54 protein-coding genes, 1 tRNA gene and 1 other RNA gene are annotated in these 57,671 nt (G+C 33.7%); 32 read left to right on the top strand and 24 right to left on the bottom strand.

Going from position 1 to position 57,671, the window contains the following annotated elements:
* Positions 1–112: 112 nt before the first annotated feature.
* Entirely contained in the window at positions 113–607 is a 495-nt protein-coding gene (locus tag FNW17_RS14655; RefSeq protein ID WP_144072031.1) for a metallophosphoesterase family protein, read from the bottom strand.
* A 248-nt stretch (positions 608–855) separates the two neighbouring features.
* Between FNW17_RS14655 and truA the strand changes: the two genes are divergently transcribed.
* From truA to FNW17_RS14635, 4 genes are all read left to right on the top strand, one after another.
* The gene (gene truA, locus FNW17_RS14650; RefSeq protein ID WP_144072030.1) at positions 856–1,590 is read left to right on the top strand and encodes a tRNA pseudouridine(38-40) synthase TruA; all 735 of its coding nucleotides are present in this window, start codon (positions 856–858) and stop codon (positions 1,588–1,590) included.
* 171 nt (positions 1,591–1,761) lie between these two features.
* A complete protein-coding gene (locus tag FNW17_RS14645) occupies positions 1,762–3,516 on the top strand; it encodes an ABC transporter ATP-binding protein (protein ID WP_143389444.1) in 1,755 nt (584 codons plus the stop codon).
* Positions 3,517–4,041: 525 nt separating this feature from the next.
* Positions 4,042–5,430 carry a dihydrolipoyl dehydrogenase gene (gene lpdA, locus FNW17_RS14640; RefSeq protein WP_143389445.1) on the top strand — a complete coding sequence of 463 codons (1,389 nt, stop codon included), beginning with the start codon at positions 4,042–4,044 and terminating at the stop codon, positions 5,428–5,430.
* Between the two features lie 312 nt (positions 5,431–5,742).
* Positions 5,743–6,237: a YybH family protein gene (locus tag FNW17_RS14635; protein ID WP_144072029.1), complete on the top strand. Its 495-nt coding sequence runs from the start codon at positions 5,743–5,745 to the stop codon at positions 6,235–6,237.
* A 70-nt stretch (positions 6,238–6,307) separates the two neighbouring features.
* Here FNW17_RS14635 and FNW17_RS14630 read toward each other — a convergent pair whose 3' ends face one another.
* Complete coding sequence (locus FNW17_RS14630; RefSeq protein ID WP_144072028.1) at positions 6,308–6,613, bottom strand: hypothetical protein; 306 nt, start codon at positions 6,611–6,613, stop codon at positions 6,308–6,310.
* Positions 6,614–6,859: 246 nt separating this feature from the next.
* Between FNW17_RS14630 and FNW17_RS14625 the strand changes: the two genes are divergently transcribed.
* The 5 genes from FNW17_RS14625 to FNW17_RS14605 all read left to right on the top strand — a co-directional run bounded on the left by FNW17_RS14625 (position 6,860) and on the right by FNW17_RS14605 (position 9,962).
* Positions 6,860–7,810, top strand: a complete 951-nt coding sequence (locus FNW17_RS14625; protein ID WP_143389448.1) for an isopenicillin N synthase family dioxygenase — start codon at positions 6,860–6,862, stop codon at positions 7,808–7,810.
* Positions 7,811–7,944: 134 nt separating this feature from the next.
* Positions 7,945–8,274: a translation initiation factor gene (locus FNW17_RS14620; protein WP_126563246.1), complete on the top strand. Its 330-nt coding sequence runs from the start codon at positions 7,945–7,947 to the stop codon at positions 8,272–8,274.
* A 58-nt stretch (positions 8,275–8,332) separates the two neighbouring features.
* The gene (locus FNW17_RS14615; RefSeq protein WP_143389449.1) at positions 8,333–9,199 is read left to right on the top strand and encodes a nucleoside phosphorylase; all 867 of its coding nucleotides are present in this window, start codon (positions 8,333–8,335) and stop codon (positions 9,197–9,199) included.
* A gap of 35 nt (positions 9,200–9,234) precedes the next feature.
* On the top strand, positions 9,235–9,441 hold the full coding sequence (locus FNW17_RS14610; protein ID WP_143389450.1) for a DUF6980 family protein: 207 nt from the start codon (positions 9,235–9,237) through the stop codon (positions 9,439–9,441).
* Positions 9,438–9,962 carry a GNAT family N-acetyltransferase gene (locus tag FNW17_RS14605; protein WP_143389451.1) on the top strand — a complete coding sequence of 175 codons (525 nt, stop codon included), beginning with the start codon at positions 9,438–9,440 and terminating at the stop codon, positions 9,960–9,962. Before FNW17_RS14610 ends, FNW17_RS14605 begins: the two co-directional genes overlap by 4 nt.
* A 15-nt stretch (positions 9,963–9,977) precedes the next feature.
* Here FNW17_RS14605 and ung read toward each other — a convergent pair whose 3' ends face one another.
* Positions 9,978–10,646 carry a uracil-DNA glycosylase gene (ung, locus tag FNW17_RS14600; RefSeq protein WP_143389452.1) on the bottom strand — a complete coding sequence of 223 codons (669 nt, stop codon included), beginning with the start codon at positions 10,644–10,646 and terminating at the stop codon, positions 9,978–9,980.
* A 174-nt stretch (positions 10,647–10,820) separates the two neighbouring features.
* Between ung and FNW17_RS14595 the strand changes: the two genes are divergently transcribed.
* The 3 genes from FNW17_RS14595 (at position 10,821) to FNW17_RS14585 (ending at position 13,859) form a co-directional block, all read left to right on the top strand.
* On the top strand, positions 10,821–12,986 hold the full coding sequence (locus FNW17_RS14595) for an endonuclease MutS2 (protein ID WP_143389453.1): 2,166 nt from the start codon (positions 10,821–10,823) through the stop codon (positions 12,984–12,986).
* Between the two features lie 79 nt (positions 12,987–13,065).
* Positions 13,066–13,374: a GIY-YIG nuclease family protein gene (locus FNW17_RS14590; protein ID WP_317129783.1), complete on the top strand. Its 309-nt coding sequence runs from the start codon at positions 13,066–13,068 to the stop codon at positions 13,372–13,374.
* A gap of 71 nt (positions 13,375–13,445) precedes the next feature.
* Entirely contained in the window at positions 13,446–13,859 is a 414-nt protein-coding gene (locus FNW17_RS14585) for a thiol-disulfide oxidoreductase DCC family protein (protein ID WP_143389454.1), read from the top strand.
* A 67-nt stretch (positions 13,860–13,926) separates the two neighbouring features.
* Here the strand turns inward: FNW17_RS14585 and ettA are convergent, their stop codons facing one another.
* The 3 genes from ettA to holA are packed head-to-tail and all read right to left on the bottom strand — an operon-like array spanning position 13,927 to position 16,910.
* Complete coding sequence (ettA, locus tag FNW17_RS14580; RefSeq protein ID WP_143389455.1) at positions 13,927–15,621, bottom strand: energy-dependent translational throttle protein EttA; 1,695 nt, start codon at positions 15,619–15,621, stop codon at positions 13,927–13,929.
* A gap of 50 nt (positions 15,622–15,671) precedes the next feature.
* Positions 15,672–15,854, bottom strand: coding sequence for a CAL67264 family membrane protein (locus FNW17_RS14575; protein ID WP_143389456.1), 183 nt, complete (start codon positions 15,852–15,854; stop codon positions 15,672–15,674).
* A gap of 51 nt (positions 15,855–15,905) precedes the next feature.
* A complete protein-coding gene (gene holA, locus FNW17_RS14570; protein ID WP_144072027.1) occupies positions 15,906–16,910 on the bottom strand; it encodes a DNA polymerase III subunit delta in 1,005 nt (334 codons plus the stop codon).
* Between the two features lie 88 nt (positions 16,911–16,998).
* Here holA and FNW17_RS14565 point away from each other — a divergent pair, with 88 nt between their 5' ends.
* Genes FNW17_RS14565 through FNW17_RS14555 form a run of 3 tightly spaced genes read left to right on the top strand, consistent with a single transcriptional unit; the run spans position 16,999 to position 19,346 of the window.
* Positions 16,999–17,460 carry a type I restriction enzyme HsdR N-terminal domain-containing protein gene (locus tag FNW17_RS14565; protein WP_144072026.1) on the top strand — a complete coding sequence of 154 codons (462 nt, stop codon included), beginning with the start codon at positions 16,999–17,001 and terminating at the stop codon, positions 17,458–17,460.
* Positions 17,461–18,462 carry a glycosyltransferase family 2 protein gene (locus FNW17_RS14560; protein WP_144072025.1) on the top strand — a complete coding sequence of 334 codons (1,002 nt, stop codon included), beginning with the start codon at positions 17,461–17,463 and terminating at the stop codon, positions 18,460–18,462.
* 50 nt (positions 18,463–18,512) lie between these two features.
* A complete protein-coding gene (locus FNW17_RS14555) occupies positions 18,513–19,346 on the top strand; it encodes an OmpA/MotB family protein (RefSeq protein WP_144072024.1) in 834 nt (277 codons plus the stop codon).
* 135 nt (positions 19,347–19,481) lie between these two features.
* On the opposite strand, the gene FNW17_RS14550 is transcribed toward FNW17_RS14555, so the two are convergent.
* From FNW17_RS14550 to FNW17_RS14540, 3 genes are all read right to left on the bottom strand, one after another.
* On the bottom strand, positions 19,482–20,102 hold the full coding sequence (locus tag FNW17_RS14550) for an L-threonylcarbamoyladenylate synthase (protein ID WP_144072023.1): 621 nt from the start codon (positions 20,100–20,102) through the stop codon (positions 19,482–19,484).
* Positions 20,103–20,199: 97 nt separating this feature from the next.
* Positions 20,200–22,524, bottom strand: coding sequence for an ATP-dependent helicase (locus tag FNW17_RS14545; protein ID WP_144072022.1), 2,325 nt, complete (start codon positions 22,522–22,524; stop codon positions 20,200–20,202).
* A gap of 164 nt (positions 22,525–22,688) precedes the next feature.
* A tRNA-Val gene (locus tag FNW17_RS14540) sits at positions 22,689–22,763 on the bottom strand.
* Between the two features lie 146 nt (positions 22,764–22,909).
* Here FNW17_RS14540 and FNW17_RS14535 point away from each other — a divergent pair.
* Positions 22,910–24,697: an ABC transporter ATP-binding protein gene (locus FNW17_RS14535; RefSeq protein ID WP_144072021.1), complete on the top strand. Its 1,788-nt coding sequence runs from the start codon at positions 22,910–22,912 to the stop codon at positions 24,695–24,697.
* Between the two features lie 139 nt (positions 24,698–24,836).
* Here the strand turns inward: FNW17_RS14535 and FNW17_RS14530 are convergent, their stop codons facing one another.
* The gene (locus tag FNW17_RS14530; RefSeq protein WP_144072020.1) at positions 24,837–26,006 is read right to left on the bottom strand and encodes a proline dehydrogenase family protein; all 1,170 of its coding nucleotides are present in this window, start codon (positions 26,004–26,006) and stop codon (positions 24,837–24,839) included.
* 92 nt (positions 26,007–26,098) lie between these two features.
* Here FNW17_RS14530 and aroB point away from each other — a divergent pair, with 92 nt between their 5' ends.
* The 6 genes from aroB (at position 26,099) to recQ (ending at position 32,534) form a co-directional block, all read left to right on the top strand.
* Positions 26,099–27,166, top strand: a complete 1,068-nt coding sequence (aroB, locus tag FNW17_RS14525) for a 3-dehydroquinate synthase (RefSeq protein WP_144072019.1) — start codon at positions 26,099–26,101, stop codon at positions 27,164–27,166.
* A 56-nt stretch (positions 27,167–27,222) separates the two neighbouring features.
* On the top strand, positions 27,223–27,402 hold the full coding sequence (locus tag FNW17_RS14520; protein WP_143389466.1) for a hypothetical protein: 180 nt from the start codon (positions 27,223–27,225) through the stop codon (positions 27,400–27,402).
* Between the two features lie 53 nt (positions 27,403–27,455).
* Positions 27,456–28,856, top strand: a complete 1,401-nt coding sequence (locus FNW17_RS14515) for a type III PLP-dependent enzyme domain-containing protein (protein WP_143389467.1) — start codon at positions 27,456–27,458, stop codon at positions 28,854–28,856.
* Between the two features lie 83 nt (positions 28,857–28,939).
* Positions 28,940–29,911: a deoxyhypusine synthase family protein gene (locus FNW17_RS14510; RefSeq protein ID WP_143389468.1), complete on the top strand. Its 972-nt coding sequence runs from the start codon at positions 28,940–28,942 to the stop codon at positions 29,909–29,911.
* A gap of 8 nt (positions 29,912–29,919) precedes the next feature.
* Positions 29,920–30,336, top strand: a complete 417-nt coding sequence (locus tag FNW17_RS14505; RefSeq protein WP_144072018.1) for a DNA primase — start codon at positions 29,920–29,922, stop codon at positions 30,334–30,336.
* An 86-nt stretch (positions 30,337–30,422) separates the two neighbouring features.
* Positions 30,423–32,534, top strand: a complete 2,112-nt coding sequence (recQ, locus tag FNW17_RS14500; RefSeq protein ID WP_144072017.1) for a DNA helicase RecQ — start codon at positions 30,423–30,425, stop codon at positions 32,532–32,534.
* A 110-nt stretch (positions 32,535–32,644) separates the two neighbouring features.
* Here the strand turns inward: recQ and FNW17_RS14495 are convergent, their stop codons facing one another.
* From FNW17_RS14495 to FNW17_RS14480, 4 genes are all read right to left on the bottom strand, one after another.
* Positions 32,645–33,160 (bottom strand): DinB family protein, encoded by a 516-nt coding sequence (locus FNW17_RS14495; RefSeq protein WP_144072016.1) that lies wholly within the window; start codon positions 33,158–33,160, stop codon positions 32,645–32,647.
* Between the two features lie 52 nt (positions 33,161–33,212).
* A complete protein-coding gene (locus FNW17_RS14490; RefSeq protein ID WP_143389472.1) occupies positions 33,213–35,798 on the bottom strand; it encodes a phosphoenolpyruvate carboxylase in 2,586 nt (861 codons plus the stop codon).
* Between the two features lie 98 nt (positions 35,799–35,896).
* Entirely contained in the window at positions 35,897–36,376 is a 480-nt protein-coding gene (locus FNW17_RS14485; RefSeq protein ID WP_103807030.1) for an Lrp/AsnC family transcriptional regulator, read from the bottom strand.
* Positions 36,377–36,415: 39 nt separating this feature from the next.
* Complete coding sequence (locus tag FNW17_RS14480) at positions 36,416–37,570, bottom strand: M14 family metallopeptidase (RefSeq protein ID WP_144072015.1); 1,155 nt, start codon at positions 37,568–37,570, stop codon at positions 36,416–36,418.
* Positions 37,571–37,881: 311 nt separating this feature from the next.
* On the opposite strand from FNW17_RS14480, the gene FNW17_RS14475 reads away from it, so the two are divergent.
* On the top strand, positions 37,882–38,361 hold the full coding sequence (locus tag FNW17_RS14475; protein ID WP_144072014.1) for a helix-turn-helix domain-containing protein: 480 nt from the start codon (positions 37,882–37,884) through the stop codon (positions 38,359–38,361).
* 1 nt (position 38,362) lies between these two features.
* On the opposite strand, the gene FNW17_RS14470 is transcribed toward FNW17_RS14475, so the two are convergent.
* On the bottom strand, positions 38,363–38,920 hold the full coding sequence (locus FNW17_RS14470) for a 1-acyl-sn-glycerol-3-phosphate acyltransferase (RefSeq protein WP_143389475.1): 558 nt from the start codon (positions 38,918–38,920) through the stop codon (positions 38,363–38,365).
* 60 nt (positions 38,921–38,980) lie between these two features.
* On the opposite strand from FNW17_RS14470, the gene FNW17_RS14465 reads away from it, so the two are divergent.
* Complete coding sequence (locus FNW17_RS14465; RefSeq protein WP_143389476.1) at positions 38,981–39,646, top strand: spermidine synthase; 666 nt, start codon at positions 38,981–38,983, stop codon at positions 39,644–39,646.
* A 67-nt stretch (positions 39,647–39,713) separates the two neighbouring features.
* Entirely contained in the window at positions 39,714–40,424 is a 711-nt protein-coding gene (locus FNW17_RS14460; RefSeq protein WP_144072013.1) for a potassium channel family protein, read from the top strand.
* Here the strand turns inward: FNW17_RS14460 and kdsB are convergent, their stop codons facing one another.
* The 5 genes from kdsB to FNW17_RS14435 form a co-directional block, all read right to left on the bottom strand.
* Positions 40,425–41,150, bottom strand: a complete 726-nt coding sequence (gene kdsB, locus FNW17_RS14455) for a 3-deoxy-manno-octulosonate cytidylyltransferase (protein ID WP_143389478.1) — start codon at positions 41,148–41,150, stop codon at positions 40,425–40,427.
* A gap of 99 nt (positions 41,151–41,249) precedes the next feature.
* Complete coding sequence (locus FNW17_RS14450; protein WP_144072012.1) at positions 41,250–42,245, bottom strand: hypothetical protein; 996 nt, start codon at positions 42,243–42,245, stop codon at positions 41,250–41,252.
* Between the two features lie 128 nt (positions 42,246–42,373).
* A complete protein-coding gene (gene ygiD, locus FNW17_RS14445; protein WP_144072011.1) occupies positions 42,374–43,204 on the bottom strand; it encodes a 4,5-DOPA-extradiol-dioxygenase in 831 nt (276 codons plus the stop codon).
* A gap of 60 nt (positions 43,205–43,264) precedes the next feature.
* The gene (locus FNW17_RS14440) at positions 43,265–43,882 is read right to left on the bottom strand and encodes a transposase (RefSeq protein ID WP_144072010.1); all 618 of its coding nucleotides are present in this window, start codon (positions 43,880–43,882) and stop codon (positions 43,265–43,267) included.
* 158 nt (positions 43,883–44,040) lie between these two features.
* Positions 44,041–45,462: an ATP-dependent DNA helicase gene (locus FNW17_RS14435; RefSeq protein ID WP_144072009.1), complete on the bottom strand. Its 1,422-nt coding sequence runs from the start codon at positions 45,460–45,462 to the stop codon at positions 44,041–44,043.
* Between the two features lie 138 nt (positions 45,463–45,600).
* Here FNW17_RS14435 and FNW17_RS14430 point away from each other — a divergent pair, with 138 nt between their 5' ends.
* Positions 45,601–46,419, top strand: a complete 819-nt coding sequence (locus FNW17_RS14430) for a DUF3822 family protein (protein ID WP_144072008.1) — start codon at positions 45,601–45,603, stop codon at positions 46,417–46,419.
* Positions 46,416–47,012 carry an RsmD family RNA methyltransferase gene (locus FNW17_RS14425; RefSeq protein WP_144072007.1) on the top strand — a complete coding sequence of 199 codons (597 nt, stop codon included), beginning with the start codon at positions 46,416–46,418 and terminating at the stop codon, positions 47,010–47,012. Before FNW17_RS14430 ends, FNW17_RS14425 begins: the two co-directional genes overlap by 4 nt.
* A 100-nt stretch (positions 47,013–47,112) precedes the next feature.
* On the opposite strand, the gene rnpB is transcribed toward FNW17_RS14425, so the two are convergent.
* An RNA gene (gene rnpB / locus FNW17_RS14420) (RNase P RNA component class A) lies at positions 47,113–47,423 on the bottom strand.
* Between the two features lie 120 nt (positions 47,424–47,543).
* On the opposite strand from rnpB, the gene FNW17_RS14415 reads away from it, so the two are divergent.
* From FNW17_RS14415 to FNW17_RS16585, 3 genes are all read left to right on the top strand, one after another.
* Positions 47,544–47,855, top strand: a complete 312-nt coding sequence (locus FNW17_RS14415) for a hypothetical protein (RefSeq protein WP_144072006.1) — start codon at positions 47,544–47,546, stop codon at positions 47,853–47,855.
* Between the two features lie 182 nt (positions 47,856–48,037).
* The gene (dnaX, locus tag FNW17_RS14410) at positions 48,038–49,123 is read left to right on the top strand and encodes a DNA polymerase III subunit gamma/tau (RefSeq protein WP_144072005.1); all 1,086 of its coding nucleotides are present in this window, start codon (positions 48,038–48,040) and stop codon (positions 49,121–49,123) included.
* A gap of 89 nt (positions 49,124–49,212) precedes the next feature.
* Positions 49,213–49,776, top strand: a complete 564-nt coding sequence (locus tag FNW17_RS16585; RefSeq protein WP_235893287.1) for a DNA polymerase III subunit gamma/tau — start codon at positions 49,213–49,215, stop codon at positions 49,774–49,776.
* A 114-nt stretch (positions 49,777–49,890) separates the two neighbouring features.
* Here FNW17_RS16585 and FNW17_RS14400 read toward each other — a convergent pair whose 3' ends face one another.
* From FNW17_RS14400 to FNW17_RS14390, 3 genes are read right to left on the bottom strand one after another with little or no spacing between them, the layout of a single operon-like run.
* Complete coding sequence (locus FNW17_RS14400) at positions 49,891–50,820, bottom strand: Ppx/GppA phosphatase family protein (protein ID WP_143389486.1); 930 nt, start codon at positions 50,818–50,820, stop codon at positions 49,891–49,893.
* Between the two features lie 35 nt (positions 50,821–50,855).
* A complete protein-coding gene (gene ppk1, locus FNW17_RS14395; protein ID WP_185964766.1) occupies positions 50,856–52,928 on the bottom strand; it encodes a polyphosphate kinase 1 in 2,073 nt (690 codons plus the stop codon).
* A 5-nt stretch (positions 52,929–52,933) separates the two neighbouring features.
* Entirely contained in the window at positions 52,934–53,419 is a 486-nt protein-coding gene (locus FNW17_RS14390) for a SixA phosphatase family protein (RefSeq protein ID WP_144072004.1), read from the bottom strand.
* A 570-nt stretch (positions 53,420–53,989) separates the two neighbouring features.
* Here FNW17_RS14390 and FNW17_RS14385 point away from each other — a divergent pair.
* Complete coding sequence (locus tag FNW17_RS14385) at positions 53,990–54,505, top strand: hypothetical protein (RefSeq protein ID WP_143389489.1); 516 nt, start codon at positions 53,990–53,992, stop codon at positions 54,503–54,505.
* A gap of 34 nt (positions 54,506–54,539) precedes the next feature.
* The coding region (locus FNW17_RS14380) for an immunoglobulin domain-containing protein (protein ID WP_144072003.1) at positions 54,540–57,671 on the top strand (3,132 nt) is incomplete at its 3' end.

Here is a 57,671-nt window from a genome sequence, read left to right as displayed (position 1 = left end):
TTTGTTCCTCACCCCAAACCTCTCCGAAGGAGAGGGAGCCGAAACTGGAAAAAAAGTCGTTATTTTTTTATATTACAAAGCCAACTGATTACTAAAAACTAATCACTGAACACTACTTTTTTCCTATTTCAATAATCTCCAAGTCTTTTATTTTGTCACCATCGATTACAAAACGTAACATCGTTCTCACTTGATGAAAACCGCTTTTCCCAGCAGCTCCGGGATTCAAATGCAAAAGATTGTGTTTTTTGTCGAAAATCACTTTTAGAATATGTGAATGTCCACAAATAAATAACTTTGGAGGATTTGCAGTCATTTCAACTTTAATATTTGGATTGTATTTACCGGGATACCCGCCGATATGAGTGATCCAAACATCGACACCTTCGCACATAAAACGGTTGTGTAACGGAAATTCCATTCTGGCTTTATCATCATCAATATTGCCGTAAACACCTCGCAATGGTTTTATTTTTTTTATAGTATCAGTCACGATTAAATCGCCAATATCACCAGCGTGCCAAACTTCGTCAGCTTGTGCCACATATTTTAAAATAGTATCGTCAATATGACTGTGTGTATCAGATAGAAGGAGAATTTTTTTCATTTTTGTCTTTGTGAGGAACGGGTGCATCTCATCCTCTTTTTTAGCGAAGCGACAAAGTTATTATTTATGATGAAAGATTAACTATTTTTAATTTCAGTTTTGGGAAAATTTTAAAGTTATAATCAACTTAAATCTTTGTAAATTTGCCCTTCAAAATGTATAATCTGGTTTCTTTCAGAATCTGAAATCTGAAATCTGAAATCTGGCACGAGCGATAGCGAACTGACGAAGTAATCTGAAATCTAATCTTGAGGTATTTTATAAAACTAGCATACAACGGAACCAATTATCACGGATGGCAATGCCAACCCAATGCTTCTTCCGTGCAGGAAACATTGAATAAAGCGGTTTCAGTTATATTAAATTCCGAGATCAATCTTATGGGAGCTGGACGCACTGACACTGGAGTTCACGCCAAAGAAATGTATGCTCATTTTGATTTTGAAAATCCATTTGAGATTCAAAGTTTAGTACACAAACTCAATTCCTATTTACCCAAAGACATTGTGATTTATGATATAATTCCCGTTCACCAGGAGGCTCACGCACGCTTTGACGCAACCAAAAGAACGTATGAATACCATATCAATACTTTTAAAGATGTTTTTTTGCAAGATGAAAGTTGGTATTATCACCAAAAATTAGACCTTGATTTAATGAACCAAGCCTCAAAATTATTATTTAATCATACAGATTTTCAATGTTTTTCTAAAGTAAATACCGATGTAAACACTTTCGATTGTACTATTTTTGAAGCCCATTGGACACAAGAAAAGAATACCCTTATATTTACCATTTCAGCCAATCGTTTTTTGAGAAATATGGTTCGAGCTATTGTGGGAACTTTAGTTTATGTAGGTTTGCACAAAATCACCTTATTAGATTTCAACAACATTATAGCAAGTAAAAACCGAAGTGAAGCCGGATTTTCAGTTCCAGCACACGGATTGTATTTGACAAAAATTGATTACGAATACTTATAAAAGGTGACAGGTTACAGGTTGCAGGTTTCCGGTTGAAATAGATAATGAAATTGAAAATTATATAAAAATTAATACGTTAAAGAAATAAATTAGTTTATAAAGCAGCGAAAGGTTTTTGATTACAGATATAGAATTTTGTTATCTGCAACCTGAAATCTGCCATCTAAAATTATGAAAGCAAAAGCATTCGATACCCGATTATTCAAAAGAATATTAAAATATACTAAACCCTATCAATCACGATTTAATTTCGTTGTGGCATTCGCTATTTCGCTGTCAGTTTTTGCAGCATTGCGTCCCTATTTATTAAAACAAACTGTGGATGGATACATAAAAACACACGATCAATTTGGACTTATGCTATACGTAAGCTTGATGGGTTTCGTGCTGTTATTGGAAGTTTTTTCGCAATTTTTCTTCGTGTATTGGGCGAACTGGCTTGGTCAAGATATCGTAAAAGATATTCGAACTAAAATGTTCAAACACATTCTAAGCTTCAAAATGAAATATTTTGACAATGTGCCAGTCGGACAACTCGTAACCCGTTCTGTTTCTGACATTGAAGCCATAGCCCGAATTTTTAGCCAAGGATTATTTATGATAATAAGTGACTTGATGAAAATGTTTGTCGTGCTAGTTTTTATGTTTTATATGAACTGGAAACTGACTTGGATTGTACTTGTTGCCATACCTATTTTAGTTTTCTTCACTCGAATTTTTCAAAAGAAAATGCAAATCGCTTTCGAAGAAGTACGAACACAGATTGCCAATTTAAACTCTTTCGTTCAAGAACGCGTTACAGGGATGAAAATTGTTCAATTATTTCATAGAGAAGATATTGAATTCGAAAAATTCAAAACCATCAACGAAAAACACAATAAAGCCTGGATAAAAACAATTTTATACAACTCTATCTTCTTCCCAATTGCCGATATAATTTCATCATTAACGCTAGGTTTTGTTGTGCTTTACGGAGGAATTAAAATATTGAATGGAGATCAATTTACCACTTTTGGAGATTTATTTTCTTATACCATGTTCATCGGAATGTTGTTCAATCCATTGCGCCAAATTGCAGATAAATTCAACGAAATGCAATTGGGGATGATTGCCGCCAATCGTGTTTTTGACATTCTTGATACTCAAGACCAAATTCAAGATACAGGAACTATCGAAGCTCCAATTTTCAAAGGAAACATACAATTCAAGGAAGTTCATTTTGGTTACATTGCCAATGAATATGTGATAAAAGGCATCGATTTAGACGTAAAAGCTGGTAAAACAATAGCTATTGTTGGAGCAACAGGAGCAGGGAAATCGACGATTATCAACTTACTGAACCGTTTTTACGAAATCAACAGCGGAACCATTTGTATTGATGGACACAACATCGAAAACTATACTTTGAGCTCTTTGCGAAAGCAAATTGCCGTGGTTTTACAGGACGTTTTTCTTTTTGCTGATACCATTTTCAATAACATTACGCTGAACAATCCTGATATTTCTCGGGAACAGGTTTTAGCTGCGGCCAAGAAAATTGGCGTTCACAAATTTATTATGAGTTTACCCGATAATTACGATTTCGACGTGAAAGAACGTGGCGTAATGCTGTCCTCAGGACAACGTCAATTGATAGCATTTCTGCGTGCTTATGTCAGTAATCCGAGCATACTTATTCTGGACGAAGCGACTTCTTCGATTGATACCTATTCAGAGGAATTAATTCAAAAAGCAACCGAAACGATTACTAAAGGCAGAACTTCCATCGTAATTGCCCATCGATTGGCAACCATTCTCAAAGCCGACAAAATTGTGGTAATGGACAAAGGTTTGATTGTCGAGCAAGGAACGCATCAAGAATTATTAGAAAAAACAGGAGGTTATTACAAAAATCTATATGATTCACAGTTTGTTACTGAGATTTAATTCTATTTTTAGGAGCATTTTCCAGCTATTCACTCCACCATTTTTTCAACAAATCACTTTTTTCTAAGACTAAAAAGGAGCTTCCTTTGGTCGCTCTTTTTCATCAAGAAAAAATGTGATTTGTTCTCAAAATGCTTCCATTTCTATCTGGGCTAAAACACATTGGATGATAAAAACTCAAGATTTCAAATAAGCCGTGCCGTTTTATAGAAATAAACACATAAACATACAAAACACTTCAAGTTTTTTAAAATAAATCCTTAATTTTGCCAACTGAAATTAATTTTGATAACACATACAAAAATGACACGAGCTTTTGCAACTGAATTTTTACCATAATTTAAATAAACACGAAAAAATGACACGAGCTTTTGCGACTGCATTTTTACAACTAAAAAAATAAACACATAAAAAATGACACGAGCTTTTGCGACTGCATTTTTATAACTAAAAAAATAAACACATAAAAAATGACACGAGCTTTTGCGACTGCATTTTTACCATAATTTAAATAAACACGAAAAAATGAAATACGATATTATAGTTTTAGGAAGTGGCCCAGGCGGATATGTAACTGCCATTAGAGCATCACAATTAGGCTTTAAAGTGGCCGTAATCGAAAAAGAAAGCCTTGGTGGTATCTGCTTGAATTGGGGTTGTATCCCAACGAAAGCATTATTAAAATCAGCACAGGTTTTTGATTACTTAAAACACGCTTCTGATTATGGATTGACTATTTCTTCTTTCGATAAAGATTTTCCAGCTGTTATTCAACGTAGCCGTAATGTGGCTTCAGGAATGAGCAAAGGAGTTACTTTCTTGATGAAAAAAAATAAAATTGACGTTATCTATGGTTTTGGAAAACTAAAACCGGGTAAAAAAATAGATGTAACGGATAAAGACGAAAAAGTTACTGAATACAGTGCCGACCATATTATTATTGCTACTGGTGCACGTTCTCGTGAGTTGCCAAACTTGCCACAGGACGGAGTAAAAGTAATTGGATATCGCCAAGCAATGTCTTTGCCTACTCAACCAAAAAAGATGATTGTTGTAGGTTCTGGAGCTATTGGAGTCGAATTTGCTCATTTCTACAACTCTATGGGAACGGAAGTTACTATTGTAGAATTTATGCCAAACGTAGTGCCCGTTGAAGACGAGGATATTTCTAAACAAATGGAAAAATCTTTGAAAAAATCAGGAATTAATGTAATGGTAAATTCTTCTGTAGAAAGAATTGATACAAGCGGCGCAGGCGTAAAAGCTTATGTAAAAACAGCTAAAGGAGAAGAAGTTTTAGAAGCTGACATTTTATTGTCAGCCGTTGGAATCAAAACCAACATCGAAAACATCGGATTAGAAGAAGTAGGTATCGCTGTTGACCGTGATAAAATCTTGGTAAACGCTTACAACCAAACCAATATTCCCGGATATTATGCCATTGGAGACGTTACTCCAGGACAAGCTTTGGCACACGTTGCTTCTGCCGAAGGAATTAACTGTGTAGAGAAAATTGCTGGTCTTCACGTAGATCCTATCGATTACGGAAACGTTCCAGGTTGTACTTATGCAACACCAGAAATTGCTTCTGTAGGTTTGACTGAAAAGAAAGCTTTAGAATTAGGATACGAAATAAAAGTGGGTAAATTCCCTTTCTCAGCTTCTGGAAAAGCGCAAGCTTCTGGAAATTCTGATGGTTTTGTAAAAGTGATTTTTGACGCCAAATACGGCGAATGGTTGGGTTGTCATATGATTGGTGCTGGAGTTACGGATATGATTGCTGAAGCAGTTGTCGCTCGTAAACTAGAAACAACAGGACACGAAATCCTTAAATCAATTCACCCTCACCCAACAATGAGCGAAGCCGTTATGGAAGCTGTTGCTGATGCTTATGGTGAAGTAATTCATTTGTAGGGACGAGGTTAGAGGTTAGAAGTTAGAGGTTAGAGGTTAGAATTTAGAAGTATAGAAATCCGTTTTGTGAAAACAGAACGGATTTTTTTGTTAAAAATATAATGAAGATAATATATAATTTAGTATATTTGATATAGTTTAAATAGTCATTAAACCCTTTTAAGCTAGTTAATTACCCTGTTTTTTTTTCAATTCTACACGTTATTTCATATTGCAAATTTAGTTTTATAATAAATATAATTTTTTTGAGATTCAAAAGAATCAAAAAGATTTCTATTAACTATTCAATTTATTAATCAAAAACTTTTTATCATGAAAAAAACGAATCTAATCAAAGTACTTTTAGTTGCTTTAATTTTTGTAACCATCAGTTGCAAAAAAGAAACAGTTACCACAAATGAAGTTAAAACCACATTTAATTTTGACGAAGCAAAAGCGGCTATAGAAGCTGCTGGTCAAACATTTGTTATAGCGATAAACAAAGGCGACTCTACTACCGTTGCAAATTGCTACACTACCGATGCCAAAATGATGGGACCTAATGAAAAATCCATAATTGGAAGACCTGCAATTAAAAAACTTTTTGGCAGTTGGATTAAATCTGGAATGCCAACTTTCACAATGAAAACTGTTGAAATTTGGGGCAATGAAAATCTAATGGCCGCAGAAGAAGAATGGGCATTTTCGGATAAGGATGGGAAAATACTAGATTCGGGAAAATCAATAGAACTTTTCAAAATGGAAAATGGTAAATGGAGAATGTTTAGAGATTGCTATAATTCGGATCTGCCAATTCCTTCAAAATAAAACCCAATTCAGAAAAAAAAATTCGTCCTGATAAAATCGGAACGAATTTTTTAATTCAATAAAGAAAAACTTATGCCATAAACAAAAAGTTTTTTTGATAATTATATAAAACCAAATCATAAGGAACGTATTCAGAAATAATTTTTTCGGAAGAAGCTTCAAACGAAATTTTATTGTGTTTTCTGAACAAATAAATTTCTTTTAAACAATTAGACAAACTCTGATGAATCAGTGTTGTAAAAGTAGGGATTTGCTTGTCGCCAACCAATAAATGCAATTGATAATTTGAACTACTTTTCGAAAGATTGTTTCCGATGATTCGTATTGTAAATGTGGTCGGAATTCCATTTTGCTTACCTCGATACTGTACTACCATACTTAAATAAATTAGATGTTTATAAATTTAAATCTACAGCTCCAACTCAATAATAGTTGATTACTGCACACTATTATGAAAATAAAGAAATTTAAAAAATAAATTTCTTTAAATTATCAATTTAAAACAAAGCTAATAAATAAAATAGTTTTGAACCCTAATTAAGATAATAAAACTTTCATAAAAATATTTTCTACATTTGTAATGATAAGTAATCGCTTATTCAATTATTTTAAAAAAATAAATATGCAAAACATTCCTAGTGTTGACTTGCGTGATTTCCTTTCGGACGACCCGAAACGTAAACAAAAATTTGTAAATGAAATCGGAAGTGCTTTTGAAGAAATTGGATTCGTTGCCTTAAAAGGGCATTTTTTAGACGACCAATTAGTCGAAAAATTGTATAGTGAAATTAGAAATTTTTTCGCTTTGCCTTTAGAAACTAAACACAGTTATGAAATCCCAGGTATTGGTGGTCAAAGAGGTTATGTTTCTTTTGGAAAAGAACATGCCAAAGGCCGAAAAGAAGGCGATTTGAAAGAGTTTTGGCACTTTGGCCAATATGTTGAAAAAGACTCGAAATACGCCTCGGAATATCCCGATAATGTGGAAGTAAATGAACTGCCACGGTTTAATGTTGTTGGAAAAGAAGCCTACCAAATGCTTGAAAAAACAGGTATTTATATATTGAGAGCTTTAGCTTTACACCTTGGTTTAAATGAGTTTTATTTTGATGAATATGCCAAAGACGGAAACTCTATTTTGCGTCCTATTCACTATCCGCCCATTACTTCTGAACCCGAAAATGCCATTCGTGCCGCAGCTCACGGCGACATCAATTTAATAACCCTTTTGATGGGCGCTCAAGGTCGTGGTTTGCAAGTTCAAAATCACGATGGCGATTGGATTGACGCCATTGCACTACCTGACGAATTGGTGATAAATGTGGGTGATATGTTGTCGCGTCACACCAACAATAAATTAAAATCAACCATTCATCAAGTGGTGAATCCACCAAGAGAATTATGGGGAACATCTCGTTACTCTATTCCGTTTTTTATGCATCCCGTGAGTGATATGAAATTAGATTGTTTGGAAAATTGCATTGATGCTGAAAACCCAAAGAAATTCGATGACATTACAGCCGGAGATTACTTGTACGAAAGATTGGTTGATTTGGGATTAATCAAAAAATAATATTCATCCAAAAACAAATAGACAACTTGCTGTTTTTGTACTTTTACCATTAAGAAATTAAGTTTCATTAAGTTTTATATTTCTTAATGAAACTTAATTTCTTAATGGTTTACAAAACAATTTAATTGTAAAAAATGGACTTACACGAACAACTAAAAAATTTATTTCCAGATCATATCGAATCGGAACCCGAAGAATTTCTAGAAGAAGAGCACGAGCTTTTTATTCAAAAAGAACCTATGATTTGCAAATTCGAAAAGCGAAAAGGAAAAGCCACTACCATAATCGAAGGTTACGAAGGAACTGACGAAGATTTTAAAATATTGGCTAAAGAAATTAAAACTAAATTGAGCGTTGGTGGTACTTTCAAAGACGATTCCATCATTATTCAAGGCGATTATCGGGATAAAATTATGCAAATTCTTAAAGAAAAAGGCTTTAAAGTAAAACGCGTTGGTGGCTAAAAATTTCAGAAATCAACTTTAAACTTTTAAACCTTAAACAATTTAAACAAAATTACTAATGATACAATCATCAGAATTGATACTCAATCCAGACGGAAGTGTCTATCATTTGAACTTACTACCCGAACATATTGCCCAAGACATCATCTTCGTAGGTGACCAAAACCGTGTCGAAAAAATTACGCAATTCTTTGACAGCATCGAATTTTCGACCCAAAAAAGAGAATTCAAAACTCAAACCGGTCTTTTCAAAGGGAAAAGAATCACAGTAATGTCAACCGGAATTGGTCCAGACAATATCGACATTGTGATGAACGAATTGGATGCTTTGGTCAACATCGATTTGAAAACCAGAACTCCAAAAGAAAAACTGACATCTTTAAATATTATCCGAATTGGCACTTCGGGTTCCTTACAAGCTGATATTCCTGTGGATAGTTTTGTAATGGCAAAATTTGGCTTGGGATTAGACAATATGCTTCGCTCCTATTTGATTGACGACATTTCAGAAATTGCAATGGAAGATGCTTTCATCAAACACACCAATTGGGATTTAAAAAAAGGACGTCCTTATGTTATTTCTTGTTCTGAAGTATTGGAAAAACGTATGGAAAGCAGTCGGATTTTTAAAGGAATAACAGGAACTGCTGGCGGATTTTATGGTCCACAAGGAAGAGTTTTGCGTTTGAATATTCAAGACGAAAACTTGAATTCTAAAATGGACAGCTTCAATTATAATGGAACGCGAATGACGAATCTCGAAATGGAAACAGGCGCTATTTATGGCCTTGGAAAACTACTTGGGCACAATTGTTTGTCATTAAACGCAATAATTGCCAATCGTGCCAACGGTACTTTCAGCGAAGATCCATACAAAGCTGTCGATGAATTGATTGGGTATGCTTTGGGAAAATTGGCGGAGTAAAAGAATTTTCTTAGAAGTTGTAATCTATAAAATTTATGAAAAAAGAATTTTGTTGTGAATCAATGAAATATCATATTGAATATAAATGTGATATTCATAAAGATCCTTTTGATTGCCCTGATAAAATCATTAATTATTCGAAAAAACAAAATAATTATGGAATTATAATTCACGACGGAGGTAGTTCTTTTATAGAAATAGAATTTTGTCCTTGGTGCGGTAAAAAATTAGAAAATAAATGAATATAACTCTAGAAACCGAAAGACTCATTCTCCGTGAACTACAACTTTCTGATGCAGAAGCTTTTTTTGCAATGGACAGGAATCCTAATGTTCACCAATATTTATGGAACAAACCCGTTCAAAAAATTGAGAAAATCAATGAAATCATTGACTCAATCAGAAAACAATACGTTGAAAATGGCATAGGAAGATTTGCAATAATTTCGAAAGATACTAATGAATTTATAGGTTGGGCCGGATTGAAATACAATACCGAAGAAGTAAATAACAAAGTTAATTTTTACGATATTGGATATCGGTTGGATGAAAAATTCTGGGGAAAAGGATATGCAAGTGAAGCAACTTTTGCTTGGCTAAACTATGCTTTCAAAACAATGAACATCAAAACTATGGAAGCTGCTGCTCATACTGAAAATATAGCTTCGAATAGAATTCTTCAAAAAATTGGAATGCAAATGACTGAACAATATTTAGAAGATGGCATTTCTTGGAATTGGTATGAATTAGAAAATAATTTGTAACAAATATTAGCTCTTTTACCAGTCAATTTTAGTTTTTCTTTTTTCTTCTAAATAGGAATTCGTCTGACTAAAATGCTTGTTACCAAACCATTTCCCTTGATTGGCACTCATTGGCGATGGATGACCCGATTCTAAAACAAGGTGTTTGCTTCTGTCAATTTTAGATCCTTTTTTTTGGGCAAAATTTCCCCAAAGCAGGAAAACTACATTTTCTTTTTCGTTTGAGATTTTCTGAATTACAGCATCGGTAAAAAGATTCCATTTCAAGTGTTTGTGGCTGTTGGGATTGTCCTTTCGAACGGAAAGTGAAGCGTTTAAAAGTAAAACGCCCTGTTTTGCCCAACGCTCTAAATTACCAGAAGTTGGAAAAAAAATAGTACCCAAATCATCATTCAATTCACGAAAAATATTGTGCAACGAAGGTGGAATTTTAACGCCATCATTCACCGAGAAACACAAACCATTCGCCTCATTTTCCCCGTGGTACGGATCTTGACCAATAATAACGACTTTTAAATCATCAAACGAGCAATAATCAAAAGCAGCGAAAATCAATTCTTTTGAAGGGAAACAAGTATTGCTTTGGTATTCTTCATCGACAGTATTCATCAAATCCGAGAAATACGGTTTCTGTATTTCTTCTGATAAAATAGATTGCCAGGAAGGATTAAAGTTGGGTTGCATAATCAAAATTTATTTCACAAAGATACACGAAGATTTCACTGAGATTCACAAAAATAGATTCACAAAAAAAACTTTGCGTGACTTTGTGTTTTCACTTTGAGAATCTACGTAAAATACATTATGTTTCTCCTTGAAATAATCTTATTTTTGTACCGAAAAGAATTCAAAAAGTAAATGATATCCATTACAGAAAAAACACTTCAAGACTTACAATTCCCGACCGTTCTCGAAACCATTTCGGCTATTTGCAACACCGATATTGGGAAGCAAAAAGCGCTAGAAATCAAACCTTTCCAAGACAAGGAAACCTTGATGAATGCCTTGATGCAAACCTCGGAATACGTTTCGTCTTTCCAAAATAACAATGCGATTCCCAATCACGGTTTTGATGCGATTACGTATGAAATCAAGTTCTTGGCAATAGAAGATAGTTTTCTGGAAGTAGGCGGTTTTAGAAAAATTGCCACCATTTCGGATACCACGAATTTTATGTTGAATTATTTCAAGAAATTCGACGACTATTATCCTTATTTAAATACAAAGGCTTCCGAAATCCAAATCACCAAGGAAATCAGTAGCGTGATTGATGTTGTGGTCGATAAATATGGAGAAATAAAAGACAATGCTTCCCCCGATTTATTAAATATTCGTCGGGAAATGAACTCTATTCGTGGCAAAGTCAATCAGAGTTTTGGCGTAGCTTTAACCCAATACAATTCTCTGGGTTATTTAGACGATATTAAGGAAAGTTTTGTGCAAAATCGCAGGGTTTTGGCAGTTTTGGCAATGTATCGCCGTAAAGTGAAAGGAACCATTTTAGGCAGTTCTAAAACAGGAAGCATCGCTTATATTGAACCAGAACTGACTTTGAAATATTCCCGTGAATTGAGCAATTTGGAATACGAAGAAAAAGAAGAAATCACTCGAATTCTAAAGCAATTGTCCAACCAAATTCGTCCGTTTTTACCATTGCTAATTCAATACCAAGACTTCTTGAGTGATATTGACGTGATTGCCGCCAAAGCAAAATATGCCAACAAAATCAATGGAATTCTACCCACAATTACCGAAGATAGAAGATTGTATTTCAGAGATGCTTTCCATCCTATTTTGTATTTGAACAACAAACAGAAAAACGAAATTACGCATCCTCAAACCATTGAATTAAACCAAGAAAAAAGAATCATCGTAATTTCTGGACCTAATGCTGGAGGAAAAACCATCTCGTTGAAAACCGTTGGATTGCTGCAATTGATGTTACAATCTGGAATGCTGATTCCCGTTCACGAACGCAGTGAAACTTTTTTGTTTGATAGAATCTTAACAGACATTGGGGACAACCAATCTATTGAAAATCATTTGAGTACATACAGTTACCGCTTAAAGAATATGAACTACTTCTTGAAGAAATGTAACCAGAAAACAATGTTCCTAATTGATGAATTTGGTACGGGTTCCGATCCCGAATTAGGTGGTGCTTTGGCAGAGATTTTCTTGGAAGAATTTTATCATCGGGAAGCTTTCGGGATAATAACTACACATTATTCGAACCTAAAAATTCTGGCCAACGAATTGCCTTTTGCTATCAATGCCAATATGTTGTTTGATGAAAAAACATTGGAACCTTTGTACAAATTAGTTTTAGGTCAGGCAGGAAGTTCGTTTACTTTTGAAGTAGCTTTGAAGAATGGAATTCCTTTTAGTTTAATCAATCGAGCAAAAAAGAAAATCGAAGTGGGAAAAGTGCGTTTTGACAAAACCATTGCCACACTTCAGAAAGAACGTTCGAAGATGGAAAAAACTTCGCAAACACTTAAAGAAGAAGAAACAAAAGCGCGTGAGGAAGGCAAAAAAATGGAAAGTATCAACGTGAAAATCAAGCAAAAACTGGAAAGCTATCAGGAATTGTTTGATAGTAACCAAAAAACGATTTACATTGGACAAAAAATTGAATCTATTGCCGAGAACTATTTCAATAATAAAAATAAGAAAGACCTGATTGGCGAATTTTTGAAAATCATCGAAATTGAAAACTCAAAACGAATTAAAGCGACTCCAAAAGAAGCTAAGGCAATTATAGAAAAGAAAAAAGAGGTCGTCAAAGAGATTGAAGTTAAAGTGGAGGAAATCAGGATTGAAAAGAAGGAAAAGAAACTGAAACCCGTTATCGAAAAACCAAAACCGATTTTGAAAGTTGGCGATCGAGTACGAATGTTTGACGGTAAGGCTGTTGGAAGTATTGATAACATTGAGAAAAATAAAGCGACTGTCAATTACGGAATTTTCACCTCAAAAGTAAGTTTGGATCTATTGGAATTGGTGGAAGCGGCTAAGAAATAGTTAGTATGTCATTGCGAGGAACGAAGCAATCCCACTAACACGAGCACACAAGTTGAGCAATTGACAAAACACAACCAAAATGATGAAACCAGGATTTATTTATATCATCACTAATCAATATCAAACTGTAGTTTATACAGGAGTTACGTCTAATCTTCCTAAGAGGATTTTGGAGCATAAAGAGAAAAGGTATCCAAATTCATTTTCTGCTCGTTACAGTCTAAACATATTAGTGTATTATGAACAATTTCAATGGATGGGAGATGCAATAGCTAGAGAAAAACAAATCAAAGCGGGTTCTAGAGAAGTAAAAAATGATTTAATTCGTTCTTTGAATCCTACTTGTAAAGATTTATTTGAAGAAATTAAAGATATAATGACTGAATAAAAATCGTATTAACACTAAGAGCAAAATTGAGCAACAAATGAGATTGCTTCGTTCCTCGCAATGACAAAAATATGCTCAACCTTCCTCCCAACAAAAAAATAATCCTCTTTGACGGCGTTTGCAATTTATGCGATTCGGCGGTACAGTTTGTGATACAACACGACAAGAAAGATGTGTTTCGATTTGTGGCTTTACAATCCGAATTGGGTCAGGAAATTTTGAAACATATTGGAATAAATTCGCAAAACATTGATAGTATTATTTTGTATGAACCTGGCGTAGCTTACTATTACAAATCACAAGCTGCACTTCAAATTGCTAAAAACCTTGGTGGAATTTGGCATTTTGGAACTGTTTTCAGGATTATTCCAACAAGCATCAGTAACCAAGTTTACGATTATGTCGCCAAGAATAGATACAAATGGTATGGCAAAAAAGAAAGCTGTATGATACCAACTCCCGAATTAAAATCAAAATTTTTGTAAGATAAAATAAAAAAAACCGACAGGATTTTGAAAAACTGTCGGGTTTAAAATTGAATGGAATAGAATTTTAACCTCTAATCAATTTTCTGTATTTCAAACGTTTTGGCGTTAAATCACCACCTAATCGTTTCTTTTTATTTTCTTCGTATTCAGAGAAACCGCCTTCAAAATAATACACTTCAGAATTACCTTCGAAAGCTAGAATATGCGTGCAAATTCTGTCTAAAAACCATCTATCGTGCGAAATTACTACGGCACAACCTGCGAAATTTTCTAAACCTTCTTCCAGAGCTCGAAGTGTGTTGATGTCCAAATCATTCGTCGGCTCATCCAATAAAAGTACGTTCCCTTCTTCTTTTAAAGTCATGGCCAAATGTAAACGGTTTCGCTCTCCACCAGAAAGCATCGAAACTTTCTTGTTTTGTTCTCCTCCTCCAAAATTAAATCGCGATAAATAAGCACGAGAATTTACTTGTCTTCCGCCCATCATGATTAATTCTTGACCATCTGCAAAGTTTTCCCAAATCGATTTGTTTACATCAATATTCGAATGCGCTTGATCTACATAAGCGATTTTCACGGTATCACCAACCGAAAATTCCCCACTATCCGTTTTTTCTTCGCCCATAATCATTTTGAAAATAGTTGATTTACCAGCTCCGTTTGGTCCAATAATCCCAACAATTCCTGCTTGTGGCAAAGTAAAATTCAAGTTATCATACAATAATTTTTCTCCAAATGCTTTGGCTACATTTTTAGCCTCAATAACATTGGTACCTAACCTTGGTCCATTTGGAATATAGATTTCTAATTTTTCATCCAATTGTTTTTGGTCTTCATTCAAGAGTTTGTCGTAATTCTGCAAACGCGCTTTTTGCTTGGTTTGACGCCCTTTGGCCCCTTGACGAACCCAATCCAGCTCACGTTCTAAGTTTTTTCTGCGTTTCGAAGCTACTTTTTCTTCCAATGCCATTCGACCCGATTTTTGTTCCAACCAAGAAGAATAATTTCCTTTCCAAGGAATGCCTTCTCCTCTATCGAGTTCCAAAATCCAACCCGCTACATTATCTAAAAAGTACCTGTCGTGCGTTACAGCAATTACAGTTCCAGCATATTGCGCCAAATGTTGTTCTAACCAAAGCACAGATTCGGCATCCAAGTGATTCGTAGGCTCATCGAGAAGCAAAACATCAGGTTGTTGCAACAACAAACGACATAAAGCCACACGACGACGCTCACCACCAGATAAATTCTTGATTGGAGTTTCGCCATCTGGAGTCCGCAAGGCATCCATTGCAATTTCAAGTTTGGTATCGATTTCCCAAGCACCAAGAGCATCAATCTTGTCTTGCAACGCCGCTTGACGATCCATCAACTTGTCCATTTTATCGGCATCTTCGTAGTTTTCAGGAAGACCAAATAAATCGTTTATTTTATTGTATTCATCCAAAACGGCCATGGTTTCGGCAACTCCTTCTTGAACAATTTCGAGAACGGTTTTCGTTTCGTCTAATTGTGGATCTTGTTCTAAATAACCCACGGTATAACCCGGTTGAAAAACGACATCACCTTGATAATTTTTATCAACACCTGCAATAATTTTCAAAAGGGAAGATTTTCCAGAACCATTAAGTCCCAAAATTCCAATTTTAGCTCCGTAAAAGAAACTCAAATAAATATTTTTAAGAACAGGTTTATCTGCTCCTTGATAGGTTTTACTCAATTTTTGCATTGAGAAAATTACTTTTTTATCGTCGGCCATTTTTATTTTTTAAATTGTTATTGCCATTGCAATTGGCATTGTTATATTTTTTAAACTCTTCCTTTCAAGGAATTAAAAACCCAAGCGTTGGCCAAGAACCCCACGCCAACAGCTGCAAATCCCCATCCTGCTACATCATCATATCTAAAAGCACCTAACCCAATCAATAATAGTCCCATTAATATCATTATCAAGGTAGCCCATCCTAAAATAGTATTTTTATTCATTCCCATAATTTTTATTGTGTTTTATTTTAGAAGTGCAAATATCGTAAAATTTCACCGCTAATTAAATATTTTAAAAAGCATTTCTTTCAATAAATCCGATTGCGGTAAAGCATTTGCCCCTACTCCTTTACTTTTTACGTCAATATCCCGCAACAAACCCACAATTTGGCTTACTTTTCGCATTGGATAATTTTTGATGGCAATATCATAATCCTTTAGAAAAAAAGGATTGACACCCAATACTTTGGCAACATTATTTGGATTTTTGTCTTTCAATCCGTGGTATTTCAACAATTGAATAAAAAAGCTAAAAACCAAACCTGTGGTCATTACTATGGGATTATCTTTCGGGTTTTGAGCAAAATTATCAGCAATCGTGTAGGCTTTCAGTTGGTTCCGGTCTCCAATGGCTTTTCGCAATTCGAATATATTAAAATCTTTGCTGAAACCTATGTTTTCCTCGATATGTTTGGGTGTAATTGTGCTGCCTTTCGGCAAAATAATTTGCAATTTCTCCAATTCATTGTTGATTTTACTCAAATCGGTTCCTAGAAATTCCACCAACATCGCATTGGCTTTGGGTTCGATGGAATATTTTTTTCCTGCCAAAACCCGTTTGATCCAATCTCCTACTTGATTTTCATACAGTTTTTTGCTTTCGTAAACGATGCCGTTTTTAGCTAAAAGTTTGGTTACTTTTTTACGTTTATCCAATGTTTTGTATTTATAACAAATAACCAAAACTGTTGATGGCATTGGGTTTTCGGCATAACTTTCGATTTTGTCGATAGTTCTTGACAAATCCTGAGCTTCCTTTACAATAACCACTTGACGCTCGGCCATCATCGGATAACGTTTGGCGGTCGAAACAATATCTTCTATCGTCACGTCGCGTCCATACAAAACGGTTTGATTGAATCCTTTTTCGTCTTCCGTCAACACTTTGTCTTCAATATAATCGGATAATTTATCGATATAATAAGCCTCTTCTCCCATCAAAAAATAAATCGGTTTGATATTACCCGCTTTGATGTCATTGACTATTTTTAAAACTTCGTCCATATTTCTTGGTTTCAAGTTTAAGGTTTCAAGTTTCAAGTTGTGTAACCTGAAACTTGAAACCTGAAACTAAATTAACTATTTTTGCAATATGCAACCACTCAATTTTCCTTCTTATTCTTTTCGTTTCAAAAATAGCGAAAATAAAATATCTATTTTCGACGAAATTAGGAAAAAATTTATCATTCTCACTCCCGAAGAATGGGTTCGCCAACACGTAGTTCGGTTTCTATTGGAAGAAAAAAAATATCCCAAATCATTAATCAATGTCGAAAAAGTTTTGAACGTCAACGGATTGCGAAAAAGATATGATATTGTGGTTTTCAATCCCGATGGTTCCATCTTTGTTTTGGTGGAATGTAAAGCTCCTGAAATTAAAACTGCCCAAGCTACTTTTGACCAAATTTCTCGTTACAATATGACTTTGAAAGCTCAATATTTGATGGTAACCAATGGTCTTAATCATTACTTTTGCCAAATGGATTTTGAGAATGAGAAATATGATTTTTTGAAGGAGTTGCCGGATTACGAATTGAAAAATACACCCATTTAAATGAAAATAGCCGTTGTCATACTCAATTGGAATGGAACAAAATTATTAGAACAATTTTTACCTTCCATTGTAAACTTTTCTCCTGAAGCTGATATTTATGTAGCCGACAATGCTTCGACCGATGATTCTGTTGCGTTTGTAAAAGCTAATTTTCCAACGGTAAAAATCGTGGTAAACGAAAGTAATTTTGGCTTTGCCCAAGGTTATAATGAAGCTTTAAAACACATCTATGCCGAGATTTATGCCTTAGTAAATTCCGATATTGAAGTGACGGAAAACTGGCTGAAACCCATCATCGAAACCTTCGAAAACGAACCCAAAACCGCCATAATTCAACCCAAACTATTGGATTTCAAACGCAAAAAATACTTTGAATATGCGGGTGCAGCAGGCGGATTTTTAGACAAATACGGTTATCCTTATTGTCGAGGACGTGTTTTTGAAACTTTGGAAAAAGACAACGGACAATACGATGACAATTGCGAAATATTTTGGGCTTCGGGTGCTTGTTTTTTTATCCGAAGTACAGTTTATAAGGAGTTGAAAGGTTTCGATGCCGATTTTTTTGCCCATCAGGAAGAAATCGATTTGTGTTGGCGCGCTTTCAATAAAGGTCATATCATTAAATACAATTCAAAATCGGTGGTGTATCACGTGGGTGGAGCGACTTTACAACTGGGAAATCCAAAGAAGACTTTTTTGAATTTCAGGAATTCGTTGTTGATGATGGTGAAAAATCTTCCCAAAAATCAATTGTTTCCAGTGCTTTTTATTCGCCTAGTCTTAGATGGAGTTGCAGGTATACAATTTCTTTTTCAAGGAAAGTTCAAACATTTATGGGCTATTTTAAAAGCTCATTTTGCCTTTTATTCGCTTTGTTCTAAAAATTATAAAAAAAGAGCATCATTTCAATCTGAAAAATACTATAAAATAAAAAGTATCGTTTATCTCTATTTTATTGAGAAAGTAAAAGTATTTAACAATATTTTAGGTACCAAATAAATAAAAAACAGTATTTTTGTGAAACACATTTAATTAAAATTTTAACATTTATGAAAAAAGTAGCAATCGCCTTATCCTTATTAGTGCTTTTAACTTCTTGCGTATCAAAGAAACAATATGCAGCCTTAGAAGCCAAAAACAAAGAGACTCAAGATTTGTTAAACACTTGTACGGTAAAATTAAATTCTTGTTTAGAAGAAAAAGCGGGGCTTAAAGCCACTGTGGATGGTTTAAAAGACCAAAACCAAAATTTAATTTCCCAGTCTAAGGATATGACAGTATTAACAACCAAAGGAGCTCAAAATATTGAAAAAGCTTTGGAATCAATCAAAGAGAAAGATTTAAAAATCAGCAGAATGCAAGATGCTTTAACTAAAAAAGACAGTGTTACACTTGCTGTAGTTACTAGTTTAAAATCTGTAGTTGGATTAAATGACGAGGATATCGAAATCAATGTTGATAAAGGTGTGGTATTCATCTCTATATCTGATAAAATGTTGTTTAAAAGCGGTAGCTATGATGTAACTGACAAAGCAAAAGGAGTTTTGGCTAAAGTTGCAAAGGTTGTAAATGACAAACCTGATTTTGAATGTATGGTTGAAGGTCACACTGATAACGTTCCTTACAACGGAAATGGAGATATAATCGACAACTGGGATTTGAGTGTAAAACGTTCTACATCAATTATTCGTGTTTTATCAGCACAATTAGGTGTTAACCCTGCACAATTAATCGCTGCAGGAAGAAGTTCATATGTACCTTTAGTGTCAAATGATTCAGCTGAAAATAGATCAAAAAACAGAAGAACTCGTATCTATGTAATGCCTAAAATTGATCAATTCTATGAAATGGTAGAGAAAGAAATGAAGAAACAAGCACAATAATTAGTGTTCAGTGAACAGTATTAAGTGTTCAGTGGGTTAGAATATCAAAAAACGTCTCGAGAAATCGGGACGTTTTTTTGTGGTTTTTTCTGAATACTAATTTTGAATCTGAGACAACTGAACACTGACCACTTTCTAAAGAATATCCAAACTCCCTTTTCCTTCTCTTACAACAATTGGTTCATCACCTGACAAGTCTATAATGGTTGAACCAATATTGTCACCATAACCTCCATCAATAACCATATCGACAAGGTTTTGCCATTTTTCGAAAATAAGTTCTGGGTCTGTGGTGTATTCTATCACTTCGTCTTCGTCATAAATGGATGTCGAAACAATAGGATTTCCCAATTGTCGAACGATTTCTAGGGCAATTGAATTATCAGGAATACGTATTCCGACCGTGGTTTTCTTCTTGAATTCCTTTGGTAAATTACTATTTCCAGGCAAAATGAAAGTGTATGGTCCTGGCAAAGATTTTTTTAAGAGCTTAAAAGTAGCGGTATCTATTTGCTTAACATAATCGGAAAGATTGCTTAAATCGTGACAAATAAAAGAGAAGTTTGCTTTTTCTAACTTCACTCCTTTTATTTTGGCAATGCGTTCCAAAGCCTTGGTATTGGTAATGTCGCATCCCAAACCATAAACCGTGTCGGTTGGATAAATCACCAAACCGCCATCTTGCAAAACCTTAACAACTCTGGCAATTGCCGCTTCGTTAGGTTTGTCTTCGTATATTTTTATGAATTGTGCCATTTCTTTTAGTTTAAAGTTTAAATTGTTTAAAAGTTTAAAGTTGTATTGGCTTAAACAATTTTAAACCATTATTAAAACAACCTTTAAACTTTTTTTCTTACCCAATCACATCCAATTTTGCAAAACGCAACAACAATTTTTTAATGCCACCGACTTCAAATTTGATTTCGGCTTTCTTGTCTGCGCCAGAACCTTCGAGGTTTAGCACTTCTCCTTTGCCAAAACGCTCGTGTATCACGATATTTCCTGCAGTCAATTTATTGTCAAATAAATTTGGACCTTCAGCTAAGGGATTACTAGAAACTGGTTTTAATTTTCGAATAATTGGTGCGGATTCTTCTCCAAATTTCTTGGGAGGCGTGCCATTGGCTGGTTTCGCCAAACGCAATTTCGATTTATCAATATCACCAAAAATATCACTGTCAATCATTGGTTTGTATCGATAATTATTTTCTTCGGCGGTAAGATATTCGAGATATTGTCCGTCGATTTCTTCGATAAAACGCGATGGTTCACTATCCGTCAGTTTTCCCCAACGATAACGGGATTGGGCATAGGTTAAATACGCTTGATGTTCCGCACGTGTCAAGGCTACATAAAACAAACGACGTTCTTCCTCGAGTTCGCTTCGAGTGCTCATAGACATCGCGCTAGGAAACAAATCTTCTTCCATTCCCACCACAAAAACGTGTGGAAATTCCAATCCTTTGGCCAAATGGATCGTCATCAACGCCACACGATCTTCATCGCTAGTGTCTTTGTCTAAATCTGTTGCTAGAGCCACGTCTTCCATAAATTCGGATAAAGCGCCACGAGTACCATCAATCTCTCGTTGCCCTTCGGTAAAATCCTTGATACCGTTTAATAATTCCTCAATATTTTGAATTTTTGCCATTCCTTCCGGAGTAGCATCTTTCTTTAATTCTTGAACCAATCCTGTTTTCTTGGCCACGTGATCGGTAATATAAAAAGCATCTTGATTTTCGTTAATCACTTGAAAACTCTGAATCATCGTTACAAAATCCTGAAGTTTTTGTTTGGTTCCCGAGTTCAGTTTCAAATCAATTTTATCAATATTCTGCATCACTTCAAAAATGGAGCGTTTGTAATGATTGGCGGCAACAGTCAATTTTTCGACTGTCGTGTCCCCTATTCCACGAGCCGGATAATTGATGACACGAACAAGTGCTTCTTCATCTTTTGGGTTAATAACCAATCGCAAATAGCACAATACATCCTTGATTTCTTTTCTTTGATAAAAAGACAACCCACCATAAATTCGATACGGAATATCTCTCTTTCTAAGCGCATCTTCCATAGCACGAGATTGCGCATTGGTACGATACAAAATCGCAAATTGCCCGTTCATCATTTGGTGTTGCATCTTTTGCTCCCAAATCGTACTGGCGACAAAACGTCCTTCTTCGCTATCGGTTAAACTGCGATGCACTTTTATTTTTGGTCCAAAATCATTGGCTGTCCAAACAATTTTGTCGAGTTTGGTTTTATTCTTGTCAATTATTGTATTGGCTGCTTCTACAATGTTTTTGGTAGAACGATAATTTTGTTCTAATCGAAAGGTTTTCACGCCTTCATAATCCTTCTGAAAATTCAGGATGTTGTTGATGTTGGCACCTCGAAACGCATAAATACTTTGCGCATCATCGCCTACGACGCATATATTCTGGAATTTATCCGACAAAGCACGAACAATCAAATACTGCGAATGGTTGGTATCTTGGTACTCATCGACCAAAATATAACGAAAACGATTCTGGTATTTTGCCAAAACTTCTGGAAAACGAGTTAGTAATTCATTGGTTTTTAATAACAAATCATCAAAATCCATCGCTCCCGCTTTAAAACAACGATCGACATAATTTTGATAAATTTCGCCCAAACGAGGCTTTTTGCTCATCGCATCTTGTTCTTGTAATTCGGGATTATTGAAATAGGCTTTTACAGTGATTAAACTATTTTTATATGAAGAAATTCGGCTTAAAACCTGCTTTGGTTTATAAACATCTCGATCCAATTGCATTTCCTTGATAATACCAGAAATGGCTCGAACAGAATCCTGGGAATCATAAATTGTAAAGTTGGAAGGATAGCCTAATTTATCGGCTTCGGAACGCAGAATTCGTGCAAAAACGGAGTGAAAAGTTCCCATCCAAAGATTTTTGGCTTCGCTGGAGCCCACAATATCAGAGATACGCTTTTTCATTTCACGTGCCGCTTTGTTGGTAAATGTCAATGACAAAATACTAAAAGCATCCACACCCAAACTCATCAAATAAGCAATTCGAATAGTCAATACACGTGTTTTTCCAGAGCCTGCACCGGCAATAATAATCATTGGCCCGTCTTTTTGGAGAACGGGTTCGCGTTGGGCTTCGTTAAGTTGGTCGATGTATTTCTGCATAAAATTTTCTGTTGAATGCAAAAATAAGGATTTAAGATTTAGAAATTTGATTTAAATAAAACCAAAATAATCGTTTTTTTAAATCCACAAATTTTGGTTTACCATTTTGAAAAAACATACCAAAAGGCATAAAAAAAACTCCAACATTTCTGTTGAAGTTTTTGTGGGCGATGAGGGGTTCGAACCCCCGACCCCCTCGGTGTAAACGAGGTGCTCTGAACCAGCTGAGCTAATCGCCCTAATTTGTGAGTGCAAATATACACTTAGATATTGAATTCACAAACAAAATTTTAAAAAAATAAAATTTGAATTTAATTTGAAATAAAACATAATTCTTATCAATGAATCAGTATAGTATTATATTTGTAAAAACAAAAGATTCTAAATGGCACATTTCAAAGAAAATGATTTACCCAAATCCAAAATTACTGCAACTTCATTAAATAAAGCTACTCTCATTTTTAAGTATGCAGGAAGTCATCGTTGGAAATTTTATGTTGGATTAATTTTCCTTTTGCTAACTGGTGCAACCGCTTTGGCTTTTCCAAAATTGATGGGATTGCTAATTGACTGTGTGAAGAACAAAAGTTATGACCAAGCCAATAATATAGCCCTATTACTGATTGTCATTTTGTTTTTGCAATCGATTTGTTCCTTTTTTAGATTATCGTTATTCGTCAATTTTACGGAACATACTTTAGCCAATCTTCGGTTATCCTTGTACAGTAATTTGGTAAAATTACCAATGTCTTTCTTTTCTCAAAAACGTGTTGGCGAACTAAACAGCCGCATCAGTGCTGATATTACTCAAATTCAAGACACCCTAACTTCAACAATAGCTGAATTTTTAAGACAATTTATTTTAATCATCGGTGGAGTCATTTTATTGGCTACCGAAAGCGTAAAACTTACTTTGTTAATGCTTTCTGTAGTGCCTCTAGTAGCAGTTGCAGCGGTAATTTTTGGCCGTTTCATTCGAAAATATTCCAAAAAAGTACAAGATCAGGTTGCCGAAAGTCAAGTAATTGTTGAGGAAACGATGCAAGGAATCAGTATCGTTAAGGCTTTCGCCAACGAGTGGTACGAAATTGCCCGTTATGACGGGAAAATCAAGGAAGTGGTGAAACTGGCCATCAAAGGCGGAAAATACAGAGGTTACTTTGCTTCCTTTATCATATTTTGTCTTTTTGGAGCCATCGTTGCTGTGGTTTGGTTTGGCGTGCGATTGAGTATTAGTGGCGAAATGAGTGTGGGACAATTAATTTCTTTTGTATTATATTCTACTTTCGTTGGCGCTTCATTTGGAGGTATTGCCGAATTGTATGCTCAAATCCAAAAGGCAATTGGTGCAACAGAACGTGTTTTCGAACTATTAGAAGAAACACCTGAAAAAATCAATTCCACTCAAAACTCACATTCCGTACAAAAGATACAAGGCAATGTCACTTTCAAAAATGTGACCTTCACCTACCCCTCCAGAAAAGAAATGAAAGTACTTAAAGGCGTGAATTTCACTGCTAATTTTGGTCAAAAAATAGCCATTGTGGGACCAAGTGGTGTTGGAAAATCTACTATTGCTTCCTTATTGTTGCGTTTTTACGATATTGATAGTGGCGAAATTTTGGTAGATGGAAAAAACATCTATGATTATGACCTAGAAAATCTTCGTGGGAACATGAGTATTGTTCCTCAAGATGTGATTTTATTTGGTGGCACCATCAAAGAAAACATTGCTTACGGAAATCCAGATGCTTCGGATGAAGAAATTATGCTGGCTGCCAAACAAGCTAATGCTTTGAATTTTATCGAAAGTTTCCCTGAAAAATTTGAAACTATCGTTGGTGAAAGAGGCGTTAAACTTTCTGGAGGACAAAGACAACGAGTAGCAATTGCTAGAGCCTTGCTTAAAAACCCAAGTATTTTAATTTTGGACGAAGCCACCTCTTCATTGGACAGCGAAAGCGAAAAACTGGTTCAGGAAGCTTTAGAAATTTTGATGGAAGGAAGAACGAGCATTATTATTGCGCACCGTCTTTCGACTATTCGCAAGGCAGATCAAATTTTAGTGCTCGATAAAGGTGTGATTGCCGAACAAGGAACGCACCAGGAATTGATTGTTTTAGAAAATGGTATTTATAAAAACTTGAGTAATTTGCAGTTTAGTCATTCTTAATTTATGGACATAGATGAAACGGATTCGCAAAAGCGAAAACGCGGATAAAAACTGATTCTTCTTGTTGTTCATACAAGTAAAATCAGTTTTTATTCGCGCTTTACGAAGTAAATCCGTGTTATCAGTGTTACAATAACTACTACTTCCCTTTTCTTCTATTTCTCTCCGCTTTTATCATTGCTAATTCACGGCTAGTTTGTCCCGCCACCGAAGTATTTTCCTCGGCACGACGAATTAAGTAAGGCATCACATCTTTTACAGGGCCAAAAGGCAAATACTTGGCAACATTATACCCACTGTCGGCCAAATTATAACTGATGTTATCGCTCATTCCGTATAATTGACCAAACCAAATTCTATTCTCAGTCGATTTTATTCCTTTTTCTGTCATTAAATTCATCAAGAAATACGTACTGGCTTCGTTGTGAGTTCCTTCAAAAATAGACATCATATCAAGATGATCGACCATATATTTTACGGCAGCATCATAATTTTCGTCGGTGGCTTCTTTTGAAGCACAAATTGGCGTTGGATATCCTTTTTCGATAGCGCGTTCATTTTCTTTTTCTATATAAGCACCACGAACCAGTTTCATTCCAATAAAGAATCCTTCTTGTTTTGCTTTTTCGTGCAATTTTTTCAAATAATCCAATCGATCCCAACGGTACATTTGCAAAGTATTGAAAACAATTGGTTTCGATTTATTGTATTTAACCATCATTGCTAAAACCAAATTATCTACAGCATCTTGCATCCAGCTTTCTTCGGCATCAATTAATAAAGCGACATCACTATCATAAGATGCTTTGCATACTTTTTCGAAACGGGCCACTACTCTATTCCACTCTTCGGTTTCAGCAGATGTTAATTTTTTTCCTAAACTCACTTCTTCGTATAAATCAATGCGTCCAAAACCTGATGGCTTGAAAACTGCAAACGGAATTGCCTTTTTTTCTTTGGCAAACTCAATCAATTTCAGTGTTTTTTCCAAAACGGCATCAAATTGTTCTTCTTCTTCCTTACCTTCTACCGAATAATCCAAAACCGAAGAAACACCTTTGGTAATCAACTTGTCCACTACTTTTAAGCTATCATCCTCATTCACTCCACCGCAAAAATGGTCGAAAACTGTGGCACGAATTAATCCTTCTACGGGTAAACTTGCTTTTAAGGCAAAATTTGTAACCGCTGTTCCAATTCGAACAAGTGGTTCATTTGCAATTAATTTGAATAGAAAATAAGCTCTATCAAGTTCAGTATCGCTTTTTAATGAAAAGGCAATTTGTGTGTTATCGAATAAATTTTTCATTATTTGTTATATTTTTGTACAAATATAGAGAGAGTTTTCAAAATTATTCAGCAAAAATTACCTTATTTTGCGCTTTAAATTAATCAAAGATTATGCAATCCATTCAAGCCAACAATTATCCAATATATTTCAACGAAACAGGATACGAAGCTCTAAATTCGTTTCTCAACGAAAGCAAATATTCGAACTTATTTATTATCGTAGATAGCAATACTAATGAGTACTGTTTGCCTCAATTTCTTCCTTATTTAGCCACTAAACTTACTATAGAAATTATTGAATTTGAAGCGGGCGAACCCAATAAAAATATTGAAACTTGTGTTCAATTATGGAATGTATTGACCGAACTTGGAGCCGATAGAAAAAGTCTTGTTCTGAATCTTGGTGGCGGAGTTGTCACTGATTTGGGTGGTTTTGTGGCGTCAACTTTCAAGCGTGGAGTCGATTTTATTCATATCCCAACTACTTTACTCTCAATGGTCGATGCCTCGGTTGGTGGGAAAACTGGGGTTGATTTAGGGAACCTTAAAAACCAAGTTGGTGTAATTAATGTGCCAAAAATGGTGCTAATTGACACCCAATATTTAGAAACACTTTCTAAAGAAGAAATGCGTTCCGGTCTTGCTGAAATGCTCAAACACGGATTGATATATGACAAAGGGTATTGGGAACAATTTCTGGATCTGAAAGCCATTGATTTTGCCGATTTCGATGCGTTAATCTACCGTTCTGTCGAAATCAAGAACGAAATTGTAATACAGGATCCAACCGAAAAAAATATCCGTAAGGCCTTGAATTTTGGTCACACATTAGGCCACGCCATTGAAAGCTATTTTTTAGATAATAAAAACAAGAAAAATTTATTGCACGGTGAAGCTATCGCTATAGGCATGATTTTGGAAAGTTATATTTCGTTAGAGAAAAATTTACTAACCTTAGAAGAGTACAGTCAGATAAAAACTACAATAAAAACAATCTATGATGCTGTGGTTTTTGAAGATAATGACATCAAACCCATACTGGAATTGCTCATTCACGACAAAAAAAATGAGTACGGAAACATTCAATTTGCACTGATTGAAGGTATCGGAAAAATTAAAATTAATCAATCTGTTGAAAACGAACTGATTTTAAAGGCTTTCCAAGATTATAAATCTTAATTAATTTTATAAAAAAGGATTGCAATTGGTATATAATATTTTTTACATTTGCAGAAATGAAAAAAAGTCAAAACACAAGAAATTATAGTGCTATAAAAAACGAAAACAGTAGTTCTTTTTTAAGAATATTGAGACGCTTTTTTACTATTAAAGATACTTTTAGTTTTGATATTTTCTCCTATTTGAAAGCCGAAAATGAAAAGCTTCAAATCGTTTTTGAAAACATTAGAGTTTGAATTTTAGCTTAATTAATATTTCAATTAAATTAATCTAAAATTATAAAAATCAAATGAATACAAAATATTTCGATTTAATAAATCAAACTTATTATTTTCCACAAGAAGAATTTACATTAAACAAAGACAACCTAGAGTTTCACAATATCGATTTAATGAAATTGGTTGAACAATACGGAACACCATTAAAATTTACTTATTTACCTCAAATTTCCAATAACATTAACAAAGCCAAAAGCTGGTTTCGTAAATCGATGGAAAAAAACAATTATGAGGCCAAATATTACTATTGCTATTGTACCAAAAGTTCTCACTTTGAGTATGTAATGAACGAAGCTTTTAAGAACAACATTCACATTGAAACTTCTTCGGCTTTCGATATTAATATTGTAGAAAAACTATTGGATTCTGGTAAAATAAACAAAAGCACTTATGTGATTTGTAACGGATTCAAAAGAGATCAATATATTGAAAACATTGCGAGATTGATTAATAATGGTCATAAAAATACGATTCCAATAATTGACAATTATGAAGAATTAGACCTTTTACAAGAGCATATCAAACGAAAATTTAAAATAGGAATTCGTATTGCAGCTGAGGAAGAACCCAAATTTGAGTTCTATACTTCACGACTTGGGATTGGTTATAAAAACATTGTTCAGTTTTACAAAAAGCAAATCCAAGAAAATAAAAAACTGGAACTCAAAATGTTACACTTTTTTATCAATACAGGAATCAATGACAATGCTTATTATTGGAACGAATTGGTAAAATGTATCAAAGTATATGTAGCTTTGAAAAAAGAATGCCCTACACTCGATGGATTAAACATTGGTGGCGGATTTCCTATCAAAAATTCGCTAGCATTTGAATATGATTATCAATATATGATTGACGAAATCATCAATCAAATTAAGATTGCTTGCGATGAAGCCGAAGTAGATGTTCCTAATATTTTTACGGAGTTTGGGTCTTTTACAGTTGGAGAAAGCGGTGGTGCGATTTATCAAATTTTGTATCAAAAACAACAAAATGACAGGGAAAAATGGAATATGATTGATTCCTCTTTCATCACCACTTTACCAGATACTTGGGCGATAAACAGACGATTTATTATGTTGGCGGTCAACCGTTGGAACGATACCTATGAAAGAGTTTTACTAGGGGGAATGACCTGTGATAGTGATGATTATTATAATTCAGAGCAAAATATGAATGCCATCTATTTGCCAAAATACAATAAAGAAAAACCACTTTATATTGGTTTTTTTAATACAGGAGCATATCAAGAAACCATTGGAGGTTACGGAGGTTTGCACCACTGTTTGATTCCACAACCGAAACACATTTTGATTGACCGTGACGAAAACGGGATCTTGGCAACCGAAGTTTTCTCTGAACAGCAAACTGCCGATGACGTATTGGATATATTAGGCTACAATAAAAAATAATTTTAAAAGTTTTCATTGTAGTTCTCAAAAAAAAATATTTTCTTTGAACACTCAAGAATACGCCTCAAACAATAAAAAACAAAATGAGTAAAGGACCAGTTAGTCAATTTATAGAAAAGCATTATTTGCATTTTAATTCAGCATCGTTAGTAGATGCGGCGAAAGCATACGAACAACAATTAGCCAACGGTGCAAAAATGATGGTAAGTATGGCTGGTGCTATGAGCACCGCCGAAATCGGGAAAATTTTTGCGGAAATCATTCGCAAGGATAAAGTACAAATTATATCTTGTACAGGAGCAAATCTTGAGGAAGATATTATGAATTTGGTGGCACATTCTCATTACGAAAGAGTGCCAAATTATCGTGATTTGACACCCGAAGACGAATGGGCTTTACTAGAAAGAGGTTTGAATCGTGTTACTGATACTTGTATTCCAGAGCACGAAGCGTTTCGTCGTTTGCAAAAACATATTTACAAGTTATGGAAAGATGCAGATGATAATGGGGAACGCTATTTTCCTCACGAATTTATGTATAAAATGCTACTTTCAGGCGTTTTGGAAGAATATTACGAAATTGACTTAAAAGACAGCTGGATGTATGCAGCAGCAGAGAAAAATTTACCTATTATTGTACCAGGTTGGGAAGACAGTACGATGGGAAATATTTTTGCTTCGTATGTTATCAAAGGGGATTTGAAGGCCTCAACAATGAAATCGGGTATTGAATATATGGTTTATTTATCAGATTGGTATCCAAAAAACAGTGCTAAAGGTATTGGTTTTTTCCAAATTGGCGGCGGAATTGCAGGAGATTTTCCAATTTGTGTGGTTCCAATGTTGTATCAAGATATGGAAATGCATGATATTCCGTTTTGGAGTTATTTTTGCCAGATTTCAGATTCAACCACCAGTTATGGTTCTTATTCTGGAGCAGTGCCAAATGAAAAAATCACTTGGGGTAAATTAGACATAAAAACTCCCAAGTTTATTATCGAGTCGGATGCTACTATTGTTGCTCCGTTAATTTTCGCTTATTTATTAGACTTATAGAAGAATTTATGAAAAGAGTAATTGTTGATTACGCAAAACTTACCCACGAAATTTTAAATCTATTGGTAGATAAATTTCCGGATGGCTATGATGATTCAAATATTATCCGTTTTAGAAATGCTCAAAACGAATTAATTGAAGCTGTCGAAGTTCGTACAGAAGATACTATTTACTTAGTAAAAATTAGTACCAAACTTGCCGATAGAATCGAAAATTATGATGAAGACGATGAAATTGCAGCCGAAATTGAACCATTAGACGAAGGTATTGACCTAGACGACGAAGACGACGACATCGATGACGGTGCTAGTTTAGACAAACCTGACTTCAAAGACGATGATGATTCTGGTGATGATGACGATGATGATGATGATAATAACCAAGCTGACACAGTTGATGGGGAGGAAGATGAAGACGATGAATAATTAATTTTTTAACAAAAATATAGCTAAGGAACTCTAAATGAGTTCCTTTTTTTATTATTTTTAAAAGCTAAAAAATATACGCCAAAATGACAACACAAATTTTACACACCAAACTCAAAGAAAATTTTGGGTTCGAAAAATTCAGACCCAATCAAGAAGACATTATCAATTGCATCCTCTCTGGACAAGATACTTTGGCGATTATGCCAACGGGGGGAGGAAAATCCATTTGTTTTCAACTCCCCGCTTTAGTTTTACCCGGAATTACGATTGTTATTTCGCCATTAATCGCCTTGATGAAAGATCAGGTGGATAGCTTGAAAGCCAATGGAATTGCCGCTTGTTTCATCAACAGCAGTCAATCGAGTGAAGAACAAAATCAACACATTCAGAATCTAAAAGACAACAAAGTCAAGTTGGTTTATGTTACTCCGGAAAGTTTATCCTATCTCGAAAATGCTTTCAATCAAGTTACTGTGAGTCTCATTGCTATTGACGAAGCGCATTGTATTTCGGCTTGGGGTCACGATTTTCGACCAGCTTACACTAATTTGGGTTATCTAAAAAACCGCTTCCCTTCTACTCCAATTCTGGCATTGACCGCTACAGCCGATAAAGCCACCCGAACCGATATTTCGGATCAATTAAATTTGGTCAACCCCAAAATATTCGTGGCTTCATTCGACAGAAAAAATTTAAGTTTAGAAGTTCGTCCCGCTTTAGACCGAGTGAAACAAATTATCGATTTTATAAAAGACAAACCTAATGAATGTGGTATTGTTTATTGCTTAAGCCGAAAAACTACGGAAGAACTTGCCGAAAAATTGCAAAAAAATGGAATTAATGCCAAGGCCTATCACGCAGGTTTAGATAACAAACTTCGCTCCAATACTCAAGATGAATTCATCAATGACGAATGTCAAGTAGTTTGCGCCACTATTGCTTTTGGAATGGGAATCGATAAATCCAATGTCCGCTGGGTAATTCATTATAATTTACCCAAAAATATTGAAGGCTATTATCAGGAAATTGGACGTGCTGGTCGGGATGGTTTACCATCCGAAACGGTTTTGTTCGAAAGTTATGGTGATATGATTCAGTTGCAAAAATTTGCTTCCGAAGGATTGAATGCCGAAGTACAACTGGCAAAATTGGAACGAATGAAGCAATATGCCGATGCGTTGAGCTGTCGCAGAAAAATTTTGCTTTCCTATTTTGGAGAATTGGTCACCGAAAATTGTGGCAATTGCGATATTTGCAAAAATCCACCCGCTTTTTTCGATGGAACCATCATTGCCCAAAAGGCATTGTCGGCCATTATTCGTTTGCAAGAATCGGAAGCATTACCCGTAATCGTTGACTTTTTGAGAGGTTCGAAAAATGCTTCTATTTATGAAAAAGGATATCAAAATTTAAAAACCTACGCTGTTGGTGCCGATATTTCTTGGTATGATTGGAACCAATATCTTATTCAACTGATTAATTTAGGGTATTGCGAAATTGCTTTTCATCAGCAAAACAGAATAAAATTAACGTCCTTTGCCCAGAAAGTTTTATTTGAAGGCGAAAAAGTGCAATTGACAACCGTTCAAAAAATAAGCAAAGAAAAACTAGAAACCAAAGAACGAGTAACTAAAGCCGCAGCCAATTCACTTTTTGAAACTCTCAGAAAACTACGTTCCGAAATTGCCAAGGAAGAAGGAGTTCCTGCCTACATCATTTTTAACGATGCTACTTTAAAACAACTCGAGGCCGAAAGACCAATGAGCGATGACGAATTCTTGAACATTGACGGAGTTGGAAAAGCCAAGTTAGAAAAATATGGCGATTTGTTTATAAAAGCAATTATTGAATTTCAAAAAAGCAAAACCGTCCGAGCAAAAAAAGAAGGGAGCACTTTCAAAGAAACTTTGGAATTATTGCAATCTGGGTTAACCGTTGAAGAAATTGCTATCAAAAGAAATTTGGGTTTGAGCACAATTACTTCGCATCTAGCCAAATTATATAGCGATGGACATCCGATAGATTTGAGTACTTACATCACAAGAGAAGAAATTTCAAAAATTGTGGAAGCCAAAATTAAACTGGAATCGCCAAATGCTTTAAAACCATACTTCGATTATTTTGAAGAAAAAATCGCGTATGATAAAATCAGGATTGGTTTGGCCGTGATTGAAAAAGAAGCACTTATAAATTAAAAAAATACCGCAAAGTCTAGAGGACACAAAGAAAAAAAGTTTATAAATTCTTATTTCCGAATTTATAAACTTTTTTTAAACTTTGCGACTTAGTGCCTTTGCTGTAAATTTTACAAATACCTTTCCTGAAAAACTCTTTGATGGTGTTTCATATGTCCAATAATTAAAAATCCGATAGCTCTTACTGAAATTGTATGATTGGATGCAATTCCTAATCTTGTCAATTGTTCATCCGAGAAACTTTTGAAAAGTAATAAATTAGAATGTCTAACAGCCGAAAATTCAGTTAATAATTCTTGAATACTTCTACTATTGGCATTCGTATTTTCGACATAATCATTTTCCTCAAATCCAGGTAATGCCGTTTGGTCATTTCTTGAAATTCGCAAGGCACGATAACCAAAAATCCGTTCGGCATCGATAATATGCTGGATAATATCCTTGATAGTCCATTTGCCTTCGGCGTATCGATAATCAAATTTGTCCATTGGAATATTCTGAACAAATTTGATAAAATCGTGTAAACTGATTTCTAATTCTTCCAATAATTCTACATTTTCAATCGCTTTGATATACGTCGCATTGAATTCAGAATATTCATTTACTGGCAATTGATTTGAATTCATATATTAATTTTTAAATCTTTCTCCGAAACAATCTAAACTCTAAAATTATATTTTAAGCTGAGTTTCTACTTGCGTTTGTATTTCCAAAAAGAGAACGAGTCACAATCTTTTCATAAGTCTGAATCAAATCTAAATCTGGTTTTTGCTCCTTGTTCAATTCATTAATTCTTAATAAAGCATATTGTTGTATGGTCAACAAAGGCAACACTATACGCTCTCTTATGTCAATCGAAGCTTTTCCGTCAGGATAGTTTTCCATCAATTCATTATGTCCAGCAATTTTTAATAATAAACGTTTAGTTTCTAAAAACTCATCGTATATAATTTGCCAAAATGCTCCAAATTCAGGATCTTTTTTCATATAAGCGGTCAAAGGGAAAAAGGATTTTGCCAATGACATCATACTGTTTTCTAACAAGGTTCTAAAAAATAAAGAATCATTATATAAATTCTGAACTTTATCCCAATTGTTAGTATCCTCAAAATATTTTAATGCCGTACCTACTCCAAAAAATCCAGGTACATTTTGCTTTAATTGACTCCACGAGCCCACAAACGGAATGGCTCTTAAATCGGCAAAATCTAAATGTTCAGACATACTTCTTTTTGATGGTCTACTTCCAATATTGGCTTTAGCATAATATTTTAAAGTGCTCATTTGCTCCAAATAAGGAATAAATTTTGGATGATTTTTAAAACTCAAATATTTTTCGTAGCCCAACTCAGCTAATTGATCTAAAATTTCTTTTTCGCTAACTGATAAAATATTTTTTTGTTTATTAAAAACTTGATTTGTAGCACCAGCACTTAATAAATTTTCTAGGTTATAGCGACAAGAGTCTAAAGTTCCAAAATTTGAGCTTATGGTTTGCCCTTGTACCGTAACCTGAATTTCATTGTTCTCAATTTTTGGTCCTAGAGAGGCGTAAAATTTATGAGTTTTACCTCCTCCACGAGCTGGAGGACCACCACGTCCATCAAAGAACAGCGCTTTAATTCCGTATTTTCTTGACATTGCCGTCAATTCCTCTTTTGCTTTATAAATACTCCAATTCGCCATCAAATACCCACCATCTTTAGTCCCATCAGAAAAACCAAGCATTATAGTTTGTTTATTATTTCTCGATGCTAAATGCGCCATATATACAGGATTAGTGTACAACTTTTCCATAATTACATAAGCATTCTGTAAATCGTCAACTGATTCGAACAGAGGAATTATATCGACGGTAGGATTCTCCCAATTGTTTAATTTGAAAAGTGCAAATGTTTCCATAACATTCAACGCGCTTTCATTATTGCTTATGATATAACGATTTGAGCCAAATTCTCCGTTATTTTTTTGTATTTGTCTAATCGCTTGCATCGACTCAATAGTCGATTTTGTAATTTCATTTTCAAATACATTCGAATCAAGATTTCCTTTGATGGTTGACAAGACTTCTATTTTTTCACTTTCTGTTAATTCAAAATAATTCTTTGGAAAAACTTCAGAATTTGAATTCAAGTAATACTGTACAACATCTTTAAAAACAGCATCATGTATTTTACTATTTTGACGAATGTCTAAAGAGGCAAAATGGAAACCAAATAAATTTACTTTGATAAGAAGCGCTTCTAATTCATCTAGGTATAAAGATTGATTGCGTTCTATAAGAATGGTTCTTATTTTGTTTAATTGAGATTTAAACTCATCTAAAGTGATATAAATTTCGCCTTTAGAGTAAAAAACAGAACGATACAATTTGTTTTCGAGCTCAGCAACAAGTACATCTACTTGAGAGAAAGTAAGTTTACGTTTTAAATTTCTCATTTCGCGATAGTAACATTTCAAAATGGATGTCCTTAATCTATCGGCTACTTTAAGAGTAATTTCTGTGGTTACAAAAGGATTTCCATCACGATCACCTCCGGGCCAAAAACCAAGTTTTATTATTTGATTTTGTATTAAGTTTCCGTTCAAAATATTTTTTTGAAGATAATGTACTATTTCACCAGCAGTTTCATAAAATACATTTTCAAGATACCATATCAAACTTACCGCTTCGTCAAAAGGGTTTGGTTTTTCGGCTTGAATAAAAGGTGTTTTACCTAATTGAGCTAACAATTGTTTGATTTCGAGCAAGTTATTTTTACGAATTGCTTCGGTTAAATCGTTGATAATTCCCAAAACAGAGCCAGGATAAAACTGAGTCGGATGAGCTGTTAAAACCGTTCGAACATTAAAATTTTCTAAAAATGAAATTAACTCTAATTCTTTTTCTTTAGCGGACGCTTTTTCTTTAATATCACGCAAAGAACCTCTTCCTTCCATATTATTCACAACGGGGAATGCCGCATCTTCAACAGCATCAAATAGTACTATTTGACGTTCTATATATTGAATAAAACGAAACATTAAATCAATTTTTTCTGATTCTGAAGCACCACTAAGGTATTTTTGAGCAAATAAATCTAAAATTTCTTTAGGTGTTTCTTGTTTTTTGAATCCATTTTCACAACCATCTGTAAATAATGGGAGTAGTGCCCCAGTATTGTCTATTGAATCAAACGGGAGTGTAATAAAAACACTATTATAGATGTTATATTTAGAAAGGACTTCTTCTTTGAATCGTTCAATTTTAGGATGAGTATACATAAATTGGTTAATTAGTTAGTTTGTAGTTCGTATAAAGTTAAAAAAACAAACCCCAAGAATTCACTTGAGGTTATATTATTTAATATCGTTCAAATGAATTATATATCTTTAAATATAGTGTGCATTAAGCGTTTTTTATCATTAATGCTTTCTTCCAATGAAATCATTGTTTCTGTTCTGTAAACACCATCAATATCATCAATCATAAAGATTACATCCTTAGCATGTTTTGTGTCTTTTGCTCTAATTTTACAGAAAATATTGAATTTTCCTGTTGTTACAGAAGCAACAGTTACGAAAGGAATTTCGTTGATACGTTGCAAAACAAATTTAGTTTGCGAAGTATTATTCAGAAAAACTCCAACATAAGCGATAAATGAATATCCCAGCTTATCATAATCCAACACTAATGAAGAACCCATTATTATTTCGGCATCTTCCATCTTCTTAACTCGAACGTGAACTGTTCCAGCCGAAATTAGTAATTTTTTTGCAATATCTGTAAAAGGAATTCTGGTGTTGTCTATCAACATATCCAAAATTTGATGGTCTACTTCATCTAAACGAAACTTACTCATAATTCAATAGTTTAATATTTATAACTACAATTACAAACTTTAAAAAACTATTGACCCATTAACAAACCTTTTATTATTATCTAAATAAAAGTTAGCTTTTTGATTTAGTTTTGGAAAATTATCACTAGAATCTTGATAAAGTGCGCCTTTAGCATCAAATTCAAAATGTCCAAAATAATTATCCAATTCACTTATATGAACAATATAAGCATTAAAACAAATTTGATCGTTAATTAATTCTTCTTTGTATTGTGCAGCAAAATTCGTGATTATTTCGATACCATCATAATTTATTTTGATATTTTTATATAAAAAATCATAAAAAACAACTTTATTTTGAGGAATACTCAAATATTTGTCAAATTCATTGTTAACTAAATCGTTTTCGCTAAGTATTTTAAAACTCGTAACCAAAGATACAAAAACATATTTTCTTGTTTCCTCTCTCGAATAATCTTTCGGAAAATGACCTGCTTCAAACAAAACTGTTGGAACACCTAAATATTGAAAAGTGTCTCCAATACAATTTATATTAAATGCGTCATCAAATCGACCAACTTGTCCTGGAATATAATTTTGCAAAACATCATTTATACCTGAAATCAAATTAATCACCTTCAATCTAGTCGCATTAACTTCTCTTTCTTTATTGTAAGCTGGAGCTAAAAAAGACATTGTTGCAGGACTACTAGAGCTTCCTACACCAAAAATAGTACGCTGATCGTGTAGATTAAAGCAAAAATCAGGTTCAAAGTTTTCAAAAGCTTCTCTTAAAACTCTGCTTTCTGGTTGCGACAGCTCTTTTGAATCACGATTTATATCTACTTTATTGGCATTTTCGCGAGTGTATAATTTCGCTCCATCAGGATTTAACATCGGAATGACACAAAAAGTAAATGTTTTAAGTAACTTTCTAGCCAACCCTGAATCTCCATTCAAGAGGTTCAAAAAATCAATTAGTGCTTTTGTAGTTGTACTTTCGTTTCCGTGCATTTGAGACCAAAGTAATAATTTGATTTTTCCTGTACCAATTTGAAACTTATAAATTGGCATTTCAAGAACCGATTTTCCAATAATTTCTAATTGATTATTTGTGTTTAATTTTTTTAAAATTGGGTAAATATTATCTAACGTAATATAACGACCTTTAATTGATGGCTCTTTATATTGACTGAATAATTGCTCTAAATTCATAGTTGTATTTTTGTTTTACAAAAGTAAACATCTTTAAATTAACAATTGTAATTCTTAAAAAAAGTATTTAATTTATTATTGTAAACAAATATTGTATTGGTTATTCTATTTCATCCAATGTACAAATTGACAAATGTACTTAAAAATAATATTGACATTTAATTATTTAATAATCAGTATTTTATATAATTTTAATTAAATTAATAATTAAGGTTAAATAATCTTTTATCAACAATTTACATCTGTAATATTGGTTCGTTATTTGTTTTTAATTACATTTGTAACATTAATTATTTTAAATACAATTTACAATGGTAAACACTGATGATTTCATAAAAAGACTAGAATACATTCTGGATTATTACAGCTTGAATGCCTCTTCGTTTGCCGATAAAATAGGTGTACAACGTTCGAGTTTGTCCCACCTCCTTTCTGGAAGAAACAAACCAAGTTTAGATTTTATTCTCAAAATTATGGATGTTTTTCCTGAGGTCGATTTGTATTGGATTTTAAATGGAAAGGGAACTTTTCCAAAATCGGAAATAGAAAATGAAGTAAATAGAGTTCAACCCACTCCAACTTTTAACAATGCAATTGTTGAAACTAAAATAGAAAAGCAAACTGATTTGTTCTCTGAAAAAAATTCAAATGCAAAAAATAAGACGGAAGAAAATCTTCCAAATCTTTTTTCAAATTCAAAATTAGCTTCGATTAATAAAACGGAAGTTGAAATTGACCGAATTGTAATTTTTTATACAAACGGAACTTTTAAAACCTATTCGGCAGAATAAATTATAATTCAGTGTTAAAACCTTTTTCAGGTATTTTACCAATAATACCTTTGAAATGTTTTAATAAAATTTTTAAATCATCATTGTAATTTGAAGTTGGATAAAATGGTTTTCCAATATTTACTGTTTTTTTTCCAAAATCAAAAGCAACAGGAATTATAGGAACATTTGCTTTTAAAGCGATATAATAAAAACCTGTTCGGAGTTCACTGATTTTTTTTCGGGTTCCTTCGGGAGAAATTGCCAATCGAAATTCATCACTTTTTTCAAAAATTTTGGCAATGGCCTCTACTTTGTTTAAACTCCCTACCCTATCTATTGGCGCTCCACCCATCCAACGAAAATAAAAACCAAATGGAAAACGAAATAATTCTTTTTTTCCAATAAAATTCATTTCCAAATCAATAATTCCTCTAGTAAATATTCCCAGATAGAAATCGTGCCAACTTGTGTGAGGAAGAATCATTAGAACACATTTCATAATACTTTTATCAATTGTGCCTTCAATTTTCCAATTCATTAATTTGAAGAAAATAAATTTGTAAAACCTTTTTTTCATTTAGAACCTATTTTTGGTAAAATTAGTATTATTCCTGTATTTTTGATAAAAATTCTTCAAATGCTCAAAAAACTGTTTAGCTACTTAATTCCCATCACCATTTTTAAAGAAGTTTCTGTTATTAGTCATAGCTTAGAAGTAACTTGGAACAACGGAAAATTAGTCTTAGACAGTGAGAATACAAATTATTCGTATGGGAATTTACAAGGTATTCTAAGAATAGGATTGAGAAATATTGGTTTCGAAAAAATTAAATCGATGAATTCTATTCTTGTACTAGGTGTTGCTGGTGGCAGTGTAATTCATACTTTGGTTGATGAAATTCATTATAAAGGAAAAATTACTGGAGTCGAAATTGACAAATCTGTAATTGAAATTGCCAACACTTATTTTCATCTCAACGACATTCCAAATCTTGAAATAATTATCGATGACGCCTCTAAATATGTTTTGAAAACTAATACTAAATATGACTTAATAATTATTGACGTTTTTCAAGATGCAAAAATGCCTGATTTTTTATTTGAATTCTTTTTTATTAACCGAATTTGTTTTTTATTAAAACCCAAAGGCGTCATCCTTTTTAATACAATGCTATTAAATGCGAAGCAAAAACAACTTAATTCAGACTATCTAAAAAATTTTGACACTAAAAAATATACTGTGACAAAATTTAGCAAAATAAAAAAAACGAATGAATTAATTCTAATTGAAAGTAACTTTTAATAGCAATTTGTAATAAAAGTTAAGCATTTATTTTGTAAATTCGAGGTGATATTCAAACCTTGTAATTATGAATTCAATTCTAAAGAAATTATTTCTAGGAAATTTGTCTAAGATTCCAAAACCCGAGTATAATCCTGTACAGAAACGCATTATGAATATTAAGGCGATTTGGAACAACAACCATCAAGATGACAATGGAATAGAAAAAATTGTACGCTTGTTTCTTTCAACTTCACAATTACTTTTTCCGGGTGTTTATATTAAATATTTAGCTAGTTTAAAAGGCTATGAATATCGAGATTTAGCTTTGGATTTCTATGTTTTGCTCAAGGTTAGTTTTCCATTGCTGATATTAATTTATCATTGTCAAAGCAATCAATATGTAATTTGGATAATGATTTATGTGTTATTAGAAACGGTTTTATATATCCCAACATTAATTTTTGCTTCTGATATGTTTTCGAAACCACGCTCTTACAAAAGGTCAATGTTGTTGCTTTTTCTTAATTATATAGAAATTATATTTTCGTTTGGGGTTTTGTATTCCTGCGGAAATTATTTGAACCAACCTTTTAATCATTGGTTTGACGCTATTTATTTCAGCACCATCAATTCGGCCTCTATAGGATATGGTGATTATTTCCCTGTTACAACCATTGGAAAAGTATTAGCAACAATCCAAGCCTTTTTGTTTTTGATTTTTGTGGTCTTGTTTTTGAATTTTTTCTCTACTAAAATCAAGTCCAAAGGTTATTTTGATATTGAAAACGAATCCTAATTACATCAATTTTCTTGCTTTTTCTAAATCCTCTTTTGTATCAATACCAATTCCAATATGCGAAGTTTCGACCATTTTGATGCTTTTTCCAAATTCCAGATAGCGCAATTGTTCCAGTTTTTCTGATGCTTCCACTGATTTCATCGGAAGATTGTAGAAATCCATCAAAGCCTGTTTCCGGAAAGCATAAATCCCGATGTGTTTCATATAACGAACGCCCACATTTACTTCTCTCGGGTACGGAATTACCGAACGTGAAAAGTACAAGGCAAAACCATTTTGATTCACCACGACTTTCACATTATTTGGATTATTGATGTCGGCTTCTTCTTTTATTTCGCACATCAAGGAGGCCAAATCCACTTTCATATCAGTGTCGTTTTTGTACACTTCAATCAGTTTTTCTAAAGCTTCTGTGTCGATAAAAGGCTCGTCGCCTTGCACGTTGACTACAATATCCACCTCCATATTTTCGACCGCTTCGGCAATTCGGTCGCTTCCTGATTCGTGTTCCTTGATACTCATAATGGCTTTACCACCATTGGAAGTTATCTCTTTATAAATCAAATCAGAATCGGTCACCACGAAAACGTCATTAAAAAGGTTGGACTTTTTGGCGGCTTCATAGGTTCTTAAAATCACGGTTTTTCCTCCTAGGTCTTCCATTAATTTGGCGTGAAATCTAGTTGAGGCGTAACGTGCGGGAATGACTGCTATTATTTTCATTTTTTATATATTTTTTTTCCAAGAAGGCACTAGGTCGCAAAGTTTTTATTTTAATTATGGTCAAAAGCAAAATGCTCAATTTAACTCGAAATATACATTTTATAATATTAATGATTCTATAATAAAAGGCACGTTAAATTTATTTTTCCTAGGATCAAAGACAAAAATATCGTTCGTTGTATCTTCGGGTATTTGTATTTTATGAATATAGAAAGATTTAGGATTACAATTTAAAAATTTTGCTTCGAAATGTTGGTTTATTAGTGATGAAAATATATTTGTCTGTTCAAACATTGGAAATGGACTAAACTTTATACAATGCATTATTAAATTTGCAACGACTGCATTTATACAATTTATCAATGTTGCTTGTGAAAAATGTGTGTCTCTATCGTGTTTCGTTTTATTATATGCATCATACCAAGTTAAAGTTGTTGTTGGAGCAGATGAATTCCAGTTTTCAAAAGGTCTTATAGCTGATATACTCGAATAGGTTTTTAGAGTAAATTCAAAGTCATTCAAGTGCAATTTGTGCAATAATTTAACGTAATCTTTAGTTGTATAATTTCGTCCTACAGGCCTTTGTCCCGATTGATTCATATAATATTGCCAAAAATTTTCAACTTCAGTACAGGCCAATATTAATAATTCTCTAGTTTTGTGACTATAGGTATTTAAAGATAAAACATCTGGCTCGATATAAAGGAATATTTCATCAAGTTTTTGAATTAATAGTCTTAACGAATATTCTGATAATCTCATCTCATTTTCTGTTACTCCTAGTGCTTGATAAGTGTCTTCATAATAATATAATGATGGTCGCCAAACACCTTTTGTAGAATGTCCAACTTCTAGTTCTAAATTTTCAATTTCTTCAGCTCCAAATACTCTTGTTACCCAATCAATTAAAGTCCCTTCTTTTTTTTCTATAACTGTTAAACCAATAGAAATTATATAAAAGCCTTTATCTCTTCCATAAAAATGAACAAAATGAGTTTCAGTTTCATAAGCGTAGCCTCGCGGATGCTCTATATGTAAAGTTTTTACCCAATTTGGAAGTGTTGTGATTGTATTTCTATATGTGATTCCTACCATTTTTATTTAAGTTTTCGTTTGATATGAAAATATTTCTGTAAACTCATATATAGTATCTTTTAAGAATAAAATGATTTCAATAACTAATTATTAATTCTCCAAATATACCATTTTCCCACAAAACCAATCTACATAATCTTCACCGAAGTCATACTCAACGAACCTGCCACTAATTTGTCGTTGAACAAACTCAGTTCTTCGGTTTTGTCTTTCAATCCCAAGGTATAAATCAAGGGCAAATAATGGTCTGGTGTGGGAATCGCAATTTGTAATGCCTTGCTTTGTTTTTCATAATCAATAAGCGGTTGGAAATTGCCGTCCAATAAATAATTGTTTATGGTTTCTCTGGCTTCAATCGCCCAATCGTAACCGTAATTGTCTTTGTCAAAATTTGGAAAATCAACCAATCTCAAGTTATGAACGATGTTTCCGCTACCAATTATCAAGATGCCTTTTCGGCGTAAATCGATTAATTTCATTGACAATTCAAAATGATATTGTGGCGATTTGGTGTAATCAATACTCAACTGGATTACAGGAACATTCGCTTCGGGATACAAGTGTTTAATTACACTCCAGGTTCCGTGATCCAAACCCCAATGTTCGTCTAGTTCTACGTCAACTGGCTTTAATAATTCTTTAGTTTCTAATGCTAATTCTGGGCTTCCCGGAGCAGGATATTGCACTTCAAACAAGGCTTGTGGAAAACCTCCAAAATCGTGAATCGTTCTGGGCATTTCCATCGCGGTGACCTTGGTTCCATTAGTAAACCAATGTGCCGAAATACACAAAATGGCGTTGGGTTGTGGCAAAGTTTTGGCCAAATTTCGAAAACCCATCACAAACTCGTTTTCCTCGATAGCGTTCATAGGACTTCCGTGTCCCAGAAATAAAACCGGCATTTTTTCGGTGTTCGAAAAAGTGGCTGATATTTTATTTAGATCGTTTAGGGTGTTCATAATGAATATTTTTTTGAGATATAATACAGACGCGATAAATCGCGTCTGTACAGTGGCGAATTATTTTTTATAAAATTTATCCTCTTCCCATCTCGCTGGATTTTCTTCTATATAATTTTGTATTCTTTCAAATGATTCTGAATTTCTGATTATATGATCGTGGAAACGGGAATGCCATCCGAAATTTGGATTTTTTTTTCGCATTTCAAAGGTACATCTTCCTTTGTACCAACGAATTATTCTAGATATATTATCCGCTAACATCGGATTATTTTCTCCAGCAAATCCTCCAATTCCATCTTTCTCTGGTACAGACGCGATTAATCGCGTCTCACTAATATCGACATCATCAATTCTCTCACCCAAATTAGACGCGATAAATCGCGTCTCTACCGCAACAACGGATTTATCAATAATCAATATTCCGTGCATATGATTGGGCATAATCTGAAAATTTCCTAATTCTACATAAGGAAATTGTTTTAGTATTTCTGTCCAATATTCTTCTGCCAATGCTCCTACCAAATTTAAAATCATCTTTTTATCAACAACTTCTCCAAAAAAATGCTGCATTTCTTTTGTGCAAATCGTAATAAAATAGGCACCATTAGCACCATAATTCCAATTTTGCAATCTGGCCGATGGAACTCTATATTTATTTTGGAATTTTTCTGCCATAATTTGAATCTTTTTTATATAATTCTGGGATTTCTTAGCTGGGATTCCTTAGTACAGACGCGATTTATCGCGTCTCACATAAATATCAATAAATTTTATATGCAATATTAATATTCCCAACTAATTTTAGACGCGATAAATCGCGTCTCTACAGTGCGTCATTCCACAAAACTCTCGTCTTTAAATCCTATCAAATATAATTTATTTTTAGCTCTAGTCATTGCAGTGTACAACCATCGAATGTAATCTCTATTGATTCCGTCAGGCAAATACGGTTGCTCGATAAAAACGGTATTCCACTGCCCACCTTGCGATTTGTGACACGTAATGGCATACGAAAATTTGACTTGTAAGCCGTTGAAATATTCGTTGGCTTTTACTTTTTGGAATTGTTTGAACTTGGTTTCACCTTCGTAATCTTTCAAAATTTCCTGATACAATCGGTTCGATTCTTCGTATGTCAAGGACGGCGATTCACTTTTTATGGTGTCCAATAATAAAACCGTTTCAAATGGTTTTTGGTTCGGATAATCGACCATTCTTATTTTTACTTTGGCAAAATTGAAACCGTATAATTCCTTAATATTGAAAATTTCCAAGACTTCGATGATATCACCATTGGCAATAAAACCTGCTTCATCGGAGTCTTTAAGCCAGAAATAATTATTTTTGACCACCATCAAAAAATCTCCTGTAGATAATTCATTTTCTTTATCGAGAATTTTCGAACGGATTTGCTCATTATATTGATTGGCCCTTTTATTCGAACGAACGATAAAAGCGGTGTCTTCGATACTATAATTACTATAGGAGGAATTTATGGCGTCTTGAATATCGTAACCATCTACCAAACGAACAATGTCCTTGAATTTCTTGAGGTCAAATTGGAATTCAGTAATGAAAGAATCCTTCAACAACTCTCGAAGTTCTGTAGCATTATATAAGATTCCGGAGTTTTCTTCTTGACGCATTACTTCGTCTAACTCAATGTGTTCGACTTCTTTGTTGTAATTCATACCCAAAGTTTGAATGTCCAAAGCCGGGCTAATATCCAAATTCACGGGAGGCAACTGCGCAGTATCTCCCAACAAAATCATTTTACAATTCGTTCCTGAATAGACATAAGAAATCAAATCATCGAGCAAAGAACCATTTTCGTACAACTTAGAATCCGAATTCGTGTCCGAAATCATCGAAGCTTCATCAACAATAAAAATCGTGTTGGTATGTTTGTTTTGTTGCAAGGTAAATGAAACGCCACCACCGGAAGATTTCTTGGGAAAGTAGATTTTCTTATGAATCGTAAAAGCGGGTTTATTTGAATAATTGGCAATTACCTTGGCCGCACGACCTGTTGGCGCGAGTAAAACATATTTTTTGTTGATGTCAATCAAGTTGTTTACGATTGTCGAAATCACCGTCGTTTTTCCTGTTCCAGCATATCCTTTTAAGACAAAAATCGTGTTATTGTCTTTTTCGGTCAAGAAAATTGCGATTTTTTGGAAAAATATATCCTGTTTATAGGTTGGTTTAAAAGGGAATTTTTTCAGTAAAAGACTATAAAACAAGGAGGATTCCATTTGGTGTAATTTGACTGCAAAGTAAAGAAAAAGTTATAGAGTTTAAAGGTTTAAAAGTTTAAAGTGTACGTCTTAAACATTTAAACCTTTAAACCTTTAAACTTCTAAACTATAAAATAAATTTGTAAGTTTGCAATTATGTCTGTTAACACTACCATTACCGATAAAAAATACAAAAAACTCTCGCTTCAAGTTTCCTTGACAGGGCTTTCGTTTTGTGTTTTTGATACTTTAAATCACAAGGTGCTTTCAGTGAAGGAAATCCATTTTGATACCTTTCACAAAGCTACCAAAATCGAAGAATTGTTTGGCGAAGCTTTCAGAGAGAACGCCGAACTAAAGGATTCTTATGATGAAATATTGGTGATTCACAACAACAATCTTTCGACATTTGTTCCTGAACCACTTTTTGACGAGCACTTTTTAGGTAGTTATTTGCAATACAATACGAAGGTTTTCGAAACCGATTTTTTTGCTTTCGACGAAATTCCAAATTATCAAATGAATGCTGTTTACATTCCGTATGTGAATATCAATAATTTTTTCATAGACCAATTTGGCTCTTTCGATTACAAACACGCCAACAGTATTTTGGTCGCCAAACTTTTAGAAGCTTCTAAAAATATAGATGATAAAAAGATGATTGTGAATTTCAATTCAGGTCATTTTGAGATTATTGTCGTTCAAAATCAAAAGTTGCTTTTATTCAATTCTTTCGAATATCAAACTCCGGAAGATTTTCTTTACTATTTGCTTTTCACTGCCGAACAATTGAATATGAATCCCGAGAATTTCAAACTGGAATTATTGGGAACCATTGCCGAGGAAGACGATTTTTATCAATTGGCTTTCAAATACATTCGAAATGTGTCTTTGTTTGATGTATCGAATTTGCAAAAAAACAATTCCTTTTCAACTGCCCAAAATCAGAAACATTTTATTTTATTCCAATCGTGAGAATCATTTCAGGTAAATATAAAGGAAGACGTATTTTTCCGCCAAAAGGACTTCCCGTTCGCCCCACAACCGATATGTCGAAAGAAGCATTATTCAATGTTTTGAACAACCATTTCAGTTTTGAAGGCTTGAAAATACTGGATTTATTCGCCGGAACTGGAAATATAAGTTTCGAATTTGCCTCTCGTGGCAGTACTCCTATCACATCAGTTGATGCCGATTTTGGTTGCGTGAAATTTATCAAACAAGTGGCCACCGAATATGATTTTAATATTGCAGCAACAAAGAGTGATGTTTTTACTTTTTTAGAAAGAAATAAGGCAACTTACGATATAATTTTCGCAGATCCCCCATATGCACTTGACCAGAAAACCTTTGACAAAATTGTCTTACTTGTTTTCGAAAAAAATACACTTCAGGAAGACGGTATGATGATTATCGAACATTCTAAATACACGAAACTCGATCATTTGATTCACTTCTCTTTCAAGAAAAGTTATGGTGGTTCTATTTTTAGTTTCTTTGAAATTGGTAAATCTACTGACGAAGAAATCGATGATGAAGAGTTGTTCGAGGATTCTGAAGAGGAATAAATTTATTGATTTTTTACAAGATTTGTCATTTCGACCAAAGGGAGAAATCGCATTAGTTGCTCTCGATATGAGATTGCTTCGTTCCTCGCAATGACAAAATAAAAAAAGCAGACCTATAAGCCGGATTTTGTCCCCAATAAATTGGAGCCTTATCATTTATCTAGGCACGCAATTACTCACGCGCTCCATCTTTCTACCCTTCGACAACGGGCGAGAACCCTTAAATGCCGATATACTTGAAATTTCACCGCATAGAGTTTACCTGGTTTCACTACAGCATTACCTGTACATACTTTCTGTTGCACTTGTCCTAATCCGATTACTCGAACCGACGGGCGTTACCCGCTATGCTTCTCTGTGGTGTCCGGACTTTCCTCCCCGATAAATCGCGGCGATAAGGCGGTCTGCGATGCAAATTTACTATAATTAATATCGTTTCCAATTATTTAAGTACTTGAGTTTAACAATACTTTTACAATCTGTTTATATTAAAATAGTTACCTTTAAGCATTAACTCAAAATAATAGTATTATGAAACCTATTTATCATTATGCCACTGTTTCAGAAGCTTTGAAACAACTGAACAAAAAAGGTTTCATCCACGATTTTAACCTTCAAGATGAAACCATTCAAGAAAATCCACATCGCTATGAAATAGAACACGTCTATCGTTATGAAGGCGATTCCGATCCCGATGAAGAAGCTGTAGTTTATGGCATAACTTCTAAATCTGGTGAAAGAGGTGTGTATGTTGCGGGATTTTCGGCCAATTCAGAAAGTGAAGCAGCCACTGTTTTGGCTCAATTATGTATTCAAGGAAATAGCAAGCGATTTAGAACTTAGTTTTTCATAAATCAAAAAAAACACAATCTAAGACAAAGTGACAATCATTTCTTTGATTATCAATATGCTATTGTTTTCAATCCTTATTTTGATGTTATTAAGGAAAAGATTTTCTTCAAATAAACAAATTACCAAATAAATAAATCAACAAAAATCCTATATTTGCTAACCAATAAAAATCTATGGAACAATTTGTAGTATCGGCTCGTAAATATCGCCCGCAAACATTTAATGATGTTGTGGGACAAAAAGCCATTACCAGCACTTTGTTGCACGCCATAGAAAGCAATCACTTGGCTTCTGCACTATTGTTTACTGGCCCTCGTGGCGTTGGTAAAACAACTTGCGCTAGAATTCTTGCTCGAAAAATCAACCAACCTGGATATGACGATCCAAACGAAGATTTTGCTTTCAATGTATTCGAATTGGATGCCGCTTCTAACAATTCTGTTGATGATATTCGGAGTTTAATTGACCAAGTTCGGATTCCGCCACAAACCGGACAATACAAGGTTTATATTATAGACGAGGTACATATGTTGTCTTCGGCAGCTTTTAACGCTTTCCTCAAAACGTTGGAAGAACCGCCAAAACACGCCATTTTTATATTGGCCACGACCGAAAAGCACAAGATTATTCCAACGATACTTTCTCGTTGTCAGATATTCGATTTCAAAAGAATTACCGTAAAAGATGCCAAAGAACATCTTGCCGAAGTTGCTTTTAGCCAAGGCGTGACTTGCGAAGACGACGCTTTGCACATTATTGCTCAAAAAGCCGATGGTGCGATGCGTGATGCTTTATCGATTTTTGACCGAGTAGTTTCCTATTGTGGCAACAATTTGACCCGTCAAGCTGTGACCGAAAACCTGAATGTTCTCGATTATGAAACTTATATTACGGTAACCGACTTAATTTTGGAAAATAAAATTCCAGAATTACTGATTACTTTCAATGATATTCTTGCCAAAGGTTTTGATGCACATCATTTTGTATCCGGTTTGGCAACTCATTTCAGAGATTTATTGGTGTCGAAAACGCCTTCTACTTTATCCTTATTAGAAGTTGGAGAACAAGCCCAAAAATTATACGCTATTCAATGTCAAAAGGCTTCTCAAGACTTTTTGCTGAAAGGAATCGAAATTGCCAATGATTGTGATTTGAAATACAAAGTGAGTCAGAATCAGCGACTACTTGTTGAACTTTGCTTGATGCAACTAGCCTCCATCACCTTTGATGGAGAAAAAAAAAAGTTGAGCAATTTATAATTCCACCCACTTATTTTAGGAAAACAGATTATTCTATTGTTGAAACCAAACAGGTTACAGATAGCAGACCACAGTCTTCAGTTACCAGTTTGCAGAAGGCCGAAGTTGAAGAACCAAAAGTAGAAAGTAACAATTCTGATGTCGTTGTTTCAACCGAAACTCCAAAAGCAACAGCTACAAACCTTCCTGAAGGTCCAAAATTTTCTGCATTGTCTCTTTCGAGTATTCGAGCCAAAAGAGAATTATTGGAAAGTACTCGAGGAATTGTAAAAGAAGACGTTCAACTTCCTACAGAAGCTTTTAACGAAACGGATATGTTGTTGCTATGGAGTAAATATGCGCAACGTTTAGGTGACAGAGGTCATAAAATTATGGAATCGCTTTTGTTGATTGGTGACCCAAAACTAGAAGGCACAACCATCACTCACGAATTGCCAAACGATAGTACGAAGATTGAATTTGAATCGGAAAAACTGGAACTTTTGGGTTATTTAAGAGGTAAACTTCACAATCATGATATTACCATTGATGTAGTTGTGAATGAAAAAGTAGAAAATAAATTTGCATTTACGCCTAAAGATAAATTCAACCGTTTGAATGAAATAAACCCTAATTTAGAGTTGTTGAAAAAAACTTTTGATTTGGATATTTAAAATATATCCTTTTTAAACCCAAAAAATTACCGCAGATTCGCAGATTTACCACTTCAATAGATGTACATAATCTGCGAATCTGCGATTTATTTATTCTGTATATGAACAGGTAACCTATATTTTTCCGTAATACATTGCCTTCACAATTCCGTCGGAAAGCCCAATTTTTGGAACATAAATATTTCTGGCTCCACTCCATTTCATTGCATTGAGATAGATTTGAGTCGCAGGGATAATTACATCGGAACGGTCAGGATTCAAACTCAATTCGGAGATTCTTTGTTCGTAAGTCAAGGAATTTAAGAAAGTATATTGGGAATTCAAATAAATATAGGACATTGGTTTGTCTTGTAATTTCCCAGACATTTTAAATAATTTATTAATGTTTCCACCAGAACCAATTAGGATTACTTCATCATAATCTTTGGTGTTGGTTTTAATCCATTTTTCCATTTCATCCCAAACAATATCACATACCATATTATTCAAAAAACGAACAGTTCCCGCTTTGAATGATTTTGAAATTACAATTTTACCGTTAGAAAACAGAGAAAATTCAGTGCTACCACCACCAACATCGACATATAAATAAGTTTTGTCGGATTTTAGAAGATGATGCAAATCTGTCGAAGCGATTATAATTGCTTCCTTTTTTCCATCAATTATTTCAATATCGATTCCTGCTTTTTCTTTTATAATTTCAACAACTTCTTGACCGTTATAAGCTTCACGCATTGCCGAAGTTGCTAGAGCTCTATATTTTTCAACTTTATGTACTTTCATCAAAAGACGAAAAGCTTTCATAGCATCAATCATTCGGTCTATATTTTCTTCCGAAATTTCACCAACTGTAAAGGAATCTTGTCCCAAACGAATCGGAACACGAACTAAGGAGTTTTTGTTAAATTGGGATTCTTTTCCTTCTTGTTCAACAATATAAGTGATTAATAAACGCATTGCATTAGACCCAATATCAATTGCAGCGTATTTTTTAATTTTTAGAGTTTCCTCTTGTATTGGATTAATCAAAGATGGGTTTAACATTAATTCTAATTTTCATTTTTTGGAACTGCTTCTAATTAAACATTCCCGTTAATAACTCCTACTTTATTCTGATGATAATTATAGGTTTCGAATTGAGCTCTAAAAACAGGTTCATATCCGTTGCGAACTCTGTATTTATTGTCCAAATTTTCTGAATGATAACGGGCTTTCACGTTTCCTTGCCATCCAATATCAAAAATATCTATCAATTCTTTTTTAATTTTTTCGTCATAAATAGGACAAGTCACTTCAACTCTGGCATCGAGATTTCTGGTCATAAAATCCGCTGATGAAATATAAACTTCAGGATTTCCTTCGTTTCCAAAAATATAAATTCTAGAATGCTCAAGATAATTATCAACGATACTTATGGCCTCAATATTGTCGCTCATACCTGGCAAACCGGGTATTAATGAACAAATTCCTCTTACTTCGAGTTTTATTTTGACCCCGGCATTACTCGCTTCATATAATTTATCAATCATTTCAAAATCAGATAAACTATTCATTTTTAACTTAATATACGCTTCCTTTCCACCTAACGCATTGGCAATTTCGCGATCAATCATTTTGGTAAATCGAGATCTGGTGTAATGTGGTGAAACGATTAAATGTTTGTATCTATAGAGTCGATAATTGATTTCAAAAAATTCAAAAATTTTGGATGCGTCTTTTAGAATTTGTTGATGACTTGTAAAAAGAGTTACATCGGTATAAATTTTGGCTGTTTGTTCGTTGAAATTTCCAGTAGAAATAAAACCGTAACGCTTTATGGAATCTTCTTCAACTCTTTCTATAACGCAAACTTTAGAATGTACTTTTAGCCCTTTAATGCCAAAAATAAGATTGATACCTTCAGTTTGCATTTGTTCTGCGTAAGATATATTGGAGGCTTCATCGAAACGAGCTTGCAATTCGATCTGAACGGTAACTTTTTTGCCGTTTTTGGCAGCATTAATAAGAGAGCTAATTATTTGTGAATTTTTGGCCAACCGATATAAAGTAATTTTTATTGAAGTTACTTTAGGGTCCAAAGCGGCTTCGCGTAAAAACTTAGTAAGATATGAAAATGACTGATAAGGTGCATGAATCAAATAATCTTTTTTACTAATTTTCTCTAAAATACTTCCTTCGAGATTTAGCCCCGGCACTGGTAAAGGATGATTTGTTGTGTATAGTAAATCGTATCTTCCAAGGTTTGGAAACTTCATATAATCGCGTCTATTGTGGTATTTTCCTCCGGGAATAATACTATCAGAAGAAATTATATGCATTTTATCTAAAATAAATGTAAGTATGTCTTCTTCGATTAATTCATCATAAATAAAACGAACTGGCTCACCAATTCTTCTGTCTTTGACACTCGAAGCAATTTTTTCGAGCATACTTTTACTCAAATCACTATCCATTTCTAACTGAGCATCACGAGTAATTTTGATCATGTGAGCTGAAACACTTTCGTAATCGAAAATATTAAAAATACTCCCCAAATTTTGTCTTATCACATCGTCGAGTAAAATTACATATTGTTTTTCATCGTTGGAAGGTAAAACAACAAATCGATTTATGGTATTCGGAATTTCGATCATTGCATAATGCACTTCAGCGTCTTTCTTCATCACTAATTTTACCGCTAAATAGCCCACAGAATCTTTCAATATTGGGAATTCGGCCAAATCATTTAAAATTATGGTAATCAATTCTGGACTTAGTTTTTGAATAAAAAAGTCTTTTAAGAACATTGCTTGATCAGCCGATATATGATTTTCATCAATAATATATATATTTTCGGTTTCGAGTTTGGCCTCAATGGTGTTTAAAATCCGCAAACTTTCGGTTTGTTGTTGAATAACAATTTCAGTAATTTCCTTTAATAATTGTTGAGCTGAAATACCACCAAAAAGATTTTTGCCAGATATTCCAGACAAACTCAACCTTCTTATAGCTGCAAAACGAACCCTGAAAAATTCATCTAAATTATTGGAAAAAATGCCTAAAAAACGCAATCTTTCTAATAAAGGAACTGCATCATCAGCAGCCTCTTGCAACACTCTTGCGTTAAAATTTAACCAACTTTTTTCTCTTTCGATATATTTGTATTTATGCACTCTAATTATTTTAAATCCCTAGGGAATATTGTTTTTTTCGTTTTGCCTTTATTTATTTTTTCCCAATTATCAGTTTGAAATTGCAGCCAAACTAGCCCTGATGTGGGAACATTATCTATAAAAATGTCTCCAAATTTATTAACAAAATTTGTAATTGCCTCATTATGCCCAAAAAGAATAACATTTTCGAAATCATTACCAATTGATTTGATAATCTTCTCAAGTTTATTTTCGTCAAAAGTATAAAGATCATCTGTAAAAATGATACTTTCTATGGGATATAAAATAGTTTCCGCAAAAATTATTGCTGTTTGACGGGCTCTTTTTGCTGAACTAGAATAAATAACAAAATTTTTAGGTAAATATTTTAAAGAATCGATAGCGACCAAATTTGCATCATCAATTCCTCTTTGCATTAACGGTCTTTTAATATCTTGACAAGGAATGTTCCAACTAGATTTTGCGTGTCGAATAATAATTAAATTTTTCATGTCTTTTACAGATAACGTTTTTGTTTTTAAACTTTAAGAGATTATACAAAAAAATCAAATAAACAATGTTTTATTTATTAGTTAATTTGAGAAACAGAATTACTAAAATAGTATTTATTTCGAGATTTTTGATGCTTTTGTATTACAAGATGTTTTTAACAATTGTTTAAGTTTGTCTTTTACTGAATTATTATGTGGTATTAAACTTATTTAATGTTGTTGTTTTGCATTTAAACAGTGTTTTTTTGTATTTAATCGATGTTTTTTGTTGAAAGTAACATTTTTTGAATTAGTTTTGAATTGTTAAATGCTATAATTAAGTTATAGAGTTCAATATTTATGATTAAATAAATGAATTGAAATCACAAAAATATAGTTATTAAAACACAAAAATATTTCAAAATATTTGCAATTAATTAGGATAAAAAAAGAATTAAAATGTCGTTTCACCGAGTATTTATGTAATTGGTGGAAAAAAAGTATCAAATCGATATATCATATTTAATTTAGCTTACTGAATCCTACTTATTTTAATAATATAACCAATTATTTAGCCTTAAATTGAAGATTATGAAAACATTTCTACTATTTACTCTTGCTTTTTTTTCCTTTTTACCTTTTAAAAGTGTTGCTCAAAATGGAAATTCTGTAACTCCAACAGTTATGGAGTTGAAAGCCTATGTGTCCTCTTTAAAACTTATAGAGAAAAATTTTCCTTCGAGTTTTTCTAATGCTCAGAATGTGGAAGATTTAGTTTATAAACTGCAATCTTCCGTTTATTTCAATTCTGGAAATGTAAAAACATTTGGGGAAAAGCCCCGAAACTTATACACTGATATCATCTCTTTGAATAGAATATCGAGTGCGAGTTTAATAAATAGTGATATTGAAATTGTAATTATTAAGATCAACAATTCAAACGATCTGAATTCGAACATTGATTTATCTCTATTTTCAGATTTTCATAAATTGAAATATATATACATCGTTTCTAGTGTTAACACTACTGAACAAAACATTGCAAAAATGTTTGGCAACTATGATGAACAATACGGTATTTTTTATAAAATAAATTTAGGTGAATAAAAAATACTATAGAAAAAATATAAAATAAATCATTATGAAGAATTTATACTTTAAATCGATAAATTATAAACCTCAGTATTTAATTATACTAATTGCACTTCTTTTTGGAAATGTATTTACTGCCGAAGCTCAAGTAAAAAAAGCTTATACTCAAAGAACTTCATCTTATACTCCTACTAAGAAAATATATAACATTCAAGGTGACTTTACAATGTTAGGAAATACCAACCTAACTCCTCAAAGTTATACTAACACCGTTAATAATAATACTTCTCAAATGATGTATGTTGATGTTGATGGCAACCCAAATACATGGAATTCCTCATCATCTACCCTAGCTTTATCTACTGAAAATGGAGCAGACCCAACTTGTTCAAAAATCATTTTTGCTGGTTTGTATTGGACAGGGAAATCATGTCCAAATTCAACTTTTACAGCTGACAAAACGGTTCCTAGTTATACACAATCAATTAATGATAATTTAAATGTTACTCATAATAATAACATATCAAATACAAATTACACACTAACCGTTAGTAGAAATAATCCTAATCCAAGTAATACAAATACAAGTCCTATTTATACTTTTACTAATGGTACTAATAGTTATGTTTTTAATTATACTAATACAACATCCCCTACTACAGTCACACTATCAGTAAATGGCGGAGCTGTTGTTAATGTTCCTGTAACTATTGTAATATCTGGTACAACCGCTATAGCCACACTTACGACTCCTTATGTTATTGCTAATGGAACAATAAATTTGACTATAAAGTCACTCACAAGAAGTACCAGCATCACTCAATCAAATAATACTGCTGTTCGAAATACTTCATTGGCATCAGTAAATGTATCTGGAACAGTTACTTCTACAACCATTACAAAAACCTTTGATAAAAGAAAGATTTTATTAAAAGGTCCTGGTGCAAGTATCGATACAACATTGACAGCTAATGTGAATGATATTTATTATCCCTCTGGTAGTGACGATGATATTTATACTGCATACGCTGAAGTAACATCTTATGTCCGTTCGCATGGTATTGGTGTATATACAGCAGCTGATATTGCTTTACTTGAAGGAAATCCAGGAGGAACTGGTTATTCTGGTGGTTGGGGTATGATCGTAATATACGAAAATTCTAAAATGAAATATCGAGACGTAACTGTTTTTGATGGTTATGCTTATGTACAGGCTAGTAACACTACAGGTTTTACATTACCCGTTTCAGGTTTTAATACGGTTCAAACTGGAAATGTTGGATTGAAATTAGGTTTAATGGCCAGTGAGGGAGATGTTAATTTTACAGGTGATTATTTTCAAATTCAAAAAGTCAGCGATGCTAGTTATATGAGTTTAAGTCATTCTGGTAATTCAGCAACAAATTTCTTTAATTCTTCAATCATTGTAGGAGGGGCAAGAAATCCAAATTTACAAAATAACACCGGGGTAGATTTTAGTATGTTTACTATTCCAAACGCTGGGAATTCAGTAATTACAAACAATCAAACTTCAGTAAATTTTAAATTTGGCACAAGTGGAGACACTTATTCTATTTTTGCAATTGCTATGGCAGTAGATGCCTACACTCCAGTCGCTGAGGCAATATTAGCAGGGTCTTCTTTAAACGGTGTTCCAGTCCTTGGCTCAATATCATCTGTATTGCCTGGAGATGAAATAGGTATTAAAACTAATATTTTCAACAAAGGAACTGAGGCAATTAACAATACAAAATTAATCATTCCAATTCCTTACATGGTAGATTTTGTGCCTGGAAGTTTAACAAAAAATGTAAATTTCTCTCCACTTCCTTCACCAAACAATTATTATTTTGATCCTAGTTTAGGTCCAAAAGGTTCCATTGTTTTTGATTTAGGAACACTACCATTACCTGTTAACCCCGATACAATTCTTGCAGACTTTTCATTTAAAGTAAAAGTAACAACAGATTGTTCTATTCTTAAAAATGCTGCTTGCTCACAATTTGTATCAATTTCAGGTAACATTGGTGGTACTGGTGCAACAACAGGAATTAATTTTAGCAATAAACCATTTTACGTAGGCTTTAACCAAACAGGAAATTGTTTAGGCGAGCCGATATTGAATCCTCTCAATATAAGTGTAAATGCAACAAATTATGTGAATCAAAATTGTCAAAATACACCTCCAATAAGAAATTTTGTATTTTGTAATCCAGATTCTTCAATTCCAATTACTGATATAAATTCTGGCTTTCCTTCTGGATCTCGATTTTTTAATCAAGATGGAACAATAGAATATACTATTTCAAATCCATTTCCTACAACTCCTGGATCAGTTGAGTATTATGCTCTTCCGCCAGGTGCAGCCGTAGAGTGTAACTTCCTATTTACTATAACAGTTACTAATGTTAGTACAACACCAGTAACAGTGTCAAATATAGAGTATTGTAAAGGTGCTACTGCAATACCATTATCTGCAACTGCAACTGTTCACACACCTCCTTACACTTTATACTATTTTACTTCTGAGACAGGAACTCCTCAATTATCAATAACTCCTTCAACAGATACTGTTGGATCGATAACTTATTGGGTAGCTGAAGCTGCATCTGGAACTTGTATTGGACCGAAAGTCCCAATTATAGTTACCACTAATGATAATCCTGCCGCCCCAACTTGTAACGGTGAGCAAACTGTTTGTGAAGCTTCGCCTATTCAAACTTTAACGGCTACTGCAACTGGTCAAAACATCACTTGGTATACCGAAGCAACTGGTGGGGCTTTAGTTACTAGTCCTACTCTAAATACTGTTGGTTCGATTACTTACTATGCTCAAGCTTCAAATGGAACTTGTAGTAGTTTGACTCGAACTCCTGTTAAATTAACTATTAATGCTACTCCGGCAGCTCCAGTTGTAACTGTAGTTAATAATTGTGAAAGTTCAGTGCTGACCGCTTCTAATTATACAGGAGACTTATTGTGGAGTAACAATGCTACAACAGCATCTATAACTGTAACCGATACAGCAATATACACAGTAAAACAAACAACTGCTAATGGATGTATCAGTGCTTTAGGTTCAGGAACATCAGCACCGAAACCTAAACCTGTTCAACCGACATTGGCTTGTTATGAATCAGCTTCTTTTGATACTGCTACTTGTGCTTGGATTGTAACGGGT

Origin of the sequence: Flavobacterium franklandianum (assembly GCF_007097365.1) — a bacterium.
Taxonomy (GTDB): Bacteria; Bacteroidota; Bacteroidia; order Flavobacteriales; family Flavobacteriaceae; genus Flavobacterium; species Flavobacterium franklandianum.
The sequence above is the reverse complement of the archived record's forward strand: the minus strand, read 5'-3'. Positions and strand labels throughout refer to the sequence as shown.

Coding starts and splice junctions, on each gene's coding strand:
- FNW17_RS14655 (WP_144072031.1), bottom strand. CDS start 607: ATGAAAAAAATTCTCCTTCTATCTGATACACACAGTCATATTGACGAT.
- FNW17_RS14645 (WP_143389444.1), top strand. CDS start 1,762: ATGAAAGCAAAAGCATTCGATACCCGATTATTCAAAAGAATATTAAAA.
- lpdA (WP_143389445.1), top strand. CDS start 4,042: ATGAAATACGATATTATAGTTTTAGGAAGTGGCCCAGGCGGATATGTA.
- FNW17_RS14635 (WP_144072029.1), top strand. CDS start 5,743: ATGAAAAAAACGAATCTAATCAAAGTACTTTTAGTTGCTTTAATTTTT.
- FNW17_RS14630 (WP_144072028.1), bottom strand. CDS start 6,613: ATGGTAGTACAGTATCGAGGTAAGCAAAATGGAATTCCGACCACATTT.
- FNW17_RS14625 (WP_143389448.1), top strand. CDS start 6,860: ATGCAAAACATTCCTAGTGTTGACTTGCGTGATTTCCTTTCGGACGAC.
- FNW17_RS14620 (WP_126563246.1), top strand. CDS start 7,945: ATGGACTTACACGAACAACTAAAAAATTTATTTCCAGATCATATCGAA.
- FNW17_RS14615 (WP_143389449.1), top strand. CDS start 8,333: ATGATACAATCATCAGAATTGATACTCAATCCAGACGGAAGTGTCTAT.
- FNW17_RS14610 (WP_143389450.1), top strand. CDS start 9,235: ATGAAAAAAGAATTTTGTTGTGAATCAATGAAATATCATATTGAATAT.
- FNW17_RS14605 (WP_143389451.1), top strand. CDS start 9,438: ATGAATATAACTCTAGAAACCGAAAGACTCATTCTCCGTGAACTACAA.
- ung (WP_143389452.1), bottom strand. CDS start 10,646: ATGCAACCCAACTTTAATCCTTCCTGGCAATCTATTTTATCAGAAGAA.
- FNW17_RS14595 (WP_143389453.1), top strand. CDS start 10,821: ATGATATCCATTACAGAAAAAACACTTCAAGACTTACAATTCCCGACC.
- FNW17_RS14590 (WP_317129783.1), top strand. CDS start 13,066: ATGATGAAACCAGGATTTATTTATATCATCACTAATCAATATCAAACT.
- FNW17_RS14585 (WP_143389454.1), top strand. CDS start 13,446: ATGCTCAACCTTCCTCCCAACAAAAAAATAATCCTCTTTGACGGCGTT.
- ettA (WP_143389455.1), bottom strand. CDS start 15,621: ATGGCCGACGATAAAAAAGTAATTTTCTCAATGCAAAAATTGAGTAAA.
- FNW17_RS14575 (WP_143389456.1), bottom strand. CDS start 15,854: ATGGGAATGAATAAAAATACTATTTTAGGATGGGCTACCTTGATAATG.
- holA (WP_144072027.1), bottom strand. CDS start 16,910: ATGGACGAAGTTTTAAAAATAGTCAATGACATCAAAGCGGGTAATATC.
- FNW17_RS14565 (WP_144072026.1), top strand. CDS start 16,999: ATGCAACCACTCAATTTTCCTTCTTATTCTTTTCGTTTCAAAAATAGC.
- FNW17_RS14560 (WP_144072025.1), top strand. CDS start 17,461: ATGAAAATAGCCGTTGTCATACTCAATTGGAATGGAACAAAATTATTA.
- FNW17_RS14555 (WP_144072024.1), top strand. CDS start 18,513: ATGAAAAAAGTAGCAATCGCCTTATCCTTATTAGTGCTTTTAACTTCT.
- FNW17_RS14550 (WP_144072023.1), bottom strand. CDS start 20,102: ATGGCACAATTCATAAAAATATACGAAGACAAACCTAACGAAGCGGCA.
- FNW17_RS14545 (WP_144072022.1), bottom strand. CDS start 22,524: ATGCAGAAATACATCGACCAACTTAACGAAGCCCAACGCGAACCCGTT.
- FNW17_RS14535 (WP_144072021.1), top strand. CDS start 22,910: ATGGCACATTTCAAAGAAAATGATTTACCCAAATCCAAAATTACTGCA.
- FNW17_RS14530 (WP_144072020.1), bottom strand. CDS start 26,006: ATGAAAAATTTATTCGATAACACACAAATTGCCTTTTCATTAAAAAGC.
- aroB (WP_144072019.1), top strand. CDS start 26,099: ATGCAATCCATTCAAGCCAACAATTATCCAATATATTTCAACGAAACA.
- FNW17_RS14520 (WP_143389466.1), top strand. CDS start 27,223: ATGAAAAAAAGTCAAAACACAAGAAATTATAGTGCTATAAAAAACGAA.
- FNW17_RS14515 (WP_143389467.1), top strand. CDS start 27,456: ATGAATACAAAATATTTCGATTTAATAAATCAAACTTATTATTTTCCA.
- FNW17_RS14510 (WP_143389468.1), top strand. CDS start 28,940: ATGAGTAAAGGACCAGTTAGTCAATTTATAGAAAAGCATTATTTGCAT.
- FNW17_RS14505 (WP_144072018.1), top strand. CDS start 29,920: ATGAAAAGAGTAATTGTTGATTACGCAAAACTTACCCACGAAATTTTA.
- recQ (WP_144072017.1), top strand. CDS start 30,423: ATGACAACACAAATTTTACACACCAAACTCAAAGAAAATTTTGGGTTC.
- FNW17_RS14495 (WP_144072016.1), bottom strand. CDS start 33,160: ATGAATTCAAATCAATTGCCAGTAAATGAATATTCTGAATTCAATGCG.
- FNW17_RS14490 (WP_143389472.1), bottom strand. CDS start 35,798: ATGTATACTCATCCTAAAATTGAACGATTCAAAGAAGAAGTCCTTTCT.
- FNW17_RS14485 (WP_103807030.1), bottom strand. CDS start 36,376: ATGAGTAAGTTTCGTTTAGATGAAGTAGACCATCAAATTTTGGATATG.
- FNW17_RS14480 (WP_144072015.1), bottom strand. CDS start 37,570: ATGAATTTAGAGCAATTATTCAGTCAATATAAAGAGCCATCAATTAAA.
- FNW17_RS14475 (WP_144072014.1), top strand. CDS start 37,882: ATGGTAAACACTGATGATTTCATAAAAAGACTAGAATACATTCTGGAT.
- FNW17_RS14470 (WP_143389475.1), bottom strand. CDS start 38,920: ATGAAAAAAAGGTTTTACAAATTTATTTTCTTCAAATTAATGAATTGG.
- FNW17_RS14465 (WP_143389476.1), top strand. CDS start 38,981: ATGCTCAAAAAACTGTTTAGCTACTTAATTCCCATCACCATTTTTAAA.
- FNW17_RS14460 (WP_144072013.1), top strand. CDS start 39,714: ATGAATTCAATTCTAAAGAAATTATTTCTAGGAAATTTGTCTAAGATT.
- kdsB (WP_143389478.1), bottom strand. CDS start 41,150: ATGAAAATAATAGCAGTCATTCCCGCACGTTACGCCTCAACTAGATTT.
- FNW17_RS14450 (WP_144072012.1), bottom strand. CDS start 42,245: ATGGTAGGAATCACATATAGAAATACAATCACAACACTTCCAAATTGG.
- ygiD (WP_144072011.1), bottom strand. CDS start 43,204: ATGAACACCCTAAACGATCTAAATAAAATATCAGCCACTTTTTCGAAC.
- FNW17_RS14440 (WP_144072010.1), bottom strand. CDS start 43,882: ATGGCAGAAAAATTCCAAAATAAATATAGAGTTCCATCGGCCAGATTG.
- FNW17_RS14435 (WP_144072009.1), bottom strand. CDS start 45,462: ATGGAATCCTCCTTGTTTTATAGTCTTTTACTGAAAAAATTCCCTTTT.
- FNW17_RS14430 (WP_144072008.1), top strand. CDS start 45,601: ATGTCTGTTAACACTACCATTACCGATAAAAAATACAAAAAACTCTCG.
- FNW17_RS14415 (WP_144072006.1), top strand. CDS start 47,544: ATGAAACCTATTTATCATTATGCCACTGTTTCAGAAGCTTTGAAACAA.
- dnaX (WP_144072005.1), top strand. CDS start 48,038: ATGGAACAATTTGTAGTATCGGCTCGTAAATATCGCCCGCAAACATTT.
- FNW17_RS14400 (WP_143389486.1), bottom strand. CDS start 50,820: ATGTTAAACCCATCTTTGATTAATCCAATACAAGAGGAAACTCTAAAA.
- FNW17_RS14390 (WP_144072004.1), bottom strand. CDS start 53,419: ATGAAAAATTTAATTATTATTCGACACGCAAAATCTAGTTGGAACATT.
- FNW17_RS14385 (WP_143389489.1), top strand. CDS start 53,990: ATGAAAACATTTCTACTATTTACTCTTGCTTTTTTTTCCTTTTTACCT.